This is a genomic window from Streptantibioticus rubrisoli, from assembly GCF_024436055.1.
Classification (GTDB): Bacteria; Actinomycetota; Actinomycetes; order Streptomycetales; family Streptomycetaceae; genus Streptantibioticus_A; species Streptantibioticus_A rubrisoli.
This window is the reverse complement of the sequence record NZ_JANFNH010000005.1, coordinates 1-55998: the sequence shown is the minus strand read 5'-3', so window position 1 is coordinate 55998 and position 55998 is coordinate 1. Positions and strand designations below refer to the sequence as shown.

Annotated in this window: 55 protein-coding genes, 1 tRNA gene and 7 pseudogenes (1 of these 63 only partly in view); 34 read left to right on the top strand and 29 right to left on the bottom strand. The window is 67.8% G+C overall.

The annotated features are described in order from the left end of the window. The 3 genes from NON19_RS08300 to NON19_RS08290 form a co-directional block, all read left to right on the top strand. Positions 1-169, top strand: partial view of a C1 family peptidase gene (locus NON19_RS08300; protein WP_255926033.1) — the 3' end only. Its footprint begins 812 nt before the window's first position; the window shows 169 of its 981 coding nt (coding positions 813-981); its start codon lies beyond the left edge, outside the window; it ends in the stop codon at positions 167-169. A 111-nt stretch (positions 170-280) separates the two neighbouring features. Next, positions 281-673, top strand: a complete 393-nt coding sequence (locus NON19_RS08295) for a hypothetical protein (protein ID WP_255926032.1) — start codon at positions 281-283, stop codon at positions 671-673. 120 nt (positions 674-793) lie between these two features. Then, positions 794-2899, top strand: a complete 2106-nt coding sequence (locus NON19_RS08290) for a nuclease-related domain-containing DEAD/DEAH box helicase (protein ID WP_255926031.1) — start codon at positions 794-796, stop codon at positions 2897-2899. A gap of 72 nt (positions 2900-2971) precedes the next feature. Here the strand turns inward: NON19_RS08290 and NON19_RS33345 are convergent, their stop codons facing one another. The 3 genes and pseudogenes from NON19_RS33345 to NON19_RS08275 form a co-directional block, all read right to left on the bottom strand. Next, positions 2972-3610, bottom strand: coding sequence for a hypothetical protein (locus NON19_RS33345; RefSeq protein WP_255926030.1), 639 nt, complete (start codon positions 3608-3610; stop codon positions 2972-2974). A gap of 580 nt (positions 3611-4190) precedes the next feature. Next, positions 4191-4838, bottom strand: a pseudogene (locus tag NON19_RS33340) (serine/threonine-protein kinase); the annotation flags it as partial. 207 nt (positions 4839-5045) lie between these two features. Then, positions 5046-7136: a trypsin-like serine peptidase gene (locus NON19_RS08275; RefSeq protein ID WP_255926029.1), complete on the bottom strand. Its 2091-nt coding sequence runs from the start codon at positions 7134-7136 to the stop codon at positions 5046-5048. Positions 7137-7616: 480 nt separating this feature from the next. On the opposite strand from NON19_RS08275, the gene NON19_RS08270 reads away from it, so the two are divergent. Then, complete coding sequence (locus tag NON19_RS08270; protein ID WP_255926208.1) at positions 7617-8699, top strand: PP2C family protein-serine/threonine phosphatase; 1083 nt, start codon at positions 7617-7619, stop codon at positions 8697-8699. A gap of 421 nt (positions 8700-9120) precedes the next feature. On the opposite strand, the gene NON19_RS08265 is transcribed toward NON19_RS08270, so the two are convergent. Beyond that, a complete protein-coding gene (locus NON19_RS08265) occupies positions 9121-9513 on the bottom strand; it encodes a hypothetical protein (protein ID WP_255926028.1) in 393 nt (130 codons plus the stop codon). 257 nt (positions 9514-9770) lie between these two features. Here NON19_RS08265 and NON19_RS33615 point away from each other — a divergent pair. From NON19_RS33615 to NON19_RS08255, 3 genes and pseudogenes are all read left to right on the top strand, one after another. Next, positions 9771-9881: pseudogene (locus NON19_RS33615) on the top strand (helix-turn-helix domain-containing protein); the annotation flags it as partial. 37 nt (positions 9882-9918) lie between these two features. After that, positions 9919-12381: an nSTAND1 domain-containing NTPase gene (locus NON19_RS08260; protein WP_255926027.1), complete on the top strand. Its 2463-nt coding sequence runs from the start codon at positions 9919-9921 to the stop codon at positions 12379-12381. A gap of 184 nt (positions 12382-12565) precedes the next feature. Beyond that, positions 12566-13090, top strand: coding sequence for a MepB family protein (locus tag NON19_RS08255; RefSeq protein WP_255926026.1), 525 nt, complete (start codon positions 12566-12568; stop codon positions 13088-13090). Here the strand turns inward: NON19_RS08255 and NON19_RS08250 are convergent. Further along, complete coding sequence (locus tag NON19_RS08250) at positions 13078-13212, bottom strand: hypothetical protein (RefSeq protein WP_255926025.1); 135 nt, start codon at positions 13210-13212, stop codon at positions 13078-13080. The genes NON19_RS08255 and NON19_RS08250 overlap by 13 nt on opposite strands. 148 nt (positions 13213-13360) lie before the next feature. Between NON19_RS08250 and NON19_RS08245 the strand changes: the two genes are divergently transcribed. Next, on the top strand, positions 13361-15193 hold the full coding sequence (locus tag NON19_RS08245; RefSeq protein WP_255926024.1) for an APC family permease: 1833 nt from the start codon (positions 13361-13363) through the stop codon (positions 15191-15193). A 597-nt stretch (positions 15194-15790) separates the two neighbouring features. On the opposite strand, the gene NON19_RS08240 is transcribed toward NON19_RS08245, so the two are convergent. The 3 genes and pseudogenes from NON19_RS08240 to NON19_RS08235 all read right to left on the bottom strand — a co-directional run bounded on the left by NON19_RS08240 (position 15791) and on the right by NON19_RS08235 (position 16988). Further along, the gene (locus tag NON19_RS08240) at positions 15791-16222 is read right to left on the bottom strand and encodes an NUDIX domain-containing protein (RefSeq protein WP_255926023.1); all 432 of its coding nucleotides are present in this window, start codon (positions 16220-16222) and stop codon (positions 15791-15793) included. 323 nt (positions 16223-16545) lie between these two features. Next, a pseudogene (locus tag NON19_RS33610) lies at positions 16546-16653 on the bottom strand (cation transporter); the annotation flags it as partial. After that, positions 16653-16988, bottom strand: coding sequence for an ArsR/SmtB family transcription factor (locus tag NON19_RS08235; RefSeq protein ID WP_255926022.1), 336 nt, complete (start codon positions 16986-16988; stop codon positions 16653-16655). The pseudogene NON19_RS33610 and the gene NON19_RS08235, both read right to left, overlap by 1 nt. Before the next feature lie 184 nt (positions 16989-17172). Between NON19_RS08235 and NON19_RS08230 the strand changes: the two genes are divergently transcribed. Together NON19_RS08230 and NON19_RS08225 are read left to right on the top strand one after the other, a co-directional pair. After that, positions 17173-18147 (top strand): ATP-binding protein, encoded by a 975-nt coding sequence (locus tag NON19_RS08230; protein ID WP_255926021.1) that lies wholly within the window; start codon positions 17173-17175, stop codon positions 18145-18147. A gap of 56 nt (positions 18148-18203) precedes the next feature. Then, positions 18204-18593 (top strand): SCO5389 family protein, encoded by a 390-nt coding sequence (locus tag NON19_RS08225; protein WP_255926020.1) that lies wholly within the window; start codon positions 18204-18206, stop codon positions 18591-18593. A gap of 66 nt (positions 18594-18659) precedes the next feature. Here the strand turns inward: NON19_RS08225 and rpsR are convergent, their stop codons facing one another. The 4 genes from rpsR to rpmG are packed head-to-tail and all read right to left on the bottom strand — an operon-like array spanning position 18660 to position 20512. Next, complete coding sequence (rpsR, locus tag NON19_RS08220; protein ID WP_255926019.1) at positions 18660-18905, bottom strand: 30S ribosomal protein S18; 246 nt, start codon at positions 18903-18905, stop codon at positions 18660-18662. A gap of 28 nt (positions 18906-18933) precedes the next feature. After that, positions 18934-20091 (bottom strand): GTP-binding protein, encoded by a 1158-nt coding sequence (locus tag NON19_RS08215; protein WP_255926018.1) that lies wholly within the window; start codon positions 20089-20091, stop codon positions 18934-18936. Further along, the gene (locus NON19_RS08210; RefSeq protein WP_255926017.1) at positions 20088-20339 is read right to left on the bottom strand and encodes a type B 50S ribosomal protein L31; all 252 of its coding nucleotides are present in this window, start codon (positions 20337-20339) and stop codon (positions 20088-20090) included. Before NON19_RS08210 ends, NON19_RS08215 begins: the two co-directional genes overlap by 4 nt. Before the next feature lie 8 nt (positions 20340-20347). Next, positions 20348-20512 carry a 50S ribosomal protein L33 gene (rpmG, locus tag NON19_RS08205; RefSeq protein WP_255926016.1) on the bottom strand — a complete coding sequence of 55 codons (165 nt, stop codon included), beginning with the start codon at positions 20510-20512 and terminating at the stop codon, positions 20348-20350. 133 nt (positions 20513-20645) lie between these two features. Here rpmG and NON19_RS08200 point away from each other — a divergent pair. Next, positions 20646-20747: pseudogene (locus NON19_RS08200) on the top strand (30S ribosomal protein S14); the annotation flags it as partial. A 160-nt stretch (positions 20748-20907) separates the two neighbouring features. Continuing rightward, entirely contained in the window at positions 20908-21882 is a 975-nt protein-coding gene (locus NON19_RS08195) for a metal ABC transporter solute-binding protein, Zn/Mn family (RefSeq protein ID WP_255926015.1), read from the top strand. A gap of 72 nt (positions 21883-21954) precedes the next feature. On the opposite strand, the gene NON19_RS08190 is transcribed toward NON19_RS08195, so the two are convergent. The 8 genes from NON19_RS08190 to NON19_RS08155 all read right to left on the bottom strand — a co-directional run bounded on the left by NON19_RS08190 (position 21955) and on the right by NON19_RS08155 (position 25997). After that, positions 21955-22254: a hypothetical protein gene (locus NON19_RS08190; RefSeq protein ID WP_255926014.1), complete on the bottom strand. Its 300-nt coding sequence runs from the start codon at positions 22252-22254 to the stop codon at positions 21955-21957. An 89-nt stretch (positions 22255-22343) separates the two neighbouring features. After that, a complete protein-coding gene (locus tag NON19_RS08185) occupies positions 22344-22712 on the bottom strand; it encodes an ArsR/SmtB family transcription factor (protein WP_255926013.1) in 369 nt (122 codons plus the stop codon). A 79-nt stretch (positions 22713-22791) separates the two neighbouring features. Further along, positions 22792-23226 carry a (2Fe-2S) ferredoxin domain-containing protein gene (locus NON19_RS08180; protein WP_255926012.1) on the bottom strand — a complete coding sequence of 145 codons (435 nt, stop codon included), beginning with the start codon at positions 23224-23226 and terminating at the stop codon, positions 22792-22794. After that, entirely contained in the window at positions 23223-24266 is a 1044-nt protein-coding gene (locus tag NON19_RS08175; protein ID WP_255926011.1) for a WD40 repeat domain-containing protein, read from the bottom strand. The genes NON19_RS08180 and NON19_RS08175 overlap by 4 nt, the downstream gene beginning before the upstream one ends. Continuing rightward, entirely contained in the window at positions 24263-24499 is a 237-nt protein-coding gene (locus tag NON19_RS08170) for a CobW C-terminal domain-containing protein (RefSeq protein ID WP_255926207.1), read from the bottom strand. The genes NON19_RS08175 and NON19_RS08170 overlap by 4 nt, the downstream gene beginning before the upstream one ends. Before the next feature lie 12 nt (positions 24500-24511). Continuing rightward, positions 24512-25282, bottom strand: coding sequence for a CobW family GTP-binding protein (locus tag NON19_RS08165; protein WP_255926010.1), 771 nt, complete (start codon positions 25280-25282; stop codon positions 24512-24514). Positions 25283-25287: 5 nt separating this feature from the next. Further along, positions 25288-25557 (bottom strand): hypothetical protein, encoded by a 270-nt coding sequence (locus tag NON19_RS08160; protein WP_255926009.1) that lies wholly within the window; start codon positions 25555-25557, stop codon positions 25288-25290. Beyond that, entirely contained in the window at positions 25506-25997 is a 492-nt protein-coding gene (locus tag NON19_RS08155) for a Fur family transcriptional regulator (RefSeq protein WP_255926008.1), read from the bottom strand. The genes NON19_RS08160 and NON19_RS08155 overlap by 52 nt, the downstream gene beginning before the upstream one ends. Positions 25998-26166: 169 nt before the next feature. Between NON19_RS08155 and rpmF the strand changes: the two genes are divergently transcribed. After that, entirely contained in the window at positions 26167-26337 is a 171-nt protein-coding gene (gene rpmF, locus NON19_RS08150) for a 50S ribosomal protein L32 (RefSeq protein WP_255926007.1), read from the top strand. Positions 26338-26905: 568 nt separating this feature from the next. Here rpmF and NON19_RS08145 read toward each other — a convergent pair. Further along, a tRNA-Gly gene (locus tag NON19_RS08145) sits at positions 26906-26979 on the bottom strand. A 465-nt stretch (positions 26980-27444) separates the two neighbouring features. Between NON19_RS08145 and dcd the strand changes: the two genes are divergently transcribed. After that, complete coding sequence (dcd, locus tag NON19_RS08140; protein ID WP_255926006.1) at positions 27445-28020, top strand: dCTP deaminase; 576 nt, start codon at positions 27445-27447, stop codon at positions 28018-28020. Positions 28021-28025: 5 nt separating this feature from the next. After that, positions 28026-28217, top strand: a pseudogene (locus NON19_RS08135) (phosphoribosyltransferase); the annotation flags it as partial. Between the two features lie 276 nt (positions 28218-28493). On the opposite strand, the gene NON19_RS08130 reads toward NON19_RS08135, so the two are convergent. Continuing rightward, the gene (locus NON19_RS08130) at positions 28494-28709 is read right to left on the bottom strand and encodes a DUF397 domain-containing protein (RefSeq protein WP_255926005.1); all 216 of its coding nucleotides are present in this window, start codon (positions 28707-28709) and stop codon (positions 28494-28496) included. Next, the gene (locus NON19_RS08125; protein WP_255926004.1) at positions 28616-29398 is read right to left on the bottom strand and encodes a DUF5753 domain-containing protein; all 783 of its coding nucleotides are present in this window, start codon (positions 29396-29398) and stop codon (positions 28616-28618) included. Before NON19_RS08125 ends, NON19_RS08130 begins: the two co-directional genes overlap by 94 nt. 933 nt (positions 29399-30331) lie before the next feature. On the opposite strand from NON19_RS08125, the gene NON19_RS08120 reads away from it, so the two are divergent. The 4 genes and pseudogenes from NON19_RS08120 to NON19_RS08105 form a co-directional block, all read left to right on the top strand. Next, complete coding sequence (locus NON19_RS08120; protein ID WP_372514035.1) at positions 30332-31831, top strand: replication initiator; 1500 nt, start codon at positions 30332-30334, stop codon at positions 31829-31831. Further along, on the top strand, positions 31815-31997 hold the full coding sequence (locus NON19_RS08115; RefSeq protein ID WP_255926003.1) for a helix-turn-helix domain-containing protein: 183 nt from the start codon (positions 31815-31817) through the stop codon (positions 31995-31997). Before NON19_RS08120 ends, NON19_RS08115 begins: the two co-directional genes overlap by 17 nt. 50 nt (positions 31998-32047) lie before the next feature. Continuing rightward, on the top strand, positions 32048-33265 hold the full coding sequence (locus tag NON19_RS08110; protein ID WP_255926002.1) for a tyrosine-type recombinase/integrase: 1218 nt from the start codon (positions 32048-32050) through the stop codon (positions 33263-33265). A gap of 91 nt (positions 33266-33356) precedes the next feature. Continuing rightward, positions 33357-33686 (top strand): annotated as a pseudogene (locus NON19_RS08105) (phosphoribosyltransferase); the annotation flags it as partial. Between the two features lie 645 nt (positions 33687-34331). Here the strand turns inward: NON19_RS08105 and NON19_RS08100 are convergent. Both NON19_RS08100 and NON19_RS08095 read right to left on the bottom strand, forming a co-directional pair. Then, positions 34332-35054 carry a creatininase family protein gene (locus NON19_RS08100; RefSeq protein ID WP_255926001.1) on the bottom strand — a complete coding sequence of 241 codons (723 nt, stop codon included), beginning with the start codon at positions 35052-35054 and terminating at the stop codon, positions 34332-34334. A gap of 32 nt (positions 35055-35086) precedes the next feature. Beyond that, complete coding sequence (locus NON19_RS08095) at positions 35087-36391, bottom strand: tetratricopeptide repeat protein (protein WP_255926000.1); 1305 nt, start codon at positions 36389-36391, stop codon at positions 35087-35089. An 88-nt stretch (positions 36392-36479) separates the two neighbouring features. On the opposite strand from NON19_RS08095, the gene NON19_RS08090 reads away from it, so the two are divergent. The 7 genes and pseudogenes from NON19_RS08090 to NON19_RS08060 all read left to right on the top strand — a co-directional run. After that, a complete protein-coding gene (locus NON19_RS08090; RefSeq protein ID WP_255925999.1) occupies positions 36480-36998 on the top strand; it encodes an ATP-binding protein in 519 nt (172 codons plus the stop codon). Further along, positions 36995-37156: a hypothetical protein gene (locus NON19_RS08085; protein ID WP_255925998.1), complete on the top strand. Its 162-nt coding sequence runs from the start codon at positions 36995-36997 to the stop codon at positions 37154-37156. The genes NON19_RS08090 and NON19_RS08085 overlap by 4 nt, the downstream gene beginning before the upstream one ends. Beyond that, positions 37153-37404 carry a DUF7848 domain-containing protein gene (locus NON19_RS08080; protein ID WP_255925997.1) on the top strand — a complete coding sequence of 84 codons (252 nt, stop codon included), beginning with the start codon at positions 37153-37155 and terminating at the stop codon, positions 37402-37404. Before NON19_RS08085 ends, NON19_RS08080 begins: the two co-directional genes overlap by 4 nt. Continuing rightward, positions 37404-37826 (top strand): hypothetical protein, encoded by a 423-nt coding sequence (locus tag NON19_RS08075; protein ID WP_255925996.1) that lies wholly within the window; start codon positions 37404-37406, stop codon positions 37824-37826. Before NON19_RS08080 ends, NON19_RS08075 begins: the two co-directional genes overlap by 1 nt. Positions 37827-38022: 196 nt before the next feature. Further along, positions 38023-38319, top strand: coding sequence for a hypothetical protein (locus tag NON19_RS08070; RefSeq protein WP_255925995.1), 297 nt, complete (start codon positions 38023-38025; stop codon positions 38317-38319). Between the two features lie 1550 nt (positions 38320-39869). Then, positions 39870-41588, top strand: a complete 1719-nt coding sequence (locus NON19_RS08065) for a thiol-activated cytolysin family protein (RefSeq protein ID WP_255925994.1) — start codon at positions 39870-39872, stop codon at positions 41586-41588. A gap of 11 nt (positions 41589-41599) precedes the next feature. Beyond that, positions 41600-41861 (top strand): annotated as a pseudogene (locus NON19_RS08060) (transposase family protein); the annotation flags it as partial. Here the strand turns inward: NON19_RS08060 and NON19_RS08055 are convergent. Continuing rightward, positions 41851-42627 carry a GntR family transcriptional regulator gene (locus tag NON19_RS08055; protein ID WP_255925993.1) on the bottom strand — a complete coding sequence of 259 codons (777 nt, stop codon included), beginning with the start codon at positions 42625-42627 and terminating at the stop codon, positions 41851-41853. The pseudogene NON19_RS08060 and the gene NON19_RS08055 overlap by 11 nt on opposite strands. A gap of 193 nt (positions 42628-42820) precedes the next feature. Here NON19_RS08055 and NON19_RS08050 point away from each other — a divergent pair, with 193 nt between their 5' ends. From NON19_RS08050 to NON19_RS08035, 4 genes are all read left to right on the top strand, one after another. Beyond that, complete coding sequence (locus NON19_RS08050; protein ID WP_255925992.1) at positions 42821-43183, top strand: SCO3933 family regulatory protein; 363 nt, start codon at positions 42821-42823, stop codon at positions 43181-43183. Beyond that, positions 43183-44496 carry an FtsK/SpoIIIE domain-containing protein gene (locus NON19_RS08045; RefSeq protein WP_255925991.1) on the top strand — a complete coding sequence of 438 codons (1314 nt, stop codon included), beginning with the start codon at positions 43183-43185 and terminating at the stop codon, positions 44494-44496. Before NON19_RS08050 ends, NON19_RS08045 begins: the two co-directional genes overlap by 1 nt. Next, positions 44493-44696: a hypothetical protein gene (locus NON19_RS08040; RefSeq protein WP_255925990.1), complete on the top strand. Its 204-nt coding sequence runs from the start codon at positions 44493-44495 to the stop codon at positions 44694-44696. The genes NON19_RS08045 and NON19_RS08040 overlap by 4 nt, the downstream gene beginning before the upstream one ends. A gap of 265 nt (positions 44697-44961) precedes the next feature. After that, positions 44962-46401 (top strand): replication initiator, encoded by a 1440-nt coding sequence (locus NON19_RS08035; RefSeq protein WP_255925989.1) that lies wholly within the window; start codon positions 44962-44964, stop codon positions 46399-46401. Between the two features lie 137 nt (positions 46402-46538). On the opposite strand, the gene NON19_RS08030 is transcribed toward NON19_RS08035, so the two are convergent. The 3 genes from NON19_RS08030 to NON19_RS08020 form a co-directional block, all read right to left on the bottom strand. After that, complete coding sequence (locus tag NON19_RS08030; protein WP_255925988.1) at positions 46539-47963, bottom strand: recombinase family protein; 1425 nt, start codon at positions 47961-47963, stop codon at positions 46539-46541. Positions 47964-48122: 159 nt separating this feature from the next. Then, positions 48123-49037 (bottom strand): Yip1 family protein, encoded by a 915-nt coding sequence (locus NON19_RS08025; RefSeq protein ID WP_308213664.1) that lies wholly within the window; start codon positions 49035-49037, stop codon positions 48123-48125. Between the two features lie 158 nt (positions 49038-49195). Next, the gene (locus tag NON19_RS08020) at positions 49196-51487 is read right to left on the bottom strand and encodes a (Fe-S)-binding protein (protein ID WP_255925986.1); all 2292 of its coding nucleotides are present in this window, start codon (positions 51485-51487) and stop codon (positions 49196-49198) included. A 269-nt stretch (positions 51488-51756) separates the two neighbouring features. Between NON19_RS08020 and dnaK the strand changes: the two genes are divergently transcribed. Genes dnaK through NON19_RS08000 form a run of 4 tightly spaced genes read left to right on the top strand, consistent with a single transcriptional unit; the run spans position 51757 to position 55932 of the window. After that, the gene (gene dnaK / locus NON19_RS08015; RefSeq protein WP_255925985.1) at positions 51757-53610 is read left to right on the top strand and encodes a molecular chaperone DnaK; all 1854 of its coding nucleotides are present in this window, start codon (positions 51757-51759) and stop codon (positions 53608-53610) included. Beyond that, positions 53607-54269 carry a nucleotide exchange factor GrpE gene (gene grpE / locus NON19_RS08010; protein ID WP_255925984.1) on the top strand — a complete coding sequence of 221 codons (663 nt, stop codon included), beginning with the start codon at positions 53607-53609 and terminating at the stop codon, positions 54267-54269. The genes dnaK and grpE overlap by 4 nt, the downstream gene beginning before the upstream one ends. A 39-nt stretch (positions 54270-54308) precedes the next feature. Next, positions 54309-55484 (top strand): molecular chaperone DnaJ, encoded by a 1176-nt coding sequence (dnaJ, locus tag NON19_RS08005; RefSeq protein ID WP_255925983.1) that lies wholly within the window; start codon positions 54309-54311, stop codon positions 55482-55484. A 1-nt stretch (position 55485) separates the two neighbouring features. Beyond that, positions 55486-55932, top strand: coding sequence for a heat shock protein transcriptional repressor HspR (locus tag NON19_RS08000; protein WP_255925982.1), 447 nt, complete (start codon positions 55486-55488; stop codon positions 55930-55932). Positions 55933-55998 lie beyond the last annotated feature (66 nt).

Here is a 55998-nt window from a genome sequence, read left to right as displayed (position 1 = left end):
CGCGGGCGGCCACGAGATCACCATCGTCGGCTACAACAGCCGTGGCGTGCGGGTGGAGAACTCCTGGGGCAAGAACTGGGGCGACCGCGGATACATCAACCTGTCCTGGGACTTCCTGGCCAAGCAGGTACAGGAGGCCAACGCCGTCGGCAAGCTCGTCAAGCAGTGAGGGCCCGGTCACGGCAGCGCTGAGCCAGCCCAGCGGTCGGCCCCATCCTCCTCGGGGCCGACCGCGGGGCGCCGCCGGGTGCGTGCGGTGCGCGCCGCGTAGCATCGGCGCATGGCCAAGACGACCGCCGAGAAACTGGGGGCCAAGGAGGGCGCGACCCTTCTGCTGGTGGGGGCGCCCGAGGGCTGGACGCCTGGGCCCCTCCCGGCGGACGCCACGATGACGACGGCCAAGGGCGCGGCGGACCTCGCCGTGCTCTTCGCGCCCGACGCCGCCACTCTGGACGCCACCGTCAAGGACGCGCTGGACGCCGTCCCCGTCGACGGGCTGCTGTGGGTCGCCTACCGCAAGGGCGGCGCCAAGGCGGGCACCGACCTCAACCGCGACATCCTCCAGGAACGGCTCGCCCGCCACGGCCTGGTGGGCGTCTCGCTGATCTCCCTGGACGACACCTGGTCCGGCATGCGGGTGCGCCCGACGACACACGTCGGCCGCCGACGCTGAGCGCTCCGCCGGGAGCGCGGGCGATGTGCTTGGCCGGTCGCTCGGTTTCCCGCGCCCGTTCAGAGCGCTACGTCGCCGACCGTTCTATGATCACTACTCCGCGTACGAGGGGGGCGTGGCATGGCGGCTGGCGGATCGGCGTCACGGCGGGCGCAGGAGGCACGGCGGCAGGAACGGCTGCTGAGGGAGCAGTGGCAGGCGGCGCGGCAACAGGCGCGCAGATGGGAAGCCGCGAGCGAGGGCGAACGCAGGGTGGCGGCCCAGCTGTTGGTGCTGACGGAACGCGGATGGCGGCTGCTGGTCGACCGCAGGTGGCCGGGGACGCGGGCGGCCAACGTGGACATGTTGCTGGTCGGCCCGGGTGGTGTCTTCGTACTCGACGTGAAGAACTGGCGCTCCGCGCCGGAGACTTCGGGCGGCAAGCTCCGCGCCGGGGGCGAGCCCCGCGACGAACACGTGGCCAAACTCCTCGCCATGACGAAGGCCGCTGAGAGCGCGGTGGCCTCGCTGGGGCTCTCGCCGGTGGCGGTCCAGCCCCTCATGGTCTTCGCCGGGCAGCGGGTCGACCTTGAGCTCGGCCGGGTGCGGCTGCTGGGAGAACACGAGGTCGGCCCGGCACTGCTGGCGGAGCGCCGCAGGTTGGGCGGTGAATCCGTGCGGGTCATCGCCGACCAACTGGAGCGCTTCTTCCCCGAGTACGAGGGGTCGGCGGTGACGGAGGCGGCGCGGTTACGGCCGCAGCCGCAGTCCCAGCCCGAACAGGCGCCGCCCGACGCGATGTTCGACCTCGACGGCCTGCGCGAGGCCGCTGTGGAAGAGGCGTTTCGGGCCCCGATAGAGCGGTGGATGACCTTCCTCCACCCCGACCAGGTCGCACTGGTGCGCCGTAACTGGGCCGGTCCCGCGCGCATCAGCGGCCCGGCCGGGACCGGCAAAACGGTGGTCGCCCTGCACCGCACGGCCCATCTCGCACGGCGCGGCAACGGCCGGATTCTGTACGTCACCTTCGCCAACAACCTTCCGCGGGTGCAGGGCACCTTCCTCAGGACCATGTCCCCCGCGGTCGCCGACCGGGTCGACTTCCGCAGCCTGCACTCCTGGGCCCAGGAGTACCTGCACGACCGCGGCGTGCCGGTACGGTTGCACCGGGACAAGGCCGAGACCGCCTTCAGCCTGGCGTGGAAGCACGTCGGCCGCGACAGTTGCCTGGCCGAGATCGACCCGTCGCCGGGGTACTGGCGCGAGGAGATCGACCACGTGGTCAAGGGCCGCGGCATCGCCTCCTTCGAGGAGTACGCCACAGTGCCCCGCCGACGCCGCCGCGCGAGCCTACGGCGCCCGCACCGGCAGGCGGTATGGGCACTGTACGAGGCGTACGAATCCATCCGCACCGAGCGCGGGGTGCACGACTTCAACGACGTCCTCTCCCTCGCGCTGGCCGAAGCGCGCCGCGACACGGGTCAGCACCGCTACACGGCCGTGATCGTGGATGAGGTCCAGGACCTGACGCTCGTCGGGGTGCGTCTGCTGCACGCCCTCGTCGGTGACGCCCCCAACGGGCTGCTCCTGGTCGGCGACGGTCAACAGGCCGTCTATCCCGGCGGATTCCGCCTGTCCGACGCGGGCATCGACATCCGGGGAGACCGCGGGCAGGTGCTGCGCACCAACTACCGCAACCGCAAGGAGATCCTCCAAGCGGCGCTCGCGGTCGTCGCCGATGACGCCTTCGAGGACATCGACGGACTGCGTACGCCGGGCCGCCGGGATGTCGAGCTGACCTACCACGACGGCCAGGTGGTCCGTGTCTCGAAGCCGACCCGGGCCGAGCACGACCAGGCCCTGCTGGATGCCCTGCGCGCTCTGTCGCCCGCGGCGCGGGCGGACACCGCGGTGCTGTGCCCCTCCATGCGGGCCATAGGCCACTACCAGGGCCTGCTGACCCGGGCGGGCATTCCGGTCTGCCTGCTGGAACACTACGATGGCCGGCCCGTCGAAGCCGTGAAACTCGGCAGCTACCGCCGGGCCAAGGGCCTGGAGTTCAAACGCGTGTACCTTCCCGAGCACGATGCCGCGCTGTCCAACGACCCGCGTACCGACGGTACTTGGCCCTCGGAGACCGAACGCGAGCGAAACGAACTGTTCCGCAGCCAGCTCTTCGTGGCCATGACCCGCGCTCGTGACGTGCTGTGGCTGGGCAGCGTGAGCCGAGCGCCGGAAGGTGCATGAGGTTCGCCACCCGGCCTGCGAGCAGCGGCGGCGGGAAGGGGCATCCGGCCGCTGCGGCCGTCGGTTGGCGGCTCAGCGCGGCAGCGGCTTTCCGTTCGCCACGTAGTAGCGGCCGCCGCAGCTGTAGTGCGCGTAGTCGCCGACGCGCCAGACACACACGCCCGCGTAGTAGTTGGGGCCGTCCCAGTACCAGTTCGTGGACTGGCTGCCGGAACCATTGAGGGTGTGCGTGGAGTTGAGGTTCTGGGAGGACGCCGAATCCGGAACATAACTCCTGAAGAAGTGCATCTCGCAGGAGCTCCCGGCCGATTCGAGGGTGCCCATGGCGAAGCCGCCCGTGCCGGATGCCTTGTAGTCCAGCCAGGCCATGCACCCTTCGGTCGAGGCGAGGGAGCCGGGGAGGTAGCCGGGGTCGCCCGACGGGGGCTTCGGCGCGGCCGCTGTCGGGTTCGCATTCGTCCCGGCGGGGCCGGAGGACGGGCCAGCGGACCTCGCCGGGGTGGTGGCGCTGGCGCTCGCGCGGGCGGACGGGGAGGCGCCGTGCGCGCCGGAGCCACCGTTGACCACGGACTCCAGGGGGTCCCCCTGCGACGGCCGCGCGGGAGCGGCTTGCTGGGCCTGACCGCCCGCGCCACCGCTGCCGCCCGAGCGGCCCATCACGGCCCAGGTCACCCCGGCCCCCGCCACCACGACGGCGACCGCGGCGGCCACCGCGACGGCGGTACGGCGTTGACGTCGGCCGCCGCTCTCGCGTGGGTCTCCGGCGGGGACGGGGTGTGTGGGGCGGGTCCCGTCGTCGGGCGGCGGCCAACCCGGCGCTTGGGGGTGGGATTGCGGTTGGGGGTGGGCTTGGAGGTGGGATTGCGGTTGGGGGCGGGGGTCCCGCTGGGATTGTGACTGAGGGTGAGGCTGCGCTTGGGGGTGCGCGGACGGGGCTTGCGTCCCGGGGTGCGACTGTGGGTGCGCGGGCGGCGTTTGCGTCCCGGCGTGCGGCTGAGCGAAGGGCGCTCCCGCACCGGCGTACGGCTGCGGCTGGCCGGGCACTGGCTGAGCGGGCACCGGCTGGGCGGCCCTGGCCTGGCCGGAGCCCATCGACCCCGTGGCGGGCCGCGCCCCGAGCGCCCTCGTTTCCGGGTCCCCGGGTCCCGCCGTCCCGGTCGGGGGGTCCGAAGGCCGCTCCGCCCGGCCACGCGGAGCCCCGCGCCACCGACTCCAGCATCTCCCGCGAACCTTGGGCGTCCGGCCTCGCCTCCGGTTCCTTGGCGAGCAGCACTTCCAGTACCGGTGCGAGCGGGCCCGCCGCACGGGGCTCCGGGAGGGGCTCGGTGACGATCGCGGCGAGCGTGGACCACGTCGACGTACGGCGGAAGGGCGAGTCGCCCTCCACCGCCGCGTAGAGCATCGCGCCCAGCGACCAGATGTCCGAGGCCGGGCCGGGCTGCCGCCCCTGGGCGCGCTCGGGGGCGAGGAAGTCGAGCGAACCGACCAGTTGGCCGCTCTGGGTGAGGTTGGCGGCCGCGCCGTCGCCGGGGTCCTCCATGGTGGCGATGCCGAAGTCGGTGAGGACCACCCGGCCTCCGCGTTCCAGCAGCACGTTCCCCGGCTTGACGTCGCGGTGCAGCACACCGGCGGCGTGCGCCGCGCCCAGCGCGTCCGCCACCTTGGCGCCGATCGCGGCGGCCTCCCGCGGGTCAAGGGCGCCGCCATCGGCGAGCACGTCGGCGAGAGACGGGCCGTCCACCAGCTCCATGACGATGATCGGGCGGCCGTCCTCCTCCGCCACGTCGTGGACCGAGACCACGCCCGCGTGCCGGATGCGGGCGGCGGCCCGCGCCTCCCGCTGCATCCGCAGCCGCAGATCGGCGAGCTCACCGGCCGAGGCGTCGGCGAAGGTACGCAGCTCCTTGACGGCGACCTCGCGCCCGAGCACCTCGTCCATGGCCCGGCACACCATGCCCATGCCGCCACGTCCGAGCTGCTCGATCACCCGGTACCGCCCGGCGAGCACTCTGCCGTTCGAACCGCCCCCGGTCCCCGCCACTGTTACCGCTCCCCTCCCGAGCCGACCACCCGGCCGCATCCCATGCCTGCCACCGCCGGGCCCCCACAGCGTAGGACCCTGGCGGCGGCTGGCGGGTGGCGAGGGTCAGCGTCGGTTGTAGGGCAGTGTCGAGTTGGACGCGGCGACGAGGACGGATTCGGTGCCCAGGGTCGTTCCGGTGTCCTGGTACATCGAGACCTGGCCGTCGGACCAGCGCACCAGGTAGTCGTCGGGCCAGTTGTCGGTGCTGGTGAAGTTGCCCGCTACGGCGACTGTGGCGTTGGTCCACAGCGTGCTGGGGGCACGTAGCCGTACTTCGCCGTGGAAGCCGTTCTGGTCGACGTCGGGATAGAGGGTCAGCTCGCCGTCGGACCAACGGACCACCAGGTCCGATTCGTTGGATCCGGCGAAGTCACCGGTCGCGAGCGTGGTGGCGTGGGTCCACAGGGAGTTGGGCGGGTTGAGTTGGGCCTCGCCGTGGGCGCCCGAGGCGCTGATGTCCTTGTAGAGCGTGGTCTCGCCGTCGGACCAGCGCACGATGAGGTCGTCGGGCCAGTGGTCGTCGGTGGTGTAGCGGCCAGCCGTCATGGCGACTTCGTGCTGCCACATCGTGCCGGGTTTGACCAGTGTGATCTGCTGGTGCAGTCCGGTGGCGTCCACGTCGGGGAAGAGGGTGAGGCTGCCGTCGGTCCAACGGACCATGAGGTCATAGGTGTTGGATCCGGTGAAGTCGCCCGCGGTCATGGAGACCGCCTTCGTCCAGGTGGTGTTGGACGCGGCGAGTTGGATCTCCTTGTCGAACCTTCCGTTGCCCGCGCCGCGGTAGAGCGTCAGTTCACCGTCGGACCAGCGCACGATCAGGTCGCTCTTGTCCGGGTCCGGCGATGGCGAGGGGGTGAAGTAGCCGGACGCCATGAGCGTGGCGTGGGTCATGGTCGAGGCACTGGGCAGCACGTTGGGGCGCGCGGGTGCGCTTCCGGCCACCGCCGCGTTGTACAGGTTCTGGATGTCGGCGTCGTACAGGGAGCTGTACGAGATGTCTGCCGTCGGACCGCCGGTGTCCCAGCCACCGATGCTGCCGACCACGTCACCGGTGCCGGTCTGCGGGTTGAAGTCGGCCAGGAACGGGCCTCCGCTGGTGCCCACCCGGTAGTCGCTGCAGGCGATCTGCAGGTACGACCCCGGTGTGCCGTCGGTCGGGGTGAACTGTGTGGTGGCGGTGGTGCAGGTCAGCGGCTGCGGGTCGTTACCGGGGTAGCCGACCAGTGTGACGTTGGGGAAGACGTAGCCACGGCCGGTGGCGAGGTTGTTGCCGCCCACCACGTCCTGGACCTGCTTGCCGTCGCTACGTGCCCCGAGTTGCACGAACGCCACGTCCCACGGCGCACCTTGGACATGGCCGCGGTCGTAGTAGCGCGGGTCGATCCAGACCCGGCTGCGTCCTTCGGAGTCGGTGGCGATGGGGAAGACGCCGTACGGCTGTGGGTTGGCCGCTGTCCACTGCGGCACGAACGCCATGGAACCGCCCCCGGCGCGGGAGTCCATGCAGTGGCCCGCGGTGAGCACGATGTCGTGGTGCGGACTGTTGATCACACTCGCGGTGCAGAAGTAGTAGCCGCTACTGGTCTGCATGTACATCCGCCCGACCATCGGGAGCCCGCCGAAGTACGAGCTGGTGGCGCTGGTACCAGTCGAGCCGGTGGGGGACGGGCTGGGGGACGGTGTGGGGCTCGCCGAGTCGGTGGGGCTCGGGGAAGCGGATGACGTGTCCGTGGCGGTCGGGCTCGGGGTGTCGGTGGGGGTGGCTGACGGCTCGGGGGTCGATGTGTCCGTCGGGGTGGGTGCGGCGCTGGGCGTCGGGGTGTCGGTGGGGGCGGTGTCCATGGGGACTTCCCGCAGGTCCTGCGTGTGCGGGCCACCGGCGTTCGGCCGCTGGACGGCGCCGTGGAGTCGGGGGTGGCTGACCTTGCGCGCCCTCGTCGGCTTGGCGTCCGGAAGCGGTTTGGCCTCGGCCATGCGCTCCTTGGTCCAGAACTGCCTGGCCTCCAGCGCCGTCCAGCGTTGCGCGTGGGCCGGGCGGGGCGGCGGGGTGGCCGGTATCGCGGAGGCGGACACCGGAGGGGCGTCGGCGGCACCAGCGGCATCCACCGCGACGAGCGTTCCTATCAGGGCGACGACCGTTCCGACAGTGCCCATGAGAAAAGCACCGCGCCGACCTGCGCGGTGCTTAGAGGATCTGAGCAACTGGCCTGTATCTCCTCACTTGGCAGCTCCCCCTTACACGTGTGGTCGTTGAGCGGTCGGATCATATGGCTGCCGTCGCATCCGGTGAATACCCGGGCCCATGTCCCTCCGGCTGCGCGAGATCTACGCGGTGAGCAAGCGCACGGCCGTTCCGTAGGCATCCCCTCACAACGCCGTCAGCCGCGGCAGCGAACTTTGCGGGCGTAAATCGCTCGGAGACTCCCGGCCGCGTTGCGGATCCCGCTCTCCCGCCCCTGGTGACGCGGGCAGCGCGCTCGCGGTGAGCGCGTTCGGCTGGCAAGGCGTATATGTGAAGCCAGTGGAAGTACAAGCATGATGCGGTGAGCCAAACCGTACGGTGGCTCCGTTCCTTCCGGGGCGAATGCGGGGTCCGGAAGCAGGAGATGCACTGTGGACGTCCTGCAACCCACGTTGGCGAAGGTGCCGTGGATGATCACGGCGCTGGCCCTGGTGGCTGGCGTCCTGCTGGACCTCTTCGCGCCCCAGCCGTACGAGGGGCTCCCGCTGCTGGCGGCCGCGCCGCTGGTCGCGGGTGCCACGCTCTCCTTTCGCTCCGCGCTCGCCATCGTGTGTGTCACGTGCGTGGTCTCGGTGGGGGTGGACGTCGAACGCGGACGTCCGGCGACGCCGCTGTTCGTGGATCTGGCCGTGGTCGGCTTGATCGGCGTACTGGCCCTCGCCGTCAACCGGCTCATCGTGCGGCAAGGGCGTGATCTGGCGCTGGCCAGGGACGTCGCGGAAGCGGTCCAGCGGGCGGTGCTCCCGGACCCGCCGGGGAGCGCCGGGCCATTGGCCGTGGCCGCGGGGTATACGGCGGCGCAGGCCGAGGCGCGGATCGGCGGTGACTTCTTCGCGGTGCAGGAGACGCCGTTCGGGGTCCGGATGATCATCGGGGATGTGCGGGGCAAAGGCATCGCGGCTGTCGCCGCCGTGGCGGTCGCGATCGGAGCGTTCCGTCATGAGGCCGAGTACGCCTCCACCCTGGTCACGCTGGGACAGCGGATGGACGAGGCGATGGCCAGGGCAGCGGCAGGCAGCGGCCCGGTGGCTTCCACGGAGGGCTTCACCACCGCTGTGCTGGCCGAGGTCTCCGCGGACGGCGAGGTGCTGAGCCTGGTGAACCGCGGGCATCCGCCCCCGTACCTGGTCCTCGACGGGCAGATCGAACGGCTCGACCCAACCGCGCCACAGCTGCCCCTCGGCCTGGGGCTGGGCGATCTCACTCCCGCCGACTCCGTGCCCGCCGATGTCGTCCGGCTGCCTCCGGGGGCCTCGCTGTTGCTGGTGACCGACGGTGTCACCGAGGCGCGGGACAAGCGGGGGACCTTCTATGATCCGATCGCCTCAGAGCGCATGCGCAGGCGGTTCAGTGACCCCGACGCACTCGTGGATGCCCTTACCAAGGACGTCGGCCGCTGGACCGAGGGCGAACGCGCGGACGACATGGCCATCCTGGCGGTCACCCGGCGCCACCGCCCTCCCCGCGCCGCCTGATCAGGAGACGAGCCCCCGACGCCGCCCCAGCCTCGCCTCATGGTTCCGCGCCGCCCCCGGCTCCCGCCTCGCTCACGACCGCGCCCCCTCCCGACCCCGCCTCGCTCAACGGTGCCGCGCCGCCCCTGACCCCGCCTCGCTCAACAGTTCCGCGCCGCCCCCGACCCCGCGCCGCCCCCGGCTCCCGCCTCGCCCGTCCCCGCCTCGCGAGCGGCCGGACCAACTGGTGGCGGAGCAAAGGCCGTTGGCCTTTCGTGAGCGTGTGGGAGAAGCGGCTTCCGCGGCTTCCACCGACGCCGGTGCAGGATCTCAGCCCGCCGACGACGGAAGCGTGTCCAGCGGCCCCCCGCACCGCTGGACACGCTGGTGGCGAACGCATCCGGTCGGGGTGGGCGTGCTCGTCTCGACCGGAGCCCCGCGGTCACTGGGTGATGTCACCGACCACGTGCAGCGGGTTGGACCCGGCCGCGTTCACGGGTGCGAAGTGGAAGTGGTAGTCCCCACCGTCCACCGTCCACGGCAAGACATGTGCCTGGCCGTCGCAGGGCACGTTGGCCGGAGCCCCGACCTGCACGTCGGGCAGCCAGGACCGGTTGTGGAACAACGTGACCGTGACGTTCCCGTCGTTGCACGTCAAGGTGAGCTTGGCGGTCATGTCGCCCTTGTCCATGTGGAACTTCGCCGAGTCGCTTCCCTTGTCGTGGCGGTGGAACTCGTCGAGGTGGGCGGTGGCCGCGTAGGCGGGAGAGCCCGTCACCGCGATGGCCAGTGCCATGGCGGGAAGGCCGATCACCTTGGTCAAGGTCGCGAACATCGCAGACTCCGTTCGTTCGAGGTTCGTTCGAGGTTCGTTCGGGGGGGCAGGTGTTCTCGTCACCCGCGATGCGTTGCCGGGACCGGTGGTGCCCGGCCACTCCAGGTTTCGTCGGCTCGCGGACCGGCCGGTAGGCGTTCCGGGTTGCCACCTGACCGTGGCATCTGGAAACCCCCGGTGACCTGCGGATCGGTCGCCAGGCCCGGGCTGCCTGGCGGGCACGTGACGGCGCTTGGGCCGGGTCGTTGACCGGTCAGATGCGGCTCGCGGGTGGGAGGGCAGGGGAGTTGGACAACGCGTTCGGGGTGGAGCTGAGGCGGCGTCGGCTGGCCGCGGGATGGTCGCAGGCCGAGTTGGCGCGCAGAACGCACTACACCAAGCCCCACATCAGCAGAGCCGAGACCGGTGCACGCCCTCACCCCGGAGTTCACGCGGGCTTGCGACGAGGCACTCGCCGCCGGTGGTGCGCTGGTCAAACTGGCTGTCCGGGGCGAATGCCCGTACCCGGGGCTCGCGGCCTTCGAGGAACGGCACGCCCGGTGGTTCCACGGCCGAACCGCCGCCCTGGCGGCGTTGATCGGTGCCCTGGAAAAGCGGATGCACGACCGCACCGGGCCACTGCTGGTCGTCGGCCCGTCCGGCGCGGGGAAGTCCTCACTGTTGCGGGCCGGACTGCTACCGGCGCTGGCGCGTGGTGACCTGACCGGCCTCGGCCCCACTCCCGCCGCCGTTTTCACCCCTACCGCCTCGCCCGCACGGCAACTCGCCGAGCAGCGTGCCCGCGACAGGGGCGAACCCACCGTGTGGGTGGTCGACCAGTTGGAGGAGATCTTCACACTGTGCCCCGACGAGGACGAACAGCGGTCCTTCCTCGACGCGTTGTGCGCCGAAGCTGGCCCGGGCGGCTCGCGCGTGGTGGTGCTCGGCGTACGCGCCGACTTCTACGGCCACTGCCTGGCCCATGACGGACTGCTGGTTTCCGCCCGCCGCGGCCACCTGCCCCTGGGACCGATGAGCCGACGCGAACTCGTCGACGCCGTACGTGAACCCGCCCGCGCGGCCGGACTCGAACTCGAACCGGGGCTGCTGGAACTACTCCTGAACGACCTGGGCCTACGCGGCGACGATCCGGGCGACTGTCCCGATCCGGGGGTGCTGCCGCTGCTCGCCCACACGCTGCGTGCCTTGTGGCAGCAACGCTCCGGCCGCACCCTGACTATCGCCGGATACCGGGCGATCACCGAGCAGACGGACGCCGTCAACGCGCTGGCCTTCAGCCCCGACGGCGCGACACTCGCGGCAGCCGGCGACGACGGCGCGGTGCGACAGTGGGAAACGGCCTCGGGCAGGCCGCGGTTCCAGCCCATGCGACTGCACAGCCCCGTGCTGGGCGTGGCCTACAGCGCGGACGGCACCTACATCGCCGCCTGCGCCCGCGACCGCGTCATCCGCTTGTGGCGGCGCGACGGCAGCGATCAGCCACGCCAACTCAGCGGCGTCCACCAGGCAGCCGTCATCCACGTGACCTTCAGCCCCGACTCGCGGACGCTGGTGTCCACCAGCGACGATCACACCGCCGTGCTGTGGGACACCACGACCGGGCAGACGGTCCGGACCCTGCGCGCCGACGACGCGGTGTTCGACGCCGCCTTCAACACCGACGGATCGCTGCTGGCCACCGCCTCGTACGACCACACCGTCCAGCTCTGGGACCCAACGACAGGAGACCTGGTACAGCGGCTGCCCGCCCACAACGAGCGCGTCATGGGCGTTGCCTTCAGCCCCGACGGGCACTGGCTGGCCAGCGTCGGCATGGACGGCAACGCCGCGCTGTGGGACCTGGCCGGAGCAGTCCAGATGTCCCGCCCGTGGACCGCCGTCCACGGCATGGCGACCAGCCCGGACGGCACCTGGCTGGTCACCGGCGACTCCAACGGTGTCGTACGCACCTGGCGCCGACATCCCCACACGCGAGACGGCCGGGACCTGCGCCTGGTCCGCCAACAACAGTTGCCGCCGCAGGCCCACGCGGTGTGGCAGATGGCGTTCTGCCCGGACGGCCGGACGGTGGGCATCGTCACCGACTCCCCGCGGGTGCGGCTGCTGGACACGCCAACAGGCCAGCTGTCGGTGCTGGACGGTGGCACCGGATCGGCCCGCACCATCGCCTGTGACCACGCCGGAATGGTGCTCAGCACCGACGACCCAGGACAGACCAGGATCTGGGACGCCCGCACCCAGCGGCAACTCCTCCTGCTGGACAACCTGGTACCCCGGGCACTGGCCGTTGATCCCCAGGGCCGTTTCCTCGCCCGACCGGCACCCGGAAGGGTGGAACTGCGCGACCTGACCGGCCAACCGCTGACCGACTCCGCCGCCTTCCAGGGCGTGGACATCGCCCTCGCCGCCGCCTTGAGCCCGGACAGCACCCTGCTGGCAGCCGCACTCAGCGACCACAGCGTCCAGGTGTGGCAACTCCATCAACTGCCCGGACACCGGTTCACGCTCACCGCGGTGCGCAGGCTCCTCGGCCCCTCCGCGAACCCGGAAGCCCTGACCTTCAGTCCCGACGGTCACACCCTCGCTGCCGCGGGCGACGACAGCGCCGTTCAGCTGTGGGACACCCGCACCTGGCAGCACACAGCGACCCTCACCGGACCCACCGGCAGGATCACCTCACTCGCCTTCACGCCTGACAGCACCGCACTGGTCAGCACCGGCGACGACGGCCTGACCAGATTCTGGGACCTCGACATCCCGCGCGCGTTCCAACACGCCTGCCAGGTGGCCAGTTGGCTGACCCGCACCGAATGGGCCGAGCAGATCACGGGGCCGTACGTACCAGCCTGCCGACGAGCAGCGCGGTGAGCAGGGCGTCCAGGTCATTCGTCACGGATCGATCGTGGATGCCCGGTCCGTGCCCTCTGACGCACCGTCAGTATTCGGAACGACTGACCTGGGCTCGGCTCTGTCCGGAGGATGTCCTCGGGCTCGAGGGCGGTGGCACGAGGGCGCAAAGCAGTGCGCGCGGGTGCGATGTCAGGATGACGGCATGGTGACGAATCAGCCGTGGACGGGCCTTCACGGTGACCTGCTGGCAGCGAAGGCATTGGTGTACGACCCGAGCGGTTTCGCCTGTTCGCTGCCCGTGCCCGAACCGGAGAGTGCCGAGTACGCGGCTTGCGCGTTCACGCTCGATGACCGCTCGGTTCGGTTCCGCGTGGCCAAGACCACCCCGACGAAGGTCGGCCAGTTCGTCACTGTGTGGCAGCGGTCTGAAGGGGGCCCGATCCGGCCCTTCGACGCCGACGACGGAGTAGACCTCTTCGTGATCGGCAGCCGCGACGACGACGGCTTCGGTCAGTTCGTCTTCCCCCGCGAGGTGTTGTGCGAGCGTGACATCGTCTCCCGTAACGGCTCCGGCGGGAAGCGCGGCTTCCGCGTCTACCCGCCGTGGGTGACCACGACCAACCGGCAGGCCCGCAGCACCCAGGCATGGCAGGTGCGCTACTTCTTCAACCTCGGTCAGAACGAGCCTGCCGACCTGACTCTCGCCCACGCCCTCTACCACCCGTAGGCGCCCGCAGCGCCACGGCGTCCGGAGACCTGCACCAGCACGGCGGCCGTACCGTCGAGCGCCTTGCCGTCCGCGTCGCCCAGCGCGTCCTCGCGCTGGCCGCAGCGGACAACACGCCGCACCGCCGCACGTGGATGGCTCTGACAGAGGGACAATCGAGCACTCGTGCACCGCATGGCTTGCCGTGCGATACAGCGACGAGGTGCCCGCCCAAGGGCATGATGCCGCTGGGCGCACGCCGTGAGCCTGGAGTGACGACGTGAGGTGAGCATGGCTGCGGACGCGTTGGGCGGGCAGGGCGCGGAGGGCGAAGCCGACAGGAAGGTCGGCGAGCATGAGCGGGACCGGTTGACGGTTCCGCAGGGCCTGGCCGCGTTGTCGTTGGACGCTTTGGCGTCGGTGGCGTACGGGCCCGAGGCGATCGTGGTGGTGCTCGCGGCGGCGGGCAGCCGGGGGCTGGGGCTCACGTTGCCGGTGACGGTGGCGATCGTGGTGCTGCTGGCGGCGCTGACGTTCTCGTACCGGCAGGTCATCGCGGCGTTCCCGGACGGCGGTGGCGCGTACGCGGTGGCCGGTCGGCATCTGGGGCGCCGGGTGAGTCTGGTCGCGGCCGCCTCGTTGATCATTGATTACGTGCTGAACGTGGCGGTGTCGGTCTCGGCCGGTGTTGCCGCGCTGACCTCGGCCTTTCCGTCCCTGTACGGGGATCGGGTGTGGTTGTGCGTGATCGTCCTGGCGTTGATCACGGGCGTGAACCTGTACGGGGTAGCCGAGTCGGCGAAGGTGATGATCGCGCCGACCGTTGTCTTCGTCGCGGCGATCTTCGCGGTCATCGTCGTCGGCCTGCTGCGGGCGCATCCGGCGACCGCGCCGTCGCATGCCACGGGCTCCGCCGTCTCGACGGTGGGGGTGTTGTTGCTGCTGCGGGCGTTCGCATCGGGGTGTTCGGCGCTGACCGGTGTGGAGGCGATCGCCAACGCCGTGCCGACGTTCCGCAGCCCGCGGGTGCGCCGGGCGCAGCGCACCGAGTTGGCACTGGGTGGGCTGCTCGGGCTCATGCTGCTGGGGCTGTCGCTGCTGATCAGTAGGTTCCATGTGGCACCGAGCAGCACCAAGACGGTGCTGGCCCAACTCGCGGATGCTTCCTTCGGCCACAACGTGGGCTTCTATGTGGTGCAGTTCGCGACGATGGTGCTGCTGGCGCTGGCTGCCAACACCTCCTTCGGCGGCATGCCGGTGCTGACCTCGCTGCTGGCCAGGGACAACAATCTGCCGCATGTCTTCTGGCTGCGTGCGGACCGCCAGGTCTACCGGCACGGGGTGATGGTGCTGGCCGCGGCTGCGTTGGTGCTCTTGATCGGTGCTCAGGGGGACACGCAGGCGCTGGTGCCGTTCTTCGCCATCGGTGTTTTCATCGGCTTCACGATCTCCCAGCTGGGGATGGTGCGGCACTGGCGCATCGAGCGTGGGGTGGGCTGGCAGGGGCGCGCTCTGCTGAACGGGCTGGGGGCGGTGCTGACGGCGGTGGCGCTGGTCATCGAGTTGGTGGCGAAGTTCGGGGAGGGCGGCTGGTTGGTCTTCCTCGTGGTCGCCGTGCTGGTGGGGCTGTTCGAGGCGGTGAACCGGGCGTACCGGCGGATCGGCCAGGGGTTGCATCTGGGCGAGGTGCCGGGCCCGCCTGAGGAGCGGCGCTCATTGGTCATCGTGCCGGTCGGCGCGGTCAACCTGCTCACCCGGGAGGCGATCAGTGCCGCTCTCTCGCTGGGGGACGAGGTGCGTGCGGTCACGGTGGTACACCCCGACGATCAGAGCGGCGCCCAGCGGTTGCGGGAGGCCTGGTCGGCGTGGCATCCGCAGGTTCCGCTGATCGTGCTGACCAGCCGAACACGTTCGCTGACCCGGCCGATCGTGGACCACCTTCGCGCGGTCGGGGCAGAGGAGGCGCACGACCGGCTGGTGGTGCTGATTCCGGAGATGCATCTGCCGCGGCCCTGGCAGCGCCTGTTGCAGAACCAGCGCGGCGCGGTCCTGGACCGCGCGATCCGCCGCTACACCGACGCGGTGATCTGCCGCTTGCGCTTCCGCATCGACATCCCGCGGTGAGCTGGGCCTACTCACCTCGCCCCATGCCTGCGATGTCGAGGGCGGCCCCGACGTGGTCGGCCAGGGCCACGGCGACCAGGCGGGCCTGCAGAGGCGGTTTCGCGGAATCAGCCGGCACTTTGGCGCGTCCGTAGCCTCTTACTTGGGCAAATGCCATGGAGCGGTGCGGCCGGCTGGCGGACGAACGGTACTCGTAGTGACTGCTGTTCACCCCTGCGAATGGCACGTTGCGGCAGGCTGCCCGCGCGAGGAGAAGATGTCCACTGCTCGACGAGGCTCTGGGGCAGCTATACCCGACGGTCGGGGGCGGGGCGTTGGTGCATCGTCCCGCCCACCACAGTGAGACCTCTTCGACGTTGCGTATGGTCCTTTGCGGTTTCCGTAAAGAATTCGCCGGGTAGGGAGGGCAGTTCATTCCGGAGGGCTGATGGGGCCCGCAACTGCCGCGGCGAGAAGCCAGGTCTTATCCGTGACTAGGCCGCGCGCTGCAGTGGCCGCATCCCTGACACGCTCGTCGTAATCTGATCCGCCCCAGGCCCTGGCATGCTCGCGGGCGGAAGTTGGCAGCCGCAGCCAACAGGTCTGATTCGAACTCGTTCAGGAAGCCTGATGGATACGGATGGCTTCCTGGCACCACGGGGGTACGCGTAGCCGGGGGATGGTCGTCGTTGGGAACCAGTGCAGCATGATGCCCTCGGTGAGGGGGAGGGCGTGGGCGTCGCCGGCCCACTGGCCTTGGTAGAGGGCGATGGGGCCTTTGCCGAGGTGCTCGGGGTTCTTCTGCTGGACGGTGGTGAACGCCTGTAGGGGGATGGTGAGCCCGGTTTCTTCCTTCAGCTCTCGGGCGATGGCGTCAGCCAGCGGTTCATCGGGTTCTGGGCTTCCGCCGATCAGGGCCCAGTAGCCGGGCCAGCAGATGCCTTCGATGTCGTCGCGCAAGTGCAGTAGGTACTCGCCTCGGCTGTTGGTGATCAATACGGCCACGCCCGTGGCCTGGGTGCTCTGCGGCTGGCGCTGGGTTTCTGTCATCGCTCCCCTTTCCGCTAGCCATCGTCCTCTCGTTGGCTCGCAGCGTCTGGCGTTTGCCATGCGACGGCGGTCGCGCCGCAGATGAACTGGCCCAGCGAAGCCTTCGGGGCATGGCTGCTTCCGCTCATTCCCGTATTTCGTCCGCACGATCCGCCTGGAGCGCTGGCGGAAACACGTGATGTGTAGCGTGCACACCATCAAGTGCAGCAGCTGCATGCCGTCGTGCACCCGCAAGCATCTGCTGCCTTTTCGGCGTGCGGGGTTGAGGGCGCGGCAGAGACGGGACAGCAGCTCTCTCCGTGCCAGGCGGCGCGCCCTTCCTTCACGGCCTCGACGGCGTTGTAGCCGATCGTCGCCGCGACGAGCAGCCGTATCCGCCGGGTCAGTCTCTCCTGCCGTGCGGGGTCGGAGTCGGCGGTCGCGGCGGCCATCAACAGCAGTCCTTTTGCTCCGCGTCGGGGCAGGAACGGTCGGCTTCCACTGCGACGACCGCAGTGCGTAGGTCGTCGAGGGCGTGCCCGATGCGAGGGTCGGCCAGTTCGTAGCGGGTGCGGCGACCGACGGGAACCGCAACGACCAGGCCGCAGTCGCGCAGGCAGGCCAGGTGGTTCGACAGGCGGGTCCGCGTGATCCCGAGAGCGTCGGCCAGGTCGGACGGGTGAGCCGGGGCTTCGCGAAGTGCCAGCAGCAGGCGGCAACGGATCGGGTCGGCGAGGGCGCGGCCGAAACGCGCGAGAACGTCGGCCTCGGAGGCGAGGGTCAGCACCCGATGAATGTACACGTAATCCTGAATTCAGAGAACCGTGAATCGTTGGTGCCGCGACCGAGCCGCCCGTCGCTTGTCCGGCGCATTGCAACTCGCCGCGCCGTAACAGAACTTGACAGGTCGGCGGGTTCTACCCGAGGGTGATTCGGAAACGGTTTTCATAATCGATTAAGGTTTCAGGCACATGAAGATTGCCTTCGTGGGCAAGGGCGGCAGCGGCAAGACCACCCTGTCAGCGCTCTTCGCCCGGCATCTGGCGGCATCCAGCAACACCGTGGTCGCCGTCGACGCCGACATCAACCAGCACCTGGGGGTGGCGCTGGGGCTGACCGAGGACGAGGCGGCGCGGCTGCCCGCCATGGGCGGCCGACTGGCCGAGATCAAGGAGTACCTGCGCGGGAGTAACCCACTGATCGGCTCGGCCGCGTCCATGGTCAAGACGACGCCGCCCGGCCGCGGCTCCCGGCTGCTGCGGGTCGACGGGGACGACCCGATCCACGGGGAGCTGGCACGCGAGGTCGCCGGGGTGCGGCTGCTGGCCGCCGGTGCGTTCACCGAGGAGGACCTCGGGGTGGCGTGCTACCACTCCAAGGTCGGGGCGGTGGAGCTGTATCTGAACCATCTGGTCGACCTGGACGGCGAGTACGTGGTGGTCGACATGACCGCGGGCGCGGACTCGTTCGCCTCCGGGTTGTTCACGCGGTTCGACCTGACGTTCATCGTGGCCGAGCCCACCCGCAAGGGCGTCTCCGTCTACCGGCAGTACCGCGACTACGCCGCCGAGTACGGCATCGCGCTCGCCGTCGTCGGCAACAAGGTCACCGGCCCGGACGATGTGTCCTTCCTGCAGGAGCACGTTGGCGACGACCTGTTGGCGTGCCTGGAGTACTCGCCGTACGTGCGTGCCCAGGAGCAGGGGCGCCACGGATCGCTGGAGGAGCTGGAGTCAGTCAACCAGGCCGCGTTGGATCGGCTGCACGCGGCCGTCGAGGCCCGGCCGAAGCACTGGGCCACCTTCCAGGCGCATGCCGTGGCCTTCCACCGCAAGAACGCGGCGGCCTGGGCGAACAGCGCCACCGGCGAGGACCTCGCCGCCCAGATCGACCCCGACTTCGTGCACGGCCCAAACGCCCTGCGGGCTCAGGCCGCAGCCCACTGAGCCGCAGCCCACTGAACTTCCGCAAGCAACCGACCACGAAACACGATAGGAATCGCATGTCGCTCGACGTATCCCCCGAACTGCTCGCCCAGGCGGAGCGGGGTGAGGTCGACGAGGCCGCCTTCGTCGACACCGTCCGCACTTCACTGCCGTACGCGTACCGGATGATCTCGGACCTGGCAGGTGAACTGGAGCGCGGTTCGGCTCCGTTCGCGGACAACACCACGCCGCCGCCCTCGGAGGCCGAACGCGGCCAGTTGCTGCGCGCCCTGGCAAGCGATGCCATCCGGGGCAGCCTTGAGCGGCACTTCGGGGTGCGGTTGGCCTTCCAGAACTGCCATCGCGTCGCTGTCTTCCGCACAGGCGGAGAGCGGGAGGCGTACGACGCGTTCACCTCCCCTCGTGCCCAGTTGCTCAACCAGTCGCCGCAACTGCGCGACTGCTAAAGCGCGAACATTTCAGCCTCCGCCAGACCCAACAGGTCAGCGGAGGCTGAAGGCGTTTTCGGATGGCTAACGTGTGCCGTAGGGGATCAGGGCCATCTCGCGGGCGTTCTTGATGGCCTGGGCCAGGCGGCGCTGCTGCTGGAGGGTCACGCCGGTCACGCGGCGGCTGCGGATCTTGCCTCGGTCGGAGATGAACTTCCGCAGCAGATCGGTGTTCTTGTAGTCGATGTAGGTGATGCCTGCGGCCTCGAGTGGGTTGGCGCGCTGCTTGCGGCGGCGGTCAGTGACTTTGGTGTAGGTACGGCGGGTCATGGCCAGAGCCTTTCCGGTGGGATCGAGGTCAGGGGACCGGGTCGAGGAACTCGTCGAACGTGTGCGGCAGGTGCCGCCAGGAGTCACGGCCTGCCGCGTACTCGGCGTCGGTGAGCAGGCAGGAGTCGAGGAGTTCCAGCAGGCCGTCGCGGTCGAGCCCGGGTGAGGTGAACGTCAGGTGCTGGCAGCGGTCACCGTGTTCGGGGTGCCAGTCCAAGGAGGCGGCGACGCGGCGTTCGGCCGGGACCATCTCCCATGCGGCCTCCGGCAGCGCGGCCAACCACGGCCCGGCCGACTCGACGCACAGGGCGCCGCCTGCCGCGTCCCAGGACAGCAGGGTGTCGGGGCGGTCGGCGAGCCAGAACCGGCCACGGCTGCGGGCGGCAACGCAGGCCAGATCCTCCAACGCGGCATAGAGCCGCTGCGGGTGAAAGGGGCGGTCCCGGCGCCAGGCGAGGGTGGTCACCCCGTGGTCGTCGGCCTCCTGTGGCAGCAACGCGCAGGACGGGTGCTGCCGGGCCGCCGCGGCGGCGAGGTCGAATCCCTGCAGCAGGGCCGGGCCGAGAGCGCCCTCACCGACCCGCAACCGCCATGCGGTGGCGGTGAGTTGGGCCAGCAGCGCGTGGTCGGCGTCGTCCGCCGGCTCCTCGCCTTCGGCGAGGGCGAGGACGGTGGGGTACTCGATCTGCCGGGCGAAGGTGTCGGCGACGGTGCGCTGGTCGGTGGGCGCGGCGGCCAGCCCTACGTCGGCGAGGTCGTCGCCGTTGGCCAGGTACGGCAGGACGAGGGCCGGGTCCACAGCGGTGGCCACGCCGGTCAGTTCCAGCGGGGCGCCCGCGGCGGCGATCACGGCGGCCATGGCCTGCGGTTCGACGGAGTCCCACAGTTCGACGACGGCCAGTTGGTAGGTACCGGCCTCGGCGAGCCGCAGCAGTTCGGGGACCAGGTCCTCGCGCAGGGCGCAGCAGGCGCAGTCGTTGACCAGCGGGGTGTGACCGCTGCTGATCAGGCCGCTCAGGTCGCGGACGGTGCGGTACACCGTGCCGTCCGGCGCGGCGGACAGGTCGTGGTGGAGGACGACCGTGTCGGGCACGGTGTGCAGGATCTCGCCGACCGCCGCGCGGCGGGCGTCGGCGTACAGTCCGCCGACGATGGCCACCGGCAGTCGGAAGGCGGGCAGGCTCATTGAGACCTTCCTCCGTAGCGGCGCTGGAAGCGCTCGACGCGCCCGGCGGTGTCCAGCACGCGTTGGGTGCCGGTGTAGAAGGGGTGGCTGGCCGAGGAGATCTCCACGTCGATGACGGGGTAGGTGTTGCCGTCCTGCCATTCGACGGTGTTCTGGCTGGTCATCGTCGAGCGGGTGAGGAAGGCGAAGTCGGCGGAGCGGTCACGGAAGACGACGTGCCGGTACTCGGGGTGGATGCCGGTCTTCATGGCGGACGTCAGCGCTCCTCTCGGAAGTCGACATGGCGGCCGACGACCGGGTCGTACTTGCGCAGGGTCAGCCGGTCGGGGTCGTTGCGTCGGTTCTTGCGGGTCACGTAGGTGTAGCCGGTTCCGGCGGTGGACTTCAGCTTGATGATCGGACGCAGTTCGTTGCGGGCCATGGCAGCCAGGGTACACGGAACTGGTTTTCATTTTCATAAAGCGGTAACGTGGCGCCGTCAGGGACCGCCCCGTCCCGAACGGGAGTCATGTCCGCCCACTGCCGCGGTCGCGCATTCGCGCCCGGGGGCGAAGGGCCCGGGCGGGCGCTTCCGCACCCTCGGGCTCTCCCGCGTCCGGCTGCGCGAGCTGGCCCACGGGGGTCAACTCCCCGGCGTGCGCAAGAGCAGTTGGTAAGTCCCGTCGGCGACACGGGGCGAGGGGTGGCACTTCCCGTCAAGGGATGGTAACGATTGTCATAACCGACTGATATGAAAATCATTGTCGATTATCTTGGGTGATGCCTCGGAGCCGGGCCCAGTCATGGGTCTGGAAGGTCATCGCTAGGAGAGTCGCCATGTCGTCCGTCCCCCGTTCCGCCGGTTACCGGCCTGCCCGGCTCGCACTGGTCGCCGCCGTCGCAACCCTCACCGCCGCCACCGCCACCGCGTGCTCCACCTCGTCCTCGGGCACCAGCAACACCTCGTCCAGTAGCGGTGGATCGGGGTCCGGCAAGGTGATCCAGGTCGTGGCGGCCGAGAACTTCTGGGGCAGCATCGCGGCCCAGCTCGGCGGCAGCCACGCGAAGGTGACCAGCATCATCACCAACCCGGCCACCGACCCGCACGACTACGAGCCCACCGCCGCCGACGGCCGCACCGTGGCCTCCGCCCAGTACGCGATCGTCAACGGCATCGGCTACGACTCCTGGGCCGACAAACTGCTGGCATCCAACCCCGCAGGTGGCCGCAGCGAACTCAAGGTCGGCGACCTGGTCGGCATCAAGCCCGGCGGCAACCCGCACCGCTGGTACTCACCGGACAACGTCCACCAGGTGATCGAGAAGATCACCGCCGACTACAAGAAGCTCGACCCGGCCGACGCCGCCTACTTCGACCAGCAGAAGAACACCTTCGAAACCAAGACCCTCGCCGAGTACAACCAGTTGATATCGCAGATCAAGGCCAAGTACGCGGGCACCCCCATCGGCGCCTCGGAGTCCATCGTCACCCCGCTCGCCGAGGGCCTCGGGCTGAAGATGCTCACCCCCGAGTCGTTCCTCGACGCGATCAGCGAGGGCACCGACCCCACGGCCAAGGACAAGGCCACCATCGACCAGCAGATCAAGAACAAGCAGATCAAGGTCTACGTCTACAACAGTCAGAACTCCACGCCTGACGTGCAGGCCCAGGTCAAGGAGGCCCAGGCGGAGGGCATTCCGGTCACCACCGTGACCGAGACCCTCGCACCGGCCAGCGACACCTTCCAGCAGTGGCAGGTCGGCGAGCTGAAGGGCATCGAGCAGGCGCTGGCCAAGGCAACCGGTAAGTGACTGAGCGGCGGATCGGCGCCTCGGCCCGTGGCTGAGGCGCCGACCGTCGTTCGTGCGGTAGGGGACCTGCGGTCAGTGGTCGTCCCAGTGGCCGTCGTGCTGGGCGTGGCGGTGGCCGTCGTGGATGTAGTCCACGTGGTCGCCGTGGGGCACCGCGACGTGGCCGCAGCCCGCTCCGTGCTGGTGGGTGTGGCTTTCGTGGACGGCGTGGCCGGTGGGCTCGCACTCGTCCACGTGGCTTTCGTGGGCGCGGTGCAGATGCCCGTCGTGGACGTAGTCGACGTGGTCGTCGTGCGGGACGGCGACGTGGCCGCAGCCCGCTCCGTGCTGGTGGGTGTGGTTGGCATGAGGGGCGTGCGTGGCGGTCGCCATAACGGGTCCTTCTTTCTCCCTGGTTGCTTCCGTCTACCCCGCGTCGTTGGGTACCTCGTCTTCGATCCTGTCACCGAGTGATCGGGATTTCACCCGTGTGACGGCTGTCGTCTGGAATCCGCCCATGTCCCGATTAAGCCCTTGCCTGCGGGGCTGGTCTTCGAGTGTTCGATCTTGAGGTGCTCGATGTGGTAGACGGCCTCGTTGAGGAGCCGGGCGACGTGGTCGTCGTGGAGTCCGTAGACGACGCGGCGGCCGTCGCGGCGCCTGGTGACCAGGCCGAGGGCGCGCAGCAGGCGGAGTTGGTGGGAGACGGCGGACTGCTCCATGCCGATGGCTACGGCGAGTTCGGTGACCGGGCGCGCGCCTTGGCGCAGTGTGCTCAGGATCAGCAGCCGAGAGGGAGCGGCGAGGGCCTGGAGGATGGCGGCGACGGTCTCGGCGGTGGCGACGTCCAACGGTTGGGGTGCGGGTTCGCGGACACATGTGTGATGGTGTTCGGTTTGCGGCGCCGGTGAGGGCCGTTGGGCCCGAACTTCACCGGCGTGCACGGTTGCGCCCGCGTCCACGGGTTCGCGCCCGTGCCTCGCCCGGCGCGGCGATGAACTGCAACTCCAGGGTGGCTGGTGGATCGGTGACGCCGGGGCCTCCGTCGACGGCCCAGCGCAGGATGTCGCTGGTGCAGTCGTCGTCCAGGGCCCAGCCGATCCAGGTGGCCCGGCCTCCGCCCAGCCGTCCCTCAGCGGAGGGCTGGACCACGATGACGTTGGCCTGACCACAGGGGCCCAGGCAGTCGGTGGTACGGACGACGAGTCGCCCACCGGATTCCGCTGCCGCTGCCCGCAGCCGGTCCAGTTGCCACTGGTGGTCGGTGCCGGGGTGCTTGCGGGAGTTGCCGCAGCAGCAGCCCCGGCACACGATCACCGTGCACGGCCGGGTACGGGCGGCGCCGACCACCGTGCGGCTGCTCACAGAGCGGTCCTGGACGGCAGGTGGTGGGCGTGTACCGTGCCGTCGCGGTGGGCGGCGATCAGCAGATGCGGTCCGGCCCAGGCCAACGCCGCCACCGGCGCTTGGTCATCCAGGGTGCGGGCCGGGCGCAGTCGCCCTTCTGGCCGTCCCGAGGTGGCTCGCCACAGGGCGACGGTGCCGTCGTCCCCTCCGCTGGCCAGGTGGCCACTGCCTCCGGGGCGCCAGGCGAGGGCGGTGATGGTCTCGTGGCAGCGCAGCGAACGTGGTGCGGTGCCCGCCGGGCCCTTGCCAGAGAAGTCCCACACGGTCACGTCGGGCGCGCCGTCGGCGGCCAGCCAGAAGCCGGTGTCGTCGAAGGCGAGCCGGGAGACCTTCTCCGGGTAGCCGGACATGGTCAACTCATCGCCGTCGCGGGTGCGCCAGATGTGGATGGAGGCGTCCTGGTTGCCGCTGCAGATCCACCGCTCGGTGGGCGCGACGGCCAGTGCCAGGTGGGATCCGACGTACCGGTAGGTGGCCACCGGCGCGGTCTGGTGCCGCTCGTGGCAGCGCACCGCTCCGTAGGCGGCGACGGCCAGCCGCCGTCCGCCGCGCATCCAGGCCAGATCGGTGACCGTACTGGCAGCCGGTTCCGTACGCCACAACTCCTGCCCGCCGGCGGCGAGTACGACGGCGCCTCGGCCGGAGGCGACGGCGAGCCGTTCGTTGTCCGCCCACCGTGCGACGGACGACCAGGCGCCGGTCTGGAAGGTCGCCACCTGGCCGTTCTCCCGCCGCCACAGTGCGTACCCGATGGGGCCCGTGGCCGCCAAGTGCCGGGCATCCGGGGCCAGTTCCACGTGCAGTAGGCCGCCGGGCAGTTCGAGGGCGCCGATGCGGGTGCCGGTGGCGGTGTCCAGGACGCAGACCATGCCCTCGGCCCCAGCCACGGCCACCAGGTCGCCCTGGGCGCTGAGGGCGACCGGGGCGTCGTCGATCGTGATGGACCACACCGTGGACAGGTCGGCGTCGGGCGCGGTAGTGCTGATGTGGTTGCTCACGCGGTGGCTCCCGCGGTGGCCAGGCAGGCGGTGAAGTCGCGTTCCAGGGTGGTGCGGTCGAGGTGGCGGCCGATGAAGACCAGCCGGTTGCCACGGGGTTCGCCATCATGCCAGTCGCGACCGAACTCGCCGTCCAGCAGCATGTGCACCCCCTGGAACACGTACTGCTTCGGCTCGCCCGCGATGGCCAGGATGCCCTTCGAGCGGAAGATGTCGGCACCCTTGGTGCGCAGAAGGTTGCCCAGTCACTGGTTGAGCCGGTCCTCGTCGAGTTCGCCGGGCAGGTCGATGCCGACGGATGTGACGGTGGTGTCGTGCTGGTGCTCGGTCTCGGTCAGGAACTGCGGGTCGTCCTTGAGTACCCGGTCCAGGTCGAACGCGCCGACGTCCATGACCTGTTGCAGGTCCACCTTGGCTTGTTCGGCCGGGATGATCTGGACGGACGCGTTGATGGCCCGGACGCGGGAGATGACCTCCTTCACTGTGGCTTCGTCCACCAGGTCGGTCTTGTTGAGCACTACCCGGTCGGCGAAGGCGATCTGCTCGACTGCCTCGTTCTCCACGCCGTCCGGCTTCTCCTCGTTCAGGTGCTGGAGGACGTGGGCGGCGTCGACGAGGGTGACGATGGCGTCCAGGCGTAGCTGGGCGGCGATCTCGTCGTCCATGAAAAACGTCTGCGCCACGGGCGCGGGGTCGGCCAGACCGGTTGTCTCGATCAGGATGCGGTCGAACTTCTCCCGCCGCCGCATCAACGCGCCCAGAATCCGGATGAGATCGCCGCGCACGGTGCAGCAGATACACCCGTTGTTCATCTCGAAGATCTCTTCTTCGGCGTCGAGCACGAGGGCGTCGTCGATGCCGACCTCGCCGAACTCGTTCTCGATGACCGCGATCCGCAGACCATGCTGCTCGGTCAGGATCCGGTTGAGCAGCGTGGTCTTGCCAGAGCCGAGGAATCCCGTCAGCACGGTGACCGGGACGCGGCTGTCAACGGCCGCCGCTGTGGCTTGTGTCATGGGGGTCAGGCTCCTTCTTGGCCGCTGGCGAGCAACGGGCGCAGGTCGTCCTCGGTGATCTGGTCGGTGGGTCGGTGCAGGGTCCAACGGCGCGCCGGGCCATCCATGGGCAGCACGGCGATGACCGTCTCCAACGGCGGGCAGCCGGGCTCAGTACAGGCGAGTTGTCGGACCACGACGGCGGTGTCGTCGTCGAGGCTGAGCAGGCGCCGTACGGTTTCCTTCAGCTCGAGCGAGTGCGGTGGTCGCCGTGGCGGACGGGCCCCGAGCGGCATGGCGGTTCTCCTTCGTCGGCGTTGGGCACGCAGGTGGCGCAGATTCCGGTGAGCTCGACGGTGTGCTGGACGGCGGCGAACCCCGCGTCCTTCCCGACCCGCTCGGCCCACTCCTCCACCACCTCGGAGGCCACCGGCTGACTACGCCCGCAGCAGCGGCACATCAGGTAATGGCGATGACCGTCCGCGGGCCGCCGCCGGTACAGCCGCTCGCCCGCCTCGTCGCGCACGACATCGACGCGGCCGGTCGCCTCCAAGGCCCGCAGCGCGCGATAAACGGTGGTCAGCCCGACCCCTCGTCCGGCGGCGTCCAGCAGTGCGTGCAACTCCTGGGCGGAGACGAAGTCCTGGCACCCCCCGAGCACCCGCAGCACTGCGGCCCGCTGCCACGTCGCGCGGCCCTGCCCGCCTCGCGGGTTGCCGAACGTCCGGCCGCCCACGACAGACCACCCCACTGGAGACTCGGCACCGGTCACCCCTCGAGGCTAGATGGAAATGACTTCCATGTCCATATAGCCTCTTGCGTAGCCTCGCCGCCCATTCGTGCAATGGAAATGGATTCCACTTTCATGTAGCGTGCGGGCTCGAACCAGGGAAGGACTCAAGACCATGGCCGTGCCCAAGCGGAAGATGTCCCGCAGCAACACCCGCCATCGCCGTGCGCAGTGGAAGGCGACCCGACCCGATCTCGTCCCCATCACCATCGACGGCTCGGTGTACCGCGTGCCGCGCAACCTGGTCAGGGCCTACGAGCGCGGGCTGCTCCGCCCGGAGGGCTGATCCAGCCGTGGTCGCGTGAACGGTTGCGCGCTGATCCGCCAGCACTCGACGCTCTCCCGGCAAAGAGGGTCGTCAGCGACCTCGCCGCCCGAGTCCGCGCCGAGCGTCGGGAAACCGGGGCGCGCAACTCAAGTGGTGCGCAAGTGCTGCGCATGCGGTGCGCCCCGCCTGACCCGCTCCCAACCCGCCCGGCCGGGTGCCGACACACGCCGTGTCGGCAGTCGGCTGCTGTCGTTCAAAGAGCCCGCGAGCCGTGCGGCGGACGGATCGAAGTAGGCGCACGCGTGCTCAACTCCCCAGTCCACCAGGGAGTTTGGAGCCGCTACGCCTACCTCCTGTGGCCCCGAGGAGCAGACCGCAAGGTCAGCGAACGCGGCCGGTGGGACGGTGCAGATCACATGAATTGAGTCTCAGATCCGAGACGTGTATCCAGCAAAATGCCGAGGCATTCCCAATCGGGGTGCCCGTAGGCCGCCTTTGGGGCCCAAGTGGTGAGCCCGTGGTGCGCATTCCCCCGGCAGGCTCAGACAACAACAAACCCCAGGCCGCCTGGCCTGGGGTTTCTCTCTGGAGCGGGTGACGGGAATCGAACCCGCGCTCTGAGCTTGGGAAGCTCATGTTCTACCATTAAACTACACCCGCGTAAGTCGCCCCATAGGGCGCCTCGTCGTCGCTCACTGTACCCCATCGCTGGCCCCTGGTGCATTCGCCCCGGGGGTTTTGTCGCGTGGGCGACGGGGGTTGGGGCGGTACGGTGAGGGGCCGGAGTGCCGCGCGGGGGGTGGGGTGTTCATCCCCTAATGTGGCTTTCGTCCGCTGCCGCGGTTGGGCGGCAGGGCGATTCCGTGGGGAAAAGAAGGGGAGCGATGGAGCGCACCGTCGTTCGTTGTGCCGATGGGCACCAGTTCAGCACCACTACCTTCCCGCTGCAGAACCTGGGCGCCGACCGGCTTGGGCCGGGGCGGTTGATCCGGTGCCCGCGCTGTGCGCGGCTGCGGCATGCGGTACCTGTTGAAACGGTTCGGCAGGCGCGCTGACCAGGTGCCCCGGGGTCCGGCTCGGACAGGCCGGACCCCGCCGGTCCGATTCTGCACGTATCCTCGTGGCGTGCTTCTCTCAGACAAGGACATCCGGGCCGAGATCGACGCCGGGCGGGTGCGCATCGACCCGTACGACGAGTCCATGATCCAGCCGTCGAGCATTGACGTGCGGCTCGACCGGTTCTTCCGGGTGTTCGAGAACCACCGCTACCCGCACATCGACCCCGCGGTCGAGCAGCCGGACCTGACCAGGCTGGTCGAGCCGGAAGGGGATGACGCGTTCATCCTGCACCCGGGGGAGTTCGTGCTGGCCTCCACGTACGAGGTGATCACCCTGCCCGAGGATGTCGCCTCGCGGCTGGAGGGCAAGAGCTCGCTGGGGCGGCTCGGGTTGCTGACGCACTCCACGGCCGGGTTCATCGACCCCGGCTTCTCCGGGCACGTGACGCTGGAGCTGTCCAATGTCGCCACGTTGCCGATCAAGCTCTGGCCGGGGATGAAGATCGGGCAGCTGTGCATGTTCCGGCTGACCTCACCCGCCGAGTTCCCCTACGGTTCCGACCGCTACGGCTCCCGCTACCAGGGGCAGCGCGGGCCGACGCCGTCCCGTTCGTACCAGAACTTCCACCGAACGCAGGTGTGACCGGCGTGACGCGGGAGCGGGAGAACCTCACCTATCCCCTGTTCGGCGAGGCGGTGCGCGAGCTGGCGCAGGCCATCGCGGACGACGGGTTCGAGCCGGACATCATCCTGTCCATTGCGCGCGGCGGCGTCTTCGTCGCGGGCGGGCTGGCGTACGCGCTGGACTGCAAGAACATCCACCTGGTGAATGTCGAGTACATGTGCCTTGCCGCATAGCATGTGATCTCTGAGCTTGGCAAACGCGCAGATAGGGACGCGTGCTCCGCTGGTTGATCACGGCGTTTGTTGCCGTTGTTTGCCGGTGATCATGGTCCTTGTGCTGAGCTCGTGCTGACCCGTGCTGGGCCACCAACAGACCGACGCCCCCGGCCGTTGAGGTTCCGGGGGCGTCGGCGTACGTGGGTCAGCCTCGGGGCTGAGGAAGTTCGAGCTGTGCGTGTAGCTTCCGGCGCTTCCGTAGGTGTCGTAAGGCCATCAGACCTCCAGGGTTTTGGCTAGCTCTATGAAGCTGGTCCACTCCGGATGGCTGAATTCGAGTATCGGCCCGTGCGGGTCCTTGGAGTCCAGTACGGCGACGGTGCCCCCGTCGGGGGTAGCTACTCCGACGCATCCTCGGTCGGTGTAGCTGGAGAAGCGGAACTGCGCTCCGTGGTGGGTTCGGGTGACGTGATCCTTTGTGCGGAGCGCCATGATTCCAGTACCTCTCTGATGAACGTCCGGCTCGCGGTGGGGCTGAGTGCTTCGCGCATCAGTTCACTGAACGCTGAGTGGAGCCTAGCTACGTCATCAAGGCGGGTCGAGTACCAGTCACCCATGATCGTCTCGACGAATCCGACGCGCTGTGTCGGCGGCTTCTCGTCTAGGACAGTGATGTTTTGACGCCCCATCAGTCCATAGAGGGTGAAGTGAGGCGCGAATCCGGGCGGGACGATGCTGGCGGGGAGGACCTGAAGAGACACGTTGTCCTTGCTCGCCACCATGAGGAGGTGCCGGAGCTGTCGCGCGTGAGTTTCCACGTCCCGTAGCGACTGCGTGACGGCAGCCTCGCCTACAACGAACCACGTCCTCGGCGGGGTTGGCCCGATGATGCGGCGCAAGAATGCCTCGCTCCTTGCGCTCTTGAGCAGCATGCGGCGGCGTACCTCCATGGCGGTTAGACGGGGGTTCGACGCCTCGATAACCGCTGCTGAGTACATGGGGGTTTGGAGCAGTCCGGGGATGGCTTGCTGATCCCATGCTCGGATGGTCGTGGCCTCTGCCTCCAGAGCGGCTAGGCGGTCGATGGATTCGACGCCGCTTTCGATCTGTTCGACTCTGCCCATGCCGCGCTGGTCGCGGGCGCGAAGGCTGCGGATCAGTTCATCTGCGTACGCGGTCATGGGTTCGATTCCTCCCGAGGCATGAGACGGAAATCACGCTACTCCTCGTGATCCTTTGATCACTACGCCTCTCAACTCATCAGGTGGCATTGGCCCGTTGACGCCCCGATCTGACCTGAGCCAGAGATAGTCAGCCAGGACGGCGGGGGCGCTGAACAATCACGCACGCGTGTGCGCGGGCAACTCCCCACCCACACCAACCACTCTTCCCGTCTCTGAGGGATGCGCCCTCGACCGTTGGCGCCGATGGTGCTTGCGCTCGTGGTGATTGGGCGGCTCAGAGAACGCCCGCGCTTCCACGTGGGGCACGGGCCGCCCCATCGGCCACGGTCCTCTGGACTGCCAGCGGTACCCGGCCAGATAGGGCGACCTATGGCGCTGGCTGGCGTGGATCCCGCACGGCCAGGTGCTCACAGCCGCAATGGCCGATCGACCCAAGCTGATGTGCAACGGCCTGCCGCTGTCGGCCTGGTCGCCTGGCGGATCGTCGTACGGCTCAAGTGCCGCGACTGCGGTCGCCGTCCGCCCGCGCCCGACCGGACCGGCCGAAGGTCGCACGCCGGGCGGGCTGGCGGGCGGGCGGCGCGCCGCAGGCGCGGCGCACTTGATCCAGTAAAGACAGTTTCCGCCACGCCGCCCCAGGCTCCGGCTGCGGTCGGGCTGCTGCGCATCGGCGCTGGGGACGAGCAGACCAGCAGCGGCTGCTGACATCCCTGCCGCGGGGAATCCTGACGCTAAGTCAAGTGTCTTTGTGGGGAACTAATGCGGCCGGTTATTCGCTGAAATTGTTAGAGGTGCGTGGGATTATGGAGAGCGGAAAATCGTCACCCGCGCTGGGTGCCGCGTTGCCTCTCGGCAAGCCAAGAAAGGAACTATCCATGCCTCGCATGGTTCACCGCAAGATCAACGACTACATGCTTTGGAGGGTGCCTCGTGTCCGGCATATCCGATGCCGATTCTCAACCCACTCCCGCCCACTTCAGCGATCCGGCCACGCGGTCCGCCGAATTGGAGCAGGAAGCACGCATACGCGCACTGCCGGAGGACATGCGGGATTTGATTCGCCTGGCGAACGATCCCGGGTACCAGCGGTGGCTGGAACAGATGCGGGACATAGGCGGGTGCGCGCACCCTGTCTACCTGTCCGGCTATAGCGTTACCCGTGACGTATCGACGGGGGAAATACTGGTCTCCTACTCGACGACCGATGAGCCCGGGGATCGGCTGGCCGTGCGGTGCGGCAACCGCCGTGCGTCGGTGTGCGAACCGTGCTCGCGACTGCATGCCGGGGATACCTACCACCTGGTGCGCTCGGGCCTGTCCGGGGGTAAGTCCCTGCCAGAACAGGTGCGGGGCCATCCTCGTCTGTTCGTGACCTTGACGGCTCCGTCCTTCGGTCCAGTCCACCGTGCTACCGGCGTGGGCGAGGTGTGCAGGTTCCGGCGCGGTGATCCCGTGTGCGAACACGGCGAACCACTGGGCTGCGACCTGGCTCATTCAGATACCGATGAACTGGTCGGCAAGCCGTTATGCGTTGCTTGCTATGACTACGTGGGGCACGTGCTCTGGCACGCTCATGGTGGACGGCTATGGGATCGCTTCACTACTGCCGTGCGGCGTCACCTGGCGTCGTCTCAGGGCATTCCGCGAAGCGAGCTCGGTGACCACCTGGTGGTGTCGTTCGCCAAGGTTGCCGAATATCAGAAGCGGGCGGCTGTGCACTTTCACGCGGTGGTCCGCATCGATGGTCCCGGAGGCCCTGAGTCTCCTCCGCCGGACTGGGCAGCTGCCGAATTACTCACTGAGGCTGTGCACCAGGCTGCACGGTCTTCCAACGTGGCTGTTCCGGAATCCGACGCCTACGGCCTGGAACGCGTCGGCTGGGGTCAGCAAATCGACGTACGCCCCATCGGGGAATTCGCCGACGGCGGCGGGTTGTCGGATGAGGCGGTCGCTGGATACGTCGCGAAGTACGTCACCAAGGGTGCGGCGGATTCGGCGTCCGGGCTCGATCACCACGTGCACGGCCTGGAAGAGATCCAGCGGGCGGCCGTGAGTAGCCATCTGCGGGCCTTGATGGCTACCTGCTGGCGTCTGGGCGCCCTGCCGGAACTGGAGCCGTTGAGGCTGCGCCTGTGGGCTCACAGCCTCGGTTACCGGGGGCACATCCTCACCAAGTCCCGGCGCTACTCCACCACCTACAGCGCACTACGCGCCGAACGGGCCGACCATAAGCGGCGCTCCGCCGGAGTGGCCGACGACCCGAACGCGGTCAAAGAGTCGTCCTGGCGGTTCGTCGGCTCCGGCCACACTCCCGGCGAAGCACTGATGGCGAGGAGCATCGCCAACGACATCGCCCGAAACCGCGAAGAGGCACGTGCAGCACTGGCCGACTACGGCGGGAGGTGGCCGGACGATGCGGGGTGGGTCTAACCAACTGCTGACACCGGGTCAGGCGGCGGCGTTCCTTGCGGTGCCACTGAGCACGCTCTACAGCAACTGGCGACGCTGGGGCGTCCCTGCGTACCGCGTCGGGAAGCATCTCCGGTTCCGTGAACGGGACTTGGAAGCTTGGTTGAGCAGACAGGTCGTCAGGTAGATGTGTAGAATCTCGGTGCTGAGTCAGTCGACAGGGAGGGAGGCTCAGTCATGGGTGCGATCATCAAGCGCTGCGGCTGCGAGATAACGGCCTGGGACCGGTGCCCGCACCCCTGGGTTGTCCGGTGGCGTGAGCCTGGCGGGCGCTCGGGGCGGCAGCGTGAGAAGTCGTTCGAGTCGGGGGCGGCCGGTAAGAAGGACGCGGGCAAGTGGGAACGGAAGGTCGAGCGCGATAAGGACACGGGGTCGTACATCGACCCCTCGCAGTCCAAGCGGACATTCGCCGACGTCTGGGACGAGTGGCTGAATGCCGGTTCAGATGACGCACAGTTAGCGTTGTCGTCGCGTGCTCAGTACCAGAGCATCTACAAGAACCATTACGCCGAATTCTTCGGTCCGCGCCCCATCGGCTCGATCACCGCAAGTGACATCACGAAGTGGGAAACACTTCAGAAAGAGAAGGGGTACAAGCCGTACGGGATTCATACGCGAAAGGTGGTCCTCGCCTCTCTCTTCAAGTACGCGTGGATCGCGGAGATCATTCCTAGGAACCCGTGCAAAAAGGCGGAAGCGCGCAAACGCAAGACGTCGGCATACCGGCCGATTGATCCGTCGGAGGTTCCAACGACCGGGGAGATCGAGGCCATCTACGACGCGATCAGGCCCTACTACCGCTCGGCCGTGTGGAGCATGGCGGGCTGCGGGTTGCGCGTAGGTGAAGCGCTCGCGATGTGCGAACAGAAGTGGGAGCAGGACACCGGATTCGCCAAGATCAATGCCCAGCTTTCCACGTTCGGCGCCAACGATGGCGCAGGCAGGGGAACGGCGATACGGGAAGAGGTGAAATGGTCCCGGACGGGCCGCAGGGTTCCAGTGCCCGAGATCACTGACGAATCCTGGCGCGCCCACATCGCCACTTACGGCACCTGGGGTGACGAAGGTTGGTTCTACGAATCAGAGACATTCGCCGAACGGTTCCCCTCGCGTACGACGTTCGCCGACAGGTGGAACAACGCGATTGAGAAAGCCGGGCTCGAACATCGGGGCCTTACCCCCAAGTCGCTACGGCACTATTTCGCCTCGGTGGCGATTGCTGCGGGCGTCCCCTTGGCGGAGCTGGCGGTCTGGATGGGGCACGCGAGCAGCAAGACGACAGAGCAGGTCTACGTTCACCTGCTGCCGGGCGCTGAGGAGCGGATCAAGGGTGCGGTGGCGCTGGCGGTCGCTCGCGACCTGTCCGAGTCGCTGAGCCGCATCCGTACCGCGTAGGTGGTGCTGACTCGGGCGGGCGTGCTGAGCTGGTGCTGAGTTGAGGCGCAATGATCAGGAGTATTGCCTGGTGATTGCGCCTCTCGGCTTTAACGTGGAGTTTTACACCGGAGTCGGCGAGACCCTTGAGATGCCGGTCATGCTGGCCCCGGTTCCCAACGCGATCGACTTCTCCAACAAGAAGGTCCTGATCGCGGACGATGTGGCCGACACCGGCAAGACGCTCAAGCTGGTGTACGACTTCTGTCTCGACCATGTGGCCGACGTGCGGTCCGCCGTCATCTACGAGAAGTCGCAGTCGCTGGTCAAGTGCGAGTACGTGTGGAGGCGCACGGACGACTGGATCAACTTCCCGTGGTCGGTTTTGCCTCCATGTCGGAAGTCTGGCACACCGATCACGCCGTCGCCAGAGGCTCTCTGAAACACCTACTCGCCGTAGGTAACTTCGCCAACGCACCCCGAGAACAAGATGTAGGCGGTGCTTACTTCTTCGTAGCGATGGGTCCATTGCCGCATCCTCGGTGACTGCTCGTTCCTGGCATCTTCAGGGTGGTCGAGCAAGGAAGCGACGGCTTTGCGGGCTAGGTCCAAGTGGTTGTGAACCGCCAATGCCGCGTTGATGACCTCTGTTGGGCACAAGGCCATACGTCGTCGAGATAGCTGAGCCAAACAGCCCTGATCGCCTTGGTGAAAATTTCATGTGTCGCCAGTCGGCGATCTCGCAGTGCCTGCACCGCCTCGTCCAAGGCTTCCATCGCCGCGCTGACCTTGGTCCTGAACGCCGCGTAGCTCTCACGCCGTCGCTCCTCGTGCCGGTGCACCCTCTCATGCACGGCTGTCTGGACCACTGTTGTACGTGCCGAACGTGCTGCCAGCACCGCACCGACAGCCGCTCCAGCGGCGCTCGAAAAACCAGCAACAGCAGCGGCCAACACCGCCGCAGCCCCCTGATCCATGACGAGCGATTCTGCCGCACGCATCCCAATGCAGTCACCACCGCCGCTTGCCCCGGGAAGCCGCCAAGGTGCCCCCCTTCAGGGACCACCCTGGGAGCGGCTAAGCGGTCTTAGTCTGCGGCTACTGGGTCGATCAGGGCTAGATGCGCCTTAACCGAGCGGGAGAAGCTGTCGAGGATGGCCTTGCCCTTGGTCGCGCTGGCGAGTGAGGGCTGGCCGATGATCCCGTTGGTTGTGTAGCCAGCCATCCCCACCGTGAGTAGGTGAGGCCGGTTCGGCGCTGAGTGGTCGTCTCCCTCGACACCTTCGCGGACGAGGTGTGGGGCACCGTGTAGTAGGAGAGAGACCTCGAACTCTCCGCCGTGCATGTCCTCCGCGCTGCTGCTCTCCAGTGCTGCGTCCGTGCGTGCCTGGGCGCGGTCTTCATGGGCGGGGAAGAGGGCGACACGGGGACCGGTGGTGTTGATCTCCTGGACGACGTTGGCGAGAACGTAGTTACCGCCGTGCCCGTTGACGATGATCAGCCCGGGGGTGCCGGACGCTTCGAGTGATCGCCAAATGTCGTTGACCATCGCGTAGAGAGTGGCGGCGCTGATGCTCACCGTCCCGGCCATGGGCGCGTGTTCATGAGAACAAGAGACGGTGATCGGCGGCAGGAGGAACAGGCCGTGGTCGTCAGCGATGCGGCGCGCTATCAGACAAGCGATCGCGGTGTCTGTGATCAACGGTAGGTGGTCGCCGTGCTGTTCGAAGCTGCCCACTGGGAGTACGGCGACGGCTGGTCCCCTATGGCGTTCGTCGCCGGAGGTGGCTTGCGTGATCAGAGCGTCCATGATCCCAGCATCCCTCATCATTTCCGCTCTGATCATGATGCGAACCCGTCGCGGATCGACTCAAAGCGTTCATTGAACGTGGCAACTGCGGGCATGTCGCGGCAGTGAGACACCGCTTTGGCGACGGCGGCGAGTTCCGCCATCGTTCGCGCCGACCCGGTGTGCGTGACGATGGTCAGCGCCTTGGTAGCCATCTCGGCTCCGCGTTCTGGCTCGTCGGCTTTGACGTAAGCGCGGGCCAAGCGGGCCAGATACACGCTGCGGTCGTTGCGGTAGACCTGCGGGAACGTGGCGAGTTCCCTCTCGAAGAGGTCAATGGCGCGCATGGGATCGCCCAGGTCGATCCAGCAGTTGGCGCGCTGGATCTCGATGTAGGTAGGGGTGCAGTACGAGGTATCGAGCGTGCCTGTCGCCCCGGACGGGTTGGGCTCCGAAGCAAGGGCGCATGCCTCGTCGAACTTGGCGAGTGCGGCCTTGGGGTTGCGCATAAGGGCGTATCCCTGGGCCTCTTGCTGAACGGCAAGAGCAGTGAGCTGTGGCGTCAGTCCCGGGAGGCGCTGTGCGGCCCGGGCGAGCCCTACCGCCCTTTCGGCGCTCATTCGGGAGGTGGCTTGGTTGCTCTTGCGGAAGAGTAAGTACGACTGCATGTGGTCGTCGGCGGCTTCCTGCGCCCATTCCATCGACCGGTCTGACCAGTAGGCGGCCGTTCGGAAGTCCCCAAGATCCTGGAAGAGCCAGCCCAGGAATTCGGCGACCTGCGCCCCGATGCGCAAGAGCCCTTGGCGCGTGGTCCCGTTGGTGGTCTCCAGCAAGCTCATGACGCTCTGCGCGTAGTGCACAACGGGCGGGATCGTCTGGCGTGCTCCAAAGAAGTTGGCGCCCGTGTAGTGCTGTGGGAGCTGGCGCTCGATGAGAGCGATCAAGAATTCGGGGTCGGTGAGGTCGTCGGCGATCGCCATGGGCTCGGTGGCCTCGGTCGCTGCGGCCGGTGGCATCCATGTGGGCACGACGGCTGATATGGGCAACAGGGGCTGCTGGCCATCGCTTGGCTCCCACTCCCGCGGGGCGAGTCCGAGCAGTCGACCGGGGATACGAAGACCGTCGGCTACGCGCTCGATCACGGTCATGTCCCTCACGACGCGCTGTCCCGCCAACACCTCACCGACCCGGCTCGGTGTCATGTCGCAGCGACGCGCGATCAGCGATGGGTAGATCCCCGCACGGCCCTTGACGAGCTGGAAGATCTTGGAGAAGTCGCGCTGCTGGCAGGCGGCAATCATCTCCGCATCGGTGAGTAACCGTGCTGGAAGCTCTTGCGGTGGTTCGTACTTGGGCATGGATGGCGCTCCGTGGACGGCGGTTCGCACCTTCAATGTGACCTACCTAACGTGATGTTACCCATGGTGGGTAATCACGCTGGACTACTTGCTCCATCTGATGACCACGAGGCTGTTGGCCATGCAGTTGCGACAGATGGACGCCAGGGGAGCACCGGTGTTGCGTAGGTGGTCTCGTCGGCCGCAGTCCGTAGGGCTGGCGCGTACCGAACTGCGCGCGACGCTGGCCGGATGGGGGCTGGAGGAGATCGCCGATACCTCGGTAGTCGTCCTCTCCGAGTTGCTGACGAACGCGGTACGGCATGCCCATGCCGCTCCCGGACGAGAGATCGAAACGCGTTTTCGCCGTACCCAACGCGGCGTACGCATCGAGGTCCACGACGCGTCGGATCGGCGTCCGGAACGGCGCGCGTTGGCCGTGGAAGCGGCGAACGGTAGGGGCCTGATCTTGGTGGCGTCGCTCTCTGACCGATGGGGTGTGGCGCCACGGGACGGCGTAGGAAAGATCGTTTGGGCCGAGGTCAACTTGCCTGAGTTGGAGGGTGGTTCCCAATGGGGCGTGACCGTTCGAAGTCGGCGTTCAGGGTGCGCCGTGGAGATGTCGTGAGCACGAGGAACGGGGAAGAGGAGGTCAAGGCGGTGCGCGATGGCCGTTACGACTCCGGTGGTCCGGTCGTGGTGCTGGTCTTCAAGTCGGGGCGCCGGATGCGGGTCCACGCGGCGGAGCAGGTCAAGGTCGTTCCTGGCGGCAAGGGCGGGCGGTGAGCGTACCCGAGCACGGCTGGATCAGGTCGCGGCTGCGGTTTGCTCAGTGGGCGCTGACCAACGAGAAGTCCAGCGGGCCACCGATCCATGGAACCGAGTGCGTGACCTGCGGGGAGACGTCGCAAGGCGCGGATGACTGGGAGGGGCCTCAGACATGGGCTCTGCGGCACGCGGGACAGACCGGTCATACGTTGTTCCGTGGCACGGTTACCAGCTACTTCCGGGCGTCGATGCTGGAGGTGCTGTGATGGTCGGCTTGCCGTTGGACAGCGGCTGCGTGCTGGTCAGTTGTGAGCTGTGTGGCGGCTTGCTTGCCGGGTCGGCGTTGCGCGCGGAGCGCCACTACCGCCTGGTGGACGAGGGGGACGTGGACGTTCCGGAGGTCGCGACGCGGCTCGTGTGCGCGGATGTCGTCGCGTGCTACGCGCGGGCGCTGCGGCCGGGCGAATGGGAACGGCTGAGCACGTGGGTGCCGATCGTTTGCGAGCCGGAGGACGGGGCGCCGTTGTGGATGTGCCATCTGTGCCATGTGCCTGCGACGGGGGATGCGCTCTCGATCAGTCGTGTGCACGATGAGGACGGCTGGTGGACCGTGATCAACTGCGCGGATGAGTCGGCCTGCGACAGGCGGCAACGCGTCGGCGCGGGCCTGCCCGATCCATTCTGGTGACCTTCCGCGGCGCCAGCGAAAACCGAAGACCCGTGACCGGACCACCCCTGTGCCTGGACAGCTCCCGGGGTGGTCCGGCGGAGATCCGCGAGCGGACCCCGGTGCTGATGGTACCGGGGCGCTCGTCGTGTCCGTTGGCCAACGCACCTGTTCTGCAATGGAGTTGATCTCATTGACGCGGAAGGGATCTGGGCGCATGTGTCGCGCGGATGAGCCGGGCTTCGAGGGTGACGGGTTCGACGTTGACGAGGTGCTGTGGGTGCCCGGCGTTGATTACGTCGCGGGTTGGCGGGCGGCGGCCGATGCGGCGGGGGCTTTGGGGAAGGCGCTTGGGTCGTTGGGCTTGGCGGTGGACGACGTGAAGGCTCAGGCGCACGCGGCTGCGGATGGCTCGGGTGTGGTGCGGTTGCGGTTGCCGGTGGCGGTTGCACGGGAGTTGACCGAGGCGATCCGTGCCGTGGCTGGTGGCGACGAGGGGCGTGCGGCGTCGTGATCGGGGCCCCGGGTGGTCCTGCTCTCGGGTGACGGCGGAATGAGGCTCCGTGCTGCCCCGTGAAGCCTCAGCCATCGACAGTCAGCCACGATGGTGGGTGCTCCGACCGATCGGGCGCGCGTATGCGCGAGCAACCGACCACCGGGACCCGCCACTCTTCCCGTCCCTAAGAGAAGCAGTCACGACCGTTGGCGCCAACGCTGCTTGCCATCGCGGCGAGTTGGCGCCTCAGAGAACGCCCACGCTTCCACGTGGGGCACGGGCCGCCCCGCCAGCCACGGTGCACTGACCTTGCGGTTGCCGGACGGTTCAGCCATGTACTGCATGTGGCCTGCTTCAGCGGTGTGTGTCGTGGTGATCGGTGCTCAAGGTGCTGTGGCCGGGCGGCTGGCCGACCGGACGGGACCGGCGGTCACGCCGCATGCCCGGCCGGGGCGGCAAGGCCGCCCGGCGCGCCCGTGGGCGCGCCCTTGAGTAAGTAGAGACAAGTTTCGACACTTCGGGCATGCACAGCCGCATTGCGGACGGCCATGCCCCGGCGAGTTGCGTGGTCGACCTGTCTGAGTAGCCAGGGGCTCGATGAGGCCGTACATGGGGGCCGCCAGTCCCCGCGATATGCGGCGCCGACCGTGGTCGCCGGGAGACCTGGGGCGGCATGCAGCCTCATGGCACGCCGCCCGCCACTATGAAATTCACGGCACGCTCATGGACTGGACGTGAACGTGCGGCGGTAGTACAGAACAAAGAGAACTATGCCGGGACCATTAAAGCGATGTTCGGCATCCCCGCGCCCGCAACCTCACACTCATCGCAGGATCGAGCGCTCTATAGAGGACGACGCCGAGCAGACAGGCGAAACCACCCGATTAGCGGGTGTCCTAGTAGCTGCGAGAGGGGAGGGCTATAGACGCCGATGTCGGCATCCAGTGTTGGGAAGGCCTGAGGCCAATACCAGGACCAGGCCCCCAGCAGAGTTGTACGTCGCGATATGAGAAGGGAAGAGCGCGTGCGTAAATTCATGATGGCAGCCATCGCCGCAGCGACAGCCGTGGTAGTGGCCGGTGCCCCCGCCTTGGCCGATGCCCAGGACCGAGGTGACTGCTGGAGTAATAGGGCGTGTGGCGGTAAGCGCCTCGGCAATTACCAGCACTGGCACAACTGCAAGAAAGCTGGTGGCAAGAGCTGGGAGTCCACGATCGACGGCACCTGTCGGAGCTAACCGATAGTGCATGCTTTATGTGGGGTGAGGCTGCGGACTTCGGAAGGCCGACTCCTACACCTATGGCTTGCCCTTGAGGGCATGCGCCGCGTTTGGAGTTAGAGACTGGCATCCTGGTCAGCCGCTCGGACGCTACACCAGGAATGCTTTGCTGTCGTTACGCTAACGACGGCCAAATATGTTGGATGATGATTCTCGCTGTTTGTCTCTCCGCTGCACCCAAGCGGATCTCAACTAGGTTAGGCGGTATGCAATGGTGAGGGCAGCAGCTAAGCCAGAGTTCGCGACGGTGAGCCCGAACGGGCAGGGCGCGGACGTGAAGTGGCGGGCTGTGGAAGGAGCGAATCGGTATGCGCTGACGCGCCTGGATGACGATCAAGTGATTGCAGAGGCTGCCACCCCGTCATTCACGATGAGCAAGGACCAGTTCGCCAAGTCTTTCAACGGAACCCCGAGGCTGCATGGCGTGGTGGCATATCAGGATGAAAGGCCAATCGCCTTCGCGGTGGCAAAGCCATTGAAGGATCCAAACGCCCCGGCAGATATGGATAGTTATCTCCTGTCCCTGTCGTCATGGAAGGCTCTCACTCATCAGAGTGACGATCACCGAGGGCCGATCGGAACCCCGAAGGTGAGTGCCGAGAAGGAGGGAAGCGAATGGGTACGGAAAAGTGGGCAAAGTTACAGCCTCACCCGAACGCCGGACAAGATCGTAAGTTTCAATCCCAATGTGGACGCGTTGTGGCCAGGCGCCCTGGTTCAGAGCCGTGGCGCCATCGATCAGGGCGTACTGTCGCCGCTATCAATCCGCGAACGCGCACCACTGAACGTCACGGTCGACGCACTTAACGTGTCTCAGAAAAGCAGTACTGTCCCCGATCCCGACTCAACTAATGTTCTGGACGCCATTAAAGGCATGGTGCGCGGCCAGTCGGGCGGCTCCTCTGCGACTTTCTACGACGTGAGAGACAGTGCCTCCGTCAAGGCAATGGCCTTGGAGATGGGTGTTTCTGGTCACTATCTAGGCTTCGAAGCCCAGGCTAACCTGGATTACAAGAAGAAGTCTGAAGAGAATACTGTGCTAGCCTATTTTGAAGAGCGCGCATTCAGTGCTTTTTGCAGCGCTCCGACAACACCTGCGGGCTGGTTTACGAAGAGATTCACCCAGGGCGAGCTAGATTATCTCGAAAATGCGGGCAGTATCGGTAGGAGTAACCCGCCTCTCTACGTTTCCAGCGTCACCTATGGCCGTGTCCTGATGTTCACGTGCACCTACACCGCATCCGCTCAAGAAATCGTCGCCGCGGTCAAAGCATCCTACGAAGGCGCCGCCGGAGGAGCATCAGGAAACCTTGACGTAAAGTCCTCTGAAATTCTCCGAAACTCCCATGTCCAAGTGGTGACAATTGGTGGTGATCCCGAGAATGCCCGGGCACTCATCAAGAGCGGCAAAGTAGGAGATTACTTTGCAACCCAACCCACACTAGATAAGTACCAGCCTATGTCGTTCGTCCTGCGCCGAGTGGTCGACAACAAACTTGCGCAGATGAGTGAGACATACACCTACACCGAATACCACTACGACAAGCTCGGATTCACTTTCACGCTCGAGCTCCTGAGCATTGACCAGCCGCGAAGCATTATTCTTCGCGAGGGGCTGGCAACAGCAGTATGCAGCGTGGACGGTATCGAGAGTACTGCTCGGTACGAAGAAGAAGCAGGAAGAGCTAAGCTCGTATTCCCTCAAGGAATCGAAGCCACGCGCTCCTTCAGTGCCAATCCCGTTGACCCTGCCAACTCTCCGTTCCAAATCGTATTGGGGACTCAGGGCATCTTCAACTTCGACCCGGTGGAGATCCGCCCGGACCCGACTTGGCTTCTGGGGCGCCGTCAGGTTGACAGGGCACTTCCTGTATCTGTATCCGTCAAAATTGACGGCAAGGTGAATCACTTGCCAGTCACATTTCGATACAGGCTCACCATGACACAGCCGTCCGAAGAGGTCTGGCCTTCCTCAACAACGCCCCCAGCGCAACCCCTCGCAGAATAGGTGACCGGACCGACAAGGGATATCAAGGAGCCTTCGAAACCGCGCGGATGCCGTTCCGCGCCCGCTGGCGAAGTTGTCCGAAGGACAACGCCCAGTCAACGTCTCTCACGCGAAGGTCCGCGCGCTCGGGGAGCAGGCCATGACCACCTTGAAGGGTTGTGCCTTCTGAGTCGGCTCCGATGCAGCACCACCCGGATCACCGACATGGTCAAGGCCGTCCTCACGCTTCACCTCAACACATCAGAGCGAGGTTTAAAAAGGCTCACTGTTTGACGGCACGCAGTGTGCGGGGGCTGTCGGTGGTGATGCGGTAGGCGAGTTGGGTGCGGTCTGCGGCGGCGCGGAGTTCTTCCAGGAGGAGGGGCTTGTGGTCGTTGCCGTGGGTGGTGCGGATGGTTTCGATGATGGGGGTGGCGTCGGGGAGTTCGAGGGTGGCGCGTTCGTCGGGGAGGGGCATGCGGGCGCGGACGGTCTCGGTCCAGGTGAGCTTGTGTCCGGCGGCGGCCAGGAGGGCGTAGATCTGTTCCGGCGGAGTGGCGGGGTTCTCGGCCAGCTCGTTGTGGTCGGCGGCGACGGCCAGCGGGATCAGTACCCGGTGCAGGATGCGTGTACCGGTCACAGGATCGGTGAGCAGCCGGTCCACTGAGAAGAGGTCTTCGCCTTCGTCTAGGCCGAGTGCGGGGCCGGTGGTCTCGGAGGTGGTGGCGCGGGAGACGCTCGGTGCCTCGTTCTGCTGCCAGTCGGTCTGGCCGGTGGTGTAGGTGCCTGCTTTGCGGGTGACGGTGCGCTCGATCGTGAGCGTGGGGGCAGGCAGGCGGCGGACGAAGCTTCCCTTGCCATGTACCACGTCGATGAGCCCTTCCGCGCGCAGGGCGGCGACGGCGTTGCGGACCGTGGGGCGCGAGACGCCGTAGCGCTCGATGAGCTGGGTCTCGGACGGGAGCGGTGATCCGGGCGGGAACTCGCCGGAGGTGATGGCGTCTCGGATGGCGGCTGCTACCTGCTTGTACAGCGGTCCGGGGCGTTCGATGCCGGGCATGGGTTCGGCCTTCCGCTCGTCGCACGCCTTATGTGGGGACGTGCGTTGTCTCGACGTGTCTCGTCACTCGTCAGCATAAGTACTTGCGTTGTGCGGCTTCAAGGGTCCATGCTCGTAACTCGTAAGGACGAGTGACGACAGCATGTCGATGGGATGTGCTGCGTCTCTGATTGGCCAAGGAGGCCCACAACTCATGCAGTCCATACCTGTGGACACATCCCGGCTCGGCGCGCTGCGGTGCGTCGTCGGGCCGGAACCGAAGATCACGAATCAGGAGACGAAGGAGGTCAAGAAGGACCGGGACGGTAAGACCGTGTACACGGTGGGGCTGTCGGTGCGCCAAGACGGGCGCCGGGCCTCGATCATCGAAGTCGCGGTCACTGGTGAGCCGGTCGGCGTCGAAGAAGGCGCCCTGGTGAAGGTGACCGGCCTGGATGCCTTCTCGTGGGCGATGGGTGATCGGCACGGGATCAGCTTCCGCGCGGCGGCCATCACCCCCGTCCCGGACGCCCCCGCGCCGTCAACGGCCCATGCGCGTAAGGGCGGTGGTGCCTGATGGAACCCATCGTCCTCGCGCTGGTCCTGATCTTGCTGGCCTGGCGGTTTCGACTCGGTCGGATCGTCCGCGAGCGGCGTCCGGCCTGGTACTGGTACCTGAGTGGCTACCCGGTCGCTGCGGTGCGTGTGTTGGCGTCGTGGCGGAAGGTCTCTCAGCTCAACGACCTCTCTGTGACGCACAAGCCGACGCGGGCCGTGCTCGGCGGCCTGGCGGTCAAGGGTGAAGCGCTGCGGCCGATCGCGCCGCGCTTCTCCTTCCCGCGACCGACGCCCAACGGCTTATCCGTTGTCGTGCGGCTGCATCCGGGGCAGACGCCGGTGCCGTTCCTTGCGGCGGCGGATGCGTTGGCGCATGCGTGGCGGATGTTTGCGGTGCGGGTGACCTCGCCGGAACGCGGCGTCGTCCACCTGGTCGCCACCGCGGCCGATCCCCTGGCGAACTCCGGGACGGCTCCGCCTTCCGCGTCGGCATCGTTGCTGACGGCGCTGGTTGGGTGGTTGGAGAACGGCCAGGCCTGGCTGATGGACTTCCGGCGTGTGCCGCACTGGCTGATCGTCGGCGCGACCCGGTCGGGCAAGTCCACGCTGCTGGCCCGGTTGATCACCGAACTTGCCCCCCACCCCGTGGCGCTGGTCGGGATCGACTGCAAGGGCGGGATGGAACTGGGCATCTTCGCCCCGCGCCTGTCCGCCCTGGGCACCAACCGGCGCGAAGCCTTGGCGGTGCTGTCGGCGCTGGTGGTCGACATGCAACGCCGCATGCACACCTGCCGGTTCGCCGGTGTGCGGTCGATCTGGGACCTGCCGGAAGACCAGCGGCCGATCCCGGTCGTGGTGATCGTGGATGAGATCGCCGAGCTGTTCTTGACCTCTGGCAGCAGGGAGGAGAAAGCGGAGGCTGAGCAGTGCTCCACCTACCTGCTGCGGATCGCCCAGCTCGGCGCGGCACTCGGCCTGCACCTGGTCATCGCCGGGCAACGCGTCGGCTCCGACCTCGGCCCCGGCATCACCGCGCTACGTGCCCAACTCGGCGGGCGGGTCTGCCATCGGGTCAACGACCCCGGCACGGCAGAGATGACGCTCGGCGACATCAACAAGGACGCGGCCATCGTCGCCCAGTCGATCACCCCCGAGGAACGCGGCGTCGCGGTCACCGCCTCCGAGGAGGGCGGCTGGGTGCGCGGTCGGTCGCACCTGACCACCGTGGCTGACGCCAAGGACGCAGCCGCGCGCTACGCGGACATGGCGCCGAACCTGCCGGGTCTGCGGCGTGCCCTGGAAGTCAATGACGGTGAGGAGGGCACGGCATGAACACGTCGTCCCTGAACACGACCATGCCGGTCGCGGTGATCTTCGGGATCGTCACGCTGCTGCTGGTCCGCTCCAAGGACGTGAAGTTCTGGGAAGCGCTGTGCATCGGCCTGTTCGGCTTCTACGTCGCACTGACCCCGATGGGCTGGGCCGTGATCGGCGTCATCAACTGGCTGCTCGGCGGCTTCCTCCACCACTAACCACCCCCTTCGGGAGGCATCCCCACTGTGCCCATGCACCGCGTGATCTGCCCCATCTGCAAAGGCGAACGCACCCGCACCACCCGCACCGGCCACCGGAAGCGCTGCCGCTGCTGCCGAGGCCAAGGCACCATCCGCTAACCCCCCGAACAACCCCCTGACAAGGAGTGATCGCCATGGATGCAGACCCCTCTGCCCCAACCATCCGCGCCGCTTCGGCGGCCCACCCCGGGAGGTCCCCACCATCACCGCGTCCAGCGGAACCATGACCCCGGCTGACCGGCGCGTCACACTCGACCGTGCGGCGCGCCTGCGTCAGCTCTCCACCATCGACCGCGACATCCTCACCCGCGCCCAAGACCCGCTGTTCCAGCGTTGGCTGGAGCAGATCCGCGCCACCGGCGGGTGTGCCCACCCGATCCACCTGACCGGCTCCACCACCACCCGGGACGCGGCTACCGGCGAGGTGATCCATCACTACGACACGGCCGGTGAACCCGGTGAGCGTCTTCTCGTCCGCTGCCGCAACCGCCGTGCCACCGTCTGCCCGGCCTGCTCCCGCCTCCACGCAGGCGACACCTACCATCTGGTCCGCGCCGGACTCGTCGGCGGCAAGACCGTCCCGGCAACGGTCCGCGAGCGGCCCCGGCTGTTCCTGACCCTCACCGCCCCGTCCTTCGGCACCGTCCACCGCACCAGCGACGGGAAGCGCTGCCAGCCTCGACGCGACAGCGGCCACTGCGAGCACGGGCGTCCGATCGGCTGCGGCCTGGTCCACGCCGACACCGACCCGCAGGTCGGCCAACCACTGTGTACCGCCTGCTACGACTACCCGGCACACATCCTGTGGCACGCGTACGCGGGAAGGCTGTGGAAAGCGTTCACCGACAACCTGTACAACCACCTCGCTGCCCGCGTCGGCCACACCCGCACCGACCTGCGCCACACCGTCCGCGTCTCGTACGCCAAGGTCGCCGAGTACCAACGACGCGCCGCCGTCCACGTCCACGCCGTGGTCCGCATCGACGGCAACGGCAGCCCCGACGCGCCGCCCCCGATCTGGGCGACTGCGGACCTGCTCGCCCAAACCGTGCGCACCGCGGCTGCGGCGGTCAATCTCCGCGCCCCCTACAGCGCGGCACTCGGCGAACACGAACTCACCTGGGGCGCCCAACTCGACACCCGAACGCTACGGGCCTTCGGCGCCGGTGACGGCCTGGCCGACGATGCCGTTGCCGCCTACGTCGCCAAATACATCACAAAAGGCGCCAACGACACCGGAGTCGGCGCGGACCACCGCATCACCGACCCTGCCGAGATCGACCAGGCCCCAGTATCGCCGCACGTCCGCACACTCATGCACACCTGCTGGCGCCTCGGCAGCCTGCCCGAACTCGCACCGCTGCGCCTGCGCGCCTGGGCTCACACCCTCGGATACCGGGGCCAGGTCCTCACCAAGTCCCGCCGCTACTCCACCACTTACGCAGCCCTGCGCGCCGAACGCGCCGCACACGAACGCGGCCCCGACCTGGCAGACGCCCCGGGCACGGTCACCGACTCGCGCTGGCGTTACATCGACTCCGGTCACAGCCCCGGCGCCGCCCTCATCGCCGCCGGAATCGCAGAAGACATCGCCCGCAACCGCGAGGTCGCCCGCGAGGAACTGGCAGAGAGGGGGGCCAGTTGCCGGACCAGAAGAAGGTGATCACTCGCGAGGAGTGGATAAAGAAGCACCTCGATCGAGCCCCGGCACGTGATCGGGCCTGGGTGCGGCGGCTGCTCGTCCTTCATCGGACCTGACAGTGAAGAAGCCCCGGACAGACGCCCGGGGCTTCTTGGTGTCTACTCTCGCCAGACTGGTTCGATCAGATCGGGGTCGAACTTGCGGGCTCCTCGTCCGGCTGGGTGGATCAGCACGGCCGAGAGGCTGTGGAGAATGATCGCCTGCTGCCTCTCTATTGGTAGATCCTCAAAGTTCTGGCCGATGTCAGCGCCGACGGACTCCGCGCGCCTGGCTTCCTTGCGGAAGCGTGCTCGCTCAAGCTTCAGCTCGTCGCGTTTGCGCTCCAGGTCGGGAAGGAGCTGGAGCAGGGTAGACACGCTGAGCCTTCCAGCCTTCTTCGCCTTGATCAGCTTAGCGATTTCCGATTCGGTGTCCGCTAGTTCGGCTTCCTTGGGCCAGCGGGCCTCTACGGGGATGTCCGCCGCGGCGGCTTCGCGGCGCTGTTCTTGCAGCACCAGATCGATGATGAACTCGTCTATCGGTTCGCCGACGCGTCCGACCTTGCCGCAGCCTCCGTTGACCTTGGAGCACTGGTAGGTGAACTTCGCTGCCTTGGAGCCGGGCTTCCACTTCCTGTTGACCTGTCCACGGATCTTGTTGTGGCACAGTCCGCAGCGAGCGATGCCGGAGAGCAGGTACTTGCGGGCGATCGATTGGCCTGGCGCCTTGCGTTTGCGCTCGGCGACCGCTGCGCAGACGGCTTCCCACTCCTCGACCGTGTTGATCGTCTCCCACTCGCCGATGACCGGTTGTCCCTCGTCGTCGTGAAGGATCTCGCCTCGGTACGTGCGGTAGCCGCACAGCCGGGGGTTAGTGAGGATGTGCTCCAGGTGGTGGTGGGCCATCCTCTTCGTTCCCTCGCGGGGGTGTCCGAGTCCGGCTTCCTGCCACCGCGTGCGGATGGTGCCGATGCGCACTCCGGCGAGGATCTGCTTCTGGGCTTCGCGGATGTGCCGTGCTGCTTCGGGATCGACCGTCTTTCCGTCCTTCTGCCAGCCGTACGGCGCCGGTCCTCCGTTCGGCTTCCCCTGCTGCGCCAGCTCAAGATGCTTGCGCTTGATGCGGCGCGAGGTGTCATGGGACGACTTGTTGGCGAACGCCACCATGACGCGGGCCATGGTCCGCCCGTCCGCTGTCGACAGGTTCACGTCGTTGGTGACGGTGGCGAAGACGAGTCGGGAGCGCTGGTCGTAGATGTCGATCAGCCGTTCAAGGTCCCTCGGCTGCCGGGCCAGCCGGTCGAGGTCGTACGCGATCACGCCATCGACCAGCCCGGCGTCTAAGTCCGAAAGCATCAGCTCGAACTCGGGGCGGCGGACGTTGCGCTTGTACGCGGACACGTCGTTGTCCTCGTAGATCTTCGCGACTCGCCAGCCACGTAGATCGGCCAGTCGCTCGCAGTCCTCGCGCTGTCGGGCGACTCCCAGGCCGTCGCCCTCGTCGTCTCGTGAGATCCGGGTGTAGATGGCGATCTTGCGTGCCATGCTCGGTTCCTCCCCCGCCCTGGCGGTACGCCCGCGCCAGAGCAAGGAGAGGCTACTACCCTCATTGAGTTCATTTCGTCTGGAGCGTGGAGCCGCCCGTCGTGCGCCGGGTGGGCCAGGTCCTCGACGCCTGACCCGTTACCGCGGCGCCCGCAGGCGTTACAGCGTCGGCAGCTTGAACAGCACCAGCAGCGCGATGAGTTGGATCGACGAAGCGCCCAACGCCTTCTGCCACGGCAGGTCGTGGGACTTGCTCACCATCGAGGTGAGCAGCGCCCCGCAGGCCAGCCAGGTCAGCCAACCCAGCACCTGGACAAGGCCGTTGCCGCCGCCCAGGAAGAGGGCGAACAGCAGTCGCGGGGCGTCGGTGAGTGATGTGATCAGCATGGACAGGCCGATCGTCGGCGCCCAGCCGCCGTCCCCGCCGAACTGCCTGGCCAGCGCATGGGTGACCGCACCGGTCATCAGGCCGCTCAGCACCACCGCGACCGCGGTGCTCAGCACCCACGGAATGCTGTTGGAGAAGGTGGAGTTGAGGACATCCTTGCGAGCGGTGTCGAAGCCGAAGACGGCCAGCAGGCCGTAGACGAACGTGACGATCAGCGCCGGGCCCCACACCTGGTAGTCGCGCATCTGCCAGAAGGTCTGGCCGGGGCGCAGCGCTATGCCGCTGAGCAGTTCCTTCCAGTGCAGCCGGGGCCCGGTGGGCGGGGCGGCCGACTGGCCCGCGCGGTAGGTGGCGACATGACCGTCGTCGTACTGCCCGTCGTCGTACCGTCCGTCGTACTGTCCGCCGTCGTACTGCTGGTACGGGCCGCTGTGCGCGTACGCGTCCGGGGCCTCGCCGACGGCGAACGCCTGGGTGTGGCCCGGGGCGTCGTCGTACCCCGTCGGCCTGCCGTACGACGTGCGCGTGTCGCCGAAGTACTCCGGCTGGCCGGGCGGGGGCATGTCAGGCCGGTACCCGGGCTGGGTGGGCTGCTGGTGCGGGGGGTAGCCGCCGCTGTGCTGAGTGGGACGGGGCCACTGGGCCTCGGCCTGGCCTCGTCCGCGTCCGATCCTGAATCCTGCCACGCTCCCGAACGTACCCGTATCCGGCGTTGGGCGGGTCCCGTCCCCCGTTTTCGGCCGGGGTTTACTACCAAGCTGTGACAAGTCAGGGCAGGCGCGCAAAGAAGTCGGCCGGGACCGCTGGTTGACGCGGTCCCGGCCGTATCAGCCGCAGCGAGTGCCTACTTCGCCGGTTCCGGCTCCGGCTGCTCGGTGGACTGCGGGTCACCGGCGGGGCCCGCCGGGGCCTTCACCGAGTCGAGCAGGAGCTGGGCGACGTCCACCACCTGGACGGACTCCTTGGCCTTGCCCTCGTTCTTCTTGCCATTGACCGAGTCGGTCAGCATGACCAGGCAGAACGGGCAGGCGGTGGAGACGATGTCCGGGTTGAGGGAGAGGGCCTCGTCGACGCGCTCGTTGTTGATGCGCTTGCCGATCCGCTCCTCCATCCACATCCGCGCGCCGCCCGCGCCACAGCAGAAGCCGCGCTCCTTGTGGCGGTGCATCTCCTCGTTGCGCAGGCCCGGCACCTTGGCGATGATCTCGCGCGGCGGTGTGTAGACCTTGTTGTGGCGGCCGAGGTAGCACGGGTCGTGGTACGTGATGATGCCCTCGACCGGGGTGACCGGCACCAACTTGCCCTCGTCCACCAGGTGTTGCAGCAACTGGGTGTGGTGGATGACCTCGTACTCGCCGCCGAGCTGCGGGTACTCGTTGGCGATGGTGTTGAAGCAGTGCGGGCAGGTCGCGACGATCTTCTTCTGGGACTTCGGCTTCTTGGCCGCCGGGGCCGAGTCCGCGCCGGAGGCGCTGTCGTCATCAGTCTCGCCGAACGCCATGTTCAGCATCGCCACGTTCTCGGCGCCGAGCTGCTGGAAGAGGAACTCGTTGCCCAGGCGGCGGGCGGAGTCACCGGTGCAGTTCTCCTCGCCGCCCATGATGGCGAACTTCACGCCCGCGATGTGCAGCAGCTCCGCGAAGGCCTTGGTGGTCTTCTTGGCCCGGTCCTCCAGCGCGCCCGCGCAGCCGACCCAGTACAGGTACTCGACCTCGGTGAGGTCCTCCACGTCCTCGCCGACGATCGGCACCTCGAAGTCGACTTCCTTGACCCAGGCGAGCCGCTGCTTCTTCGGCAGACCCCAGGGGTTGCCCTTCTTCTCCAGGTTCTTGAGCATCGTCCCCGCCTCGGACGGGAACGAGGACTCGATCATCACCTGGTAGCGGCGCATGTCGACGATGTGGTCGACGTGCTCGATGTCCACCGGGCACTGCTCGACGCAGGCGCCGCAGGTGGTGCAGGACCACAGGACGTCCGGGTCGATGACGCCGTTCTCCTCGGCGGTGCCGATCAGTGGGCGCTCGGCCTCGGCCAGCGCGCTGGCCGGGACGTCCTTGAGCTGCTCTTCGGTGGCCTTCTCCTCGCCCTCCATGGTCTTGCCGCCGCCCGCCAGCAGGTACGGGGCCTTGGCGTGCGCGTGGTCGCGCAGTGACATGATCAGGAGCTTGGGAGACAGCGGCTTGCCGGTGTTCCAGGCGGGGCACTGCGACTGGCAGCGGCCGCACTCGGTGCAGGTGGAGAAGTCGAGGATGCCCTTCCAGGAGAAGTGCTCGATCTGCGAGACGCCGAACTGGTCGTCCTCGCCCGGGTCCTCGAAGTTGATCGGCTCGCCGCCGGAGACCATCGGCTGCAGCGCGCCGAGGGCCACCTCGCCGCTGGACTCGCGCTTGAACCAGATGTTGGGGAAGGCGAGGAAGCGGTGCCAGGCGATGCCCATGTCGGTCTTGAGGGAGACCGTGATCATCCAGATGAAGGAGGTCGCGATCTTGATCATCGCGAAGAGGTAGGTCAGGTTCTGCAGGGTGCCCAGCGACAGTCCGTGCAGCGCGGCGATCAGCGGGTACGACAGGAAGTACGCCGCCTGGTAGTGGTTGACGTCGTGCTGGGCGCCGTCGAGCGCGTGCAGCGTGTAGATGCACACGCCAATGATCAGGATCACGTACTCGACGAAGTACGCCTGGCCGAAGTTGGAGCCCGCGAACCGCGACTTGCGGCCCGGCCGCCTCGGGTGGTTCAGCTGGCGGATCACGATGAGCACGAGGATGCCCAGCGTGGTCATCACGCCGACGAAGTCCACGAAGACGCCGTACGGCGTCCAGTCCCCGATGATCGGCAGCAGCCAGTCGGCCTTGAACAGCTGGCCGAAGGCGTTGACGATCGTCAGGAACAGGGTGAAGAAGCCGACCGCGACGAACCAGTGCGCGAAGCCGACGATGCCCCACTTGTTCATGCGGGTGTGGCCGAGGAACTCCTTGACCACGGTGATGGTGCGCTGTTGCCAGTTGTCGGTGCGTGTCCCGGCGGGCACCGGCTGGCCGAGCCGTACGAAGCGGTAGATCTGCGCGAAAGCTCGGGCGAACAGCGCAACGCCGACCGCGGCTAGCACCAGCGAAACGACGATCGCGGCGAGTTGCATGAGGGGCTCCTCGGGCCTGCGAGAGCGGAGGTCGGTTAATGGGGATTACTAAGCAGTAACTTAAGTCGTCTTCCGAGATTACCCGTTCTGTTCGGGGTCATACAGTCGCTCACTCGGTGATCTGTGTCGCTGATCAGGGTGCCTGGTCGAGCCTTATGCGCCGCTGATTCGCAGGAGACTTGAGTCGTTCGGACTCATGTCTGTTGACACCCGCCTGGGTGTCCGGCACCCTTGAGTCAGTTCCACTCAAGTAGCTGGAGGATTCCACCATGGCACGTGCGGTCGGCATCGACCTGGGCACGACGAACTCCGTCGTCAGTGTTCTTGAGGGCGGTGAGCCCACCGTCATCACCAACGCCGAGGGCGCCAGGACCACGCCGTCCGTCGTCGCCTTCGCCAAGAACGGCGAGGTGCTCGTCGGTGAGGTCGCCAAGCGGCAGGCGGTGACCAACGTCGAGCGGACCATCCGCTCCGTCAAGCGTCACATGGGTACCGACTGGAAGATCGGTATCGACAGCAAGGACTTCACCCCGCAGCAGATCTCGGCCTTCATCCTGCAGAAGCTGAAGCGGGACGCCGAGGCCTACCTGGGCGAGAAGGTCACCGACGCGGTGATCACCGTTCCGGCGTACTTCAACGACTCCGAGCGCCAGGCCACCAAGGAGGCCGGTGAGATCGCGGGCCTCAACGTCCTGCGCATCGTCAACGAGCCCACCGCGGCCGCGCTCGCCTACGGCCTGGACAAGGACGACCAGACCATCCTGGTCTTCGACCTCGGTGGCGGCACCTTCGACGTGTCGCTGCTGGAGATCGGCGACGGCGTGGTCGAGGTGAAGGCCACCAACGGTGACAACCACCTCGGTGGTGACGACTGGGACCAGCGCATCGTCGACTACCTGGTCAAGCAGTTCCAGTCCGGCCACGGCGTGGACCTGTCCAAGGACAAGATGGCCCTCCAGCGCCTGCGTGAGGCCGCGGAGAAGGCCAAGATCGAGCTGTCCTCGTCCACCGAGACCTCGATCAACCTGCCGTACATCACGGCGTCCGCCGAGGGCCCGCTGCACCTGGACGAGAAGCTCACCCGCGCCCAGTTCCAGCAGCTCACCGCAGACCTGCTGGAGCGCTGCAAGACCCCGTTCCACAACGTGATCAAGGACGCGGGCATCCAGCTGTCCGAGATCGACCACGTGGTGCTGGTCGGTGGCTCCACCCGTATGCCCGCCGTCGCGGAGCTGGTGCGTGAGCTGACCGGCGGCAAGGAGGCCAACAAGGGCGTCAACCCGGACGAGGTCGTCGCCATCGGCGCCAGCCTGCAGGCCGGTGTGCTCAAGGGCGAGGTCAAGGACGTCCTGCTGCTGGACGTCACCCCGCTGTCCCTCGGTATCGAGACCAAGGGCGGCATCATGACCAAGCTGATCGAGCGCAACACCACGATCCCGACGAAGCGTTCGGAGATCTTCACCACGGCCGAGGACAACCAGCCGTCGGTGCAGATCCAGGTCTACCAGGGTGAGCGCGAGATCGCGGCGTACAACAAGAAGCTCGGCATGTTCGAGCTGACCGGTCTGCCCCCGGCGCCGCGCGGCGTGCCGCAGGTCGAGGTCACCTTCGACATCGACGCCAACGGCATCATGCACGTCGCGGCCAAGGACCTGGGCACCGGCAAGGAGCAGCGGATGACCGTCACCGGCGGTTCCGCGCTGCCCAAGGAAGACATCGACCGGATGATGCGCGAGGCCGAGCAGTACGCGGAGGAGGACCACAAGCGCCGCGAGGCCGCCGAGACCCGCAACCAGGCCGAGCAACTCGTCTACCAGACCGAGAAGTTCCTCAAGGACAACGAGGACAAGGTCCCGGCCGAGGTCAAGACCGAGGTCGAGACGGCGATCGGTGAGCTGAAGGAGAAGCTCAAGGGCGAGGACATCGCCGAGATCCGCACCGCCACCGAGAAGGTCGCCGCGGTCAGCCAGAAGCTCGGCCAGGCGATGTACGCCGACGCACAGGCCGCCCAGGCGGCGTCCGGTGCCGGTGAGAACGCGTCCAAGGACGAGGCGCACGACGACGTCGTGGACGCCGAGATCGTGGACGAGGAGCCGAAGAAGCGTGAGGGTGGTGCCGCGTGACGGAGGAGTCGCAGGGCTTCCCGCAGGAGCCTGCTGACGTCCCCGTCAACGCCGCGACGGCTGACGCAGACGACGCGGCGCAGGGCGCCGGGCCCGCCGAGCAGGCGGGCCCGGGCGCCCCGGCCGGGGAAGCAGAGCAGGGCGCGGATCGGGACCTGAACAAGGAGCTGGAGTCGCTGCGCGGCCAACTGGCCGAGCGCACCGCCGACCTCCAGCGCCTCCAGGCGGAGTACCAGAACTACCGCCGCCGGGTGGAGCGCGACCGGATCGCGGTCAAGGAGATCGCGATCGCCAACCTGCTGGGCGAACTGCTGCCGGTGCTCGACGACATCGGTCGGGCGCGCGAGCACGGTGAGCTGGTCGGCGGCTTCAAGTCGGTCGGCGAGTCGGTGGAGACGGTGGCCGCCAAGCTGGGCCTGCAGCAGTTCGGCAAGGAGGGCGAGCCCTTCGATCCGCTGGTGCACGAGGCGCTGATGCACAGTTACTCGCCGGACGTCAGCGAAACCACGTGCGTGCAGATCCTTCAGCCGGGGTATCGGATCGGCGAGCGGACCATCCGTCCGGCCCGGGTCGCGGTCGCGGAGCCGCAGCCGGGCGCGCCGGGCAAGGATGCCGCGGCGGAGTCTGACGAGGAGAGCGGTGGCCCGGAACAGGGCTGACGCGTCGGCAGTTGAGGTAGGAGAGGAGGGACGCCGGGGATGAGCACCAAGGACTTCATCGAGAAGGACTACTACAAGGTTCTCGGCGTCCCCAAGGACGCGACCGAGGCTGAGATCAAGAAGGCGTACCGGAAGCTCGCCCGCGAGTTCCACCCGGACGCCAACAAGAACAACCCGAAGGCCGAGGAGCGCTTCAAGGAGATCTCCGAGGCCAACGACGTGCTGTCGGACCCCAAGCGCCGCAAGGAGTACGACGAGGCGCGCACCCTGTTCGGCAACGGCGGCTTCCGGCAGGGCGGTCCAGCCGGACCGGGCGGGTTCAACTTCGACCTCGGCGACCTGTTCGGCGGGGCCCACACCGGCACCGGCACGGGTGGCGGGGGCTTCGGCGGCGGTCTCGGTGACGTGTTCGGGGGACTTTTCGGACGCGGGGGGGCGACGCGTACCCAGCCGCGGCGCGGTCAGGACATCGAGTCCGAGGTGACGCTGAGCTTCACCGAGGCGGTGGACGGGGCCACCGTGCCGCTGCGGATGTCGAGTTCGGCACCGTGCAAGAGCTGCGCCGGAACCGGTGACAAAAACGGTACGCCACGGGTCTGCCCGACCTGCGTGGGCACCGGGCAGGTCTCCCGGGGCTCCGGCGGCGGGTTCTCGCTCACCGATCCCTGCGTGGAGTGCAAGGGCCGGGGCATGATCGCCCAGGACCCCTGCGACGTCTGCAAGGGCAGCGGGCGGGCCAAGAGCGCGCGCACCATGCAGGTCCGGATTCCGGCGGGCGTCAGCGACGGCCAGCGGATCCGGCTGCGCGGCAAGGGCGCGCCGGGCGAGCGCGGCGGCCCGGCGGGGGACCTCTACGTCGTCGTACACGTCGGCGCGCACCCGGTGTTCGGGCGCAAGGGGGACAACCTGACGGTCACCGTGCCGGTCACCTTCCCGGAGGCGGTGCTCGGCGCCGAGATCCGGGTACCGACACTGGGCGGGCCGCCGGTGACGCTGAAGCTGCCGCCCGGCACCCCGAACGGCCGTACGCTGCGGGCCCGCGGCAAGGGCGCCACCCGCAAGGACGGTAGCCGCGGCGATCTGCTGGTGACGGTGGAGGTGGCGGTACCGCCGTCAGTGGACGGCAAGGCGCTGGACGCGCTGGAGTCGTACCGAGAGGCGACCGCGGAGCAGGATCCGCGGGCAGAGCTGTTCAAGGCCGCGAAGGGAGCTTGAGATGGACGGCCGGGGCGCACGCCGCAACCCGTACGAGCTGACGGACGAGTCACCAGTGTATGTGATCTCGGTCGCCGCTCAGCTGTCAGGGCTGCACCCGCAGACCCTGCGGCAGTACGACCGGTTGGGACTGGTGTGCCCGGACCGTACCGCCGGGCGTGGCCGCCGGTACTCGGCGCGGGACATCGAACTGCTGCGCCAGGTACAGCAGTTGAGCCAGGACGGCATCAACCTCGCCGGTATCAAGCGGATCATCGAGCTGGAGAACCAGGTGGCCGCGCTCCAGGCGCGGGTCGCCGAACTGCAGTCGGGCCTGGAGGGCGCCGCCGCCGCGATGCGCCAGCGCGAGGCGGCGGTGCACGCCTCCTACCGGCGTGACCTGGTGCCGTACGAGGACGTACGGCAGACCAGCGCGCTGGTGGTCTGGCGGCCCAAGCGGCAGGACTGACGCTTCGTCATGTAGCCGAGGGGTGCGGGGGGGGGGGGCGGGGGCGGTGAGGATGCCGTTGAGGAG

Bases quoted from the DNA above. Each gene is read 5' to 3' on its own strand.
- NON19_RS08040 (WP_255925990.1), top strand. From the start codon at position 44,493: ATGAACACGTCGTCCCTGAACACGACCATGCCGGTCGCGGTGATCTTC.
- NON19_RS08125 (WP_255926004.1), bottom strand. From the start codon at position 29,398: ATGACCGCGTACGCAGATGAACTGATCCGCAGCCTTCGCGCCCGCGAC.
- NON19_RS08045 (WP_255925991.1), top strand. From the start codon at position 43,183: ATGGAACCCATCGTCCTCGCGCTGGTCCTGATCTTGCTGGCCTGGCGG.
- NON19_RS08295 (WP_255926032.1), top strand. From the start codon at position 281: ATGGCCAAGACGACCGCCGAGAAACTGGGGGCCAAGGAGGGCGCGACC.
- NON19_RS08290 (WP_255926031.1), top strand. From the start codon at position 794: ATGGCGGCTGGCGGATCGGCGTCACGGCGGGCGCAGGAGGCACGGCGG.
- NON19_RS08035 (WP_255925989.1), top strand. From the start codon at position 44,962: ATGACCCCGGCTGACCGGCGCGTCACACTCGACCGTGCGGCGCGCCTG.
- NON19_RS08225 (WP_255926020.1), top strand. From the start codon at position 18,204: ATGTCGCTCGACGTATCCCCCGAACTGCTCGCCCAGGCGGAGCGGGGT.
- NON19_RS08130 (WP_255926005.1), bottom strand. From the start codon at position 28,709: ATGGCGCTCCGCACAAAGGATCACGTCACCCGAACCCACCACGGAGCG.
- NON19_RS08275 (WP_255926029.1), bottom strand. From the start codon at position 7,136: ATGGGCACTGTCGGAACGGTCGTCGCCCTGATAGGAACGCTCGTCGCG.
- NON19_RS08190 (WP_255926014.1), bottom strand. From the start codon at position 22,254: ATGGCGACCGCCACGCACGCCCCTCATGCCAACCACACCCACCAGCAC.
- NON19_RS08165 (WP_255926010.1), bottom strand. From the start codon at position 25,282: ATGACACAAGCCACAGCGGCGGCCGTTGACAGCCGCGTCCCGGTCACC.
- dnaJ (WP_255925983.1), top strand. From the start codon at position 54,309: ATGAGCACCAAGGACTTCATCGAGAAGGACTACTACAAGGTTCTCGGC.
- NON19_RS08000 (WP_255925982.1), top strand. From the start codon at position 55,486: ATGGACGGCCGGGGCGCACGCCGCAACCCGTACGAGCTGACGGACGAG.
- NON19_RS08110 (WP_255926002.1), top strand. From the start codon at position 32,048: ATGGGTGCGATCATCAAGCGCTGCGGCTGCGAGATAACGGCCTGGGAC.
- NON19_RS08100 (WP_255926001.1), bottom strand. From the start codon at position 35,054: ATGGACGCTCTGATCACGCAAGCCACCTCCGGCGACGAACGCCATAGG.
- NON19_RS08095 (WP_255926000.1), bottom strand. From the start codon at position 36,391: ATGCCCAAGTACGAACCACCGCAAGAGCTTCCAGCACGGTTACTCACC.
- NON19_RS08115 (WP_255926003.1), top strand. From the start codon at position 31,815: ATGCGGGGTGGGTCTAACCAACTGCTGACACCGGGTCAGGCGGCGGCG.
- NON19_RS08050 (WP_255925992.1), top strand. From the start codon at position 42,821: ATGCAGTCCATACCTGTGGACACATCCCGGCTCGGCGCGCTGCGGTGC.
- NON19_RS08230 (WP_255926021.1), top strand. From the start codon at position 17,173: ATGAAGATTGCCTTCGTGGGCAAGGGCGGCAGCGGCAAGACCACCCTG.
- NON19_RS08215 (WP_255926018.1), bottom strand. From the start codon at position 20,091: ATGAGCCTGCCCGCCTTCCGACTGCCGGTGGCCATCGTCGGCGGACTG.
- NON19_RS08255 (WP_255926026.1), top strand. From the start codon at position 12,566: ATGGTGACGAATCAGCCGTGGACGGGCCTTCACGGTGACCTGCTGGCA.
- NON19_RS08020 (WP_255925986.1), bottom strand. From the start codon at position 51,487: ATGCAACTCGCCGCGATCGTCGTTTCGCTGGTGCTAGCCGCGGTCGGC.
- NON19_RS08075 (WP_255925996.1), top strand. From the start codon at position 37,404: ATGGTCGGCTTGCCGTTGGACAGCGGCTGCGTGCTGGTCAGTTGTGAG.
- rpmG (WP_255926016.1), bottom strand. From the start codon at position 20,512: ATGGCCCGCAACGAACTGCGTCCGATCATCAAGCTGAAGTCCACCGCC.
- NON19_RS08160 (WP_255926009.1), bottom strand. From the start codon at position 25,557: ATGCCGCTCGGGGCCCGTCCGCCACGGCGACCACCGCACTCGCTCGAG.
- rpsR (WP_255926019.1), bottom strand. From the start codon at position 18,905: ATGACCCGCCGTACCTACACCAAAGTCACTGACCGCCGCCGCAAGCAG.
- NON19_RS08195 (WP_255926015.1), top strand. From the start codon at position 20,908: ATGTCGTCCGTCCCCCGTTCCGCCGGTTACCGGCCTGCCCGGCTCGCA.
- dnaK (WP_255925985.1), top strand. From the start codon at position 51,757: ATGGCACGTGCGGTCGGCATCGACCTGGGCACGACGAACTCCGTCGTC.
- NON19_RS08210 (WP_255926017.1), bottom strand. From the start codon at position 20,339: ATGAAGACCGGCATCCACCCCGAGTACCGGCACGTCGTCTTCCGTGAC.
- NON19_RS08070 (WP_255925995.1), top strand. From the start codon at position 38,023: ATGTGTCGCGCGGATGAGCCGGGCTTCGAGGGTGACGGGTTCGACGTT.
- NON19_RS08240 (WP_255926023.1), bottom strand. From the start codon at position 16,222: ATGACAGAAACCCAGCGCCAGCCGCAGAGCACCCAGGCCACGGGCGTG.
- NON19_RS08245 (WP_255926024.1), top strand. From the start codon at position 13,361: ATGGCTGCGGACGCGTTGGGCGGGCAGGGCGCGGAGGGCGAAGCCGAC.
- rpmF (WP_255926007.1), top strand. From the start codon at position 26,167: ATGGCCGTGCCCAAGCGGAAGATGTCCCGCAGCAACACCCGCCATCGC.
- NON19_RS08265 (WP_255926028.1), bottom strand. From the start codon at position 9,513: ATGTTCGCGACCTTGACCAAGGTGATCGGCCTTCCCGCCATGGCACTG.
- NON19_RS08030 (WP_255925988.1), bottom strand. From the start codon at position 47,963: ATGGCACGCAAGATCGCCATCTACACCCGGATCTCACGAGACGACGAG.
- NON19_RS08055 (WP_255925993.1), bottom strand. From the start codon at position 42,627: ATGCCCGGCATCGAACGCCCCGGACCGCTGTACAAGCAGGTAGCAGCC.